The 56,001-nt window shown below is 72.5% G+C and carries 52 protein-coding genes and 5 pseudogenes (1 of these 57 only partly in view); 26 read left to right on the top strand and 31 right to left on the bottom strand.

The window, feature by feature from the left end; genetic code table 11:
- From EDD32_RS11530 to EDD32_RS11475, 12 genes are all read right to left on the bottom strand, one after another.
- On the bottom strand, positions 1-1,285 hold the 5' portion of the coding sequence (locus EDD32_RS11530) for an ammonium transporter (protein ID WP_123917621.1). 32 nt of this gene lie to the left of the window's left edge; only the first 1,285 of its 1,317 coding nucleotides appear in the window; its start codon is at positions 1,283-1,285; its stop codon lies off the left edge, out of view.
- A gap of 234 nt (positions 1,286-1,519) precedes the next feature.
- A complete protein-coding gene (gene ftsY, locus EDD32_RS11525; protein ID WP_123920497.1) occupies positions 1,520-2,671 on the bottom strand; it encodes a signal recognition particle-docking protein FtsY in 1,152 nt (383 codons plus the stop codon).
- Positions 2,672-2,729: 58 nt separating this feature from the next.
- Positions 2,730-3,038 (bottom strand): hypothetical protein, encoded by a 309-nt coding sequence (locus tag EDD32_RS11520; protein WP_123917619.1) that lies wholly within the window; start codon positions 3,036-3,038, stop codon positions 2,730-2,732.
- Between the two features lie 95 nt (positions 3,039-3,133).
- Positions 3,134-6,703: a chromosome segregation protein SMC gene (gene smc, locus EDD32_RS11515; RefSeq protein ID WP_211338804.1), complete on the bottom strand. Its 3,570-nt coding sequence runs from the start codon at positions 6,701-6,703 to the stop codon at positions 3,134-3,136.
- Between the two features lie 68 nt (positions 6,704-6,771).
- Complete coding sequence (gene ndk / locus EDD32_RS11510; RefSeq protein ID WP_123917617.1) at positions 6,772-7,221, bottom strand: nucleoside-diphosphate kinase; 450 nt, start codon at positions 7,219-7,221, stop codon at positions 6,772-6,774.
- A 164-nt stretch (positions 7,222-7,385) separates the two neighbouring features.
- On the bottom strand, positions 7,386-7,880 hold the full coding sequence (locus EDD32_RS11505) for a DUF4233 domain-containing protein (RefSeq protein ID WP_123917615.1): 495 nt from the start codon (positions 7,878-7,880) through the stop codon (positions 7,386-7,388).
- Positions 7,881-8,003: 123 nt separating this feature from the next.
- A complete protein-coding gene (dhaM, locus tag EDD32_RS11500) occupies positions 8,004-8,714 on the bottom strand; it encodes a dihydroxyacetone kinase phosphoryl donor subunit DhaM (protein ID WP_246006102.1) in 711 nt (236 codons plus the stop codon).
- Entirely contained in the window at positions 8,711-9,361 is a 651-nt protein-coding gene (gene dhaL, locus EDD32_RS11495; protein ID WP_123917613.1) for a dihydroxyacetone kinase subunit DhaL, read from the bottom strand. Before dhaL ends, dhaM begins: the two co-directional genes overlap by 4 nt.
- Before the next feature lie 25 nt (positions 9,362-9,386).
- Positions 9,387-10,388 (bottom strand): dihydroxyacetone kinase subunit DhaK, encoded by a 1,002-nt coding sequence (gene dhaK, locus EDD32_RS11490; RefSeq protein ID WP_123917611.1) that lies wholly within the window; start codon positions 10,386-10,388, stop codon positions 9,387-9,389.
- Positions 10,389-10,578: 190 nt separating this feature from the next.
- Positions 10,579-12,177, bottom strand: coding sequence for a bifunctional folylpolyglutamate synthase/dihydrofolate synthase (locus tag EDD32_RS11485; RefSeq protein ID WP_123917609.1), 1,599 nt, complete (start codon positions 12,175-12,177; stop codon positions 10,579-10,581).
- Positions 12,177-15,437 carry an isoleucine--tRNA ligase gene (gene ileS / locus EDD32_RS11480; protein ID WP_123917607.1) on the bottom strand — a complete coding sequence of 1,087 codons (3,261 nt, stop codon included), beginning with the start codon at positions 15,435-15,437 and terminating at the stop codon, positions 12,177-12,179. The genes EDD32_RS11485 and ileS overlap by 1 nt, the downstream gene beginning before the upstream one ends.
- 326 nt (positions 15,438-15,763) lie before the next feature.
- Positions 15,764-16,546: an SDR family NAD(P)-dependent oxidoreductase gene (locus EDD32_RS11475; protein ID WP_123917605.1), complete on the bottom strand. Its 783-nt coding sequence runs from the start codon at positions 16,544-16,546 to the stop codon at positions 15,764-15,766.
- Between the two features lie 77 nt (positions 16,547-16,623).
- Between EDD32_RS11475 and proC the strand changes: the two genes are divergently transcribed.
- The 5 genes from proC to EDD32_RS11450 all read left to right on the top strand — a co-directional run bounded on the left by proC (position 16,624) and on the right by EDD32_RS11450 (position 22,017).
- A complete protein-coding gene (proC, locus tag EDD32_RS11470; RefSeq protein WP_123917603.1) occupies positions 16,624-17,448 on the top strand; it encodes a pyrroline-5-carboxylate reductase in 825 nt (274 codons plus the stop codon).
- 88 nt (positions 17,449-17,536) lie between these two features.
- Positions 17,537-18,796, top strand: a complete 1,260-nt coding sequence (locus EDD32_RS11465) for an endonuclease/exonuclease/phosphatase family protein (RefSeq protein WP_123917601.1) — start codon at positions 17,537-17,539, stop codon at positions 18,794-18,796.
- Between the two features lie 487 nt (positions 18,797-19,283).
- Complete coding sequence (locus EDD32_RS11460) at positions 19,284-20,093, top strand: putative F420-0 ABC transporter substrate-binding protein (RefSeq protein WP_425459483.1); 810 nt, start codon at positions 19,284-19,286, stop codon at positions 20,091-20,093.
- A gap of 41 nt (positions 20,094-20,134) precedes the next feature.
- Positions 20,135-21,151 carry a putative F420-0 ABC transporter permease subunit gene (locus EDD32_RS11455; protein WP_246006101.1) on the top strand — a complete coding sequence of 339 codons (1,017 nt, stop codon included), beginning with the start codon at positions 20,135-20,137 and terminating at the stop codon, positions 21,149-21,151.
- Entirely contained in the window at positions 21,148-22,017 is an 870-nt protein-coding gene (locus EDD32_RS11450) for an ABC transporter ATP-binding protein (protein ID WP_246006100.1), read from the top strand. The genes EDD32_RS11455 and EDD32_RS11450 overlap by 4 nt, the downstream gene beginning before the upstream one ends.
- Before the next feature lie 10 nt (positions 22,018-22,027).
- Here the strand turns inward: EDD32_RS11450 and cofE are convergent, their stop codons facing one another.
- From cofE to EDD32_RS11435, 3 genes are all read right to left on the bottom strand, one after another.
- A complete protein-coding gene (gene cofE / locus EDD32_RS11445) occupies positions 22,028-22,777 on the bottom strand; it encodes a coenzyme F420-0:L-glutamate ligase (RefSeq protein ID WP_123917595.1) in 750 nt (249 codons plus the stop codon).
- Positions 22,774-23,772 carry a TIGR03557 family F420-dependent LLM class oxidoreductase gene (locus EDD32_RS11440; protein ID WP_123917593.1) on the bottom strand — a complete coding sequence of 333 codons (999 nt, stop codon included), beginning with the start codon at positions 23,770-23,772 and terminating at the stop codon, positions 22,774-22,776. Before EDD32_RS11440 ends, cofE begins: the two co-directional genes overlap by 4 nt.
- 143 nt (positions 23,773-23,915) lie before the next feature.
- Positions 23,916-24,323, bottom strand: a complete 408-nt coding sequence (locus EDD32_RS11435; protein ID WP_123917591.1) for a cupin domain-containing protein — start codon at positions 24,321-24,323, stop codon at positions 23,916-23,918.
- 128 nt (positions 24,324-24,451) lie between these two features.
- Between EDD32_RS11435 and EDD32_RS11430 the strand changes: the two genes are divergently transcribed.
- On the top strand, positions 24,452-24,859 hold the full coding sequence (locus tag EDD32_RS11430; protein WP_123917589.1) for a VOC family protein: 408 nt from the start codon (positions 24,452-24,454) through the stop codon (positions 24,857-24,859).
- 38 nt (positions 24,860-24,897) lie between these two features.
- On the opposite strand, the gene EDD32_RS11425 is transcribed toward EDD32_RS11430, so the two are convergent.
- Together EDD32_RS11425 and EDD32_RS11420 are read right to left on the bottom strand one after the other, a co-directional pair.
- On the bottom strand, positions 24,898-25,818 hold the full coding sequence (locus EDD32_RS11425; RefSeq protein ID WP_123917587.1) for a tyrosine-type recombinase/integrase: 921 nt from the start codon (positions 25,816-25,818) through the stop codon (positions 24,898-24,900).
- 95 nt (positions 25,819-25,913) lie between these two features.
- Positions 25,914-26,516 carry a hypothetical protein gene (locus tag EDD32_RS11420; protein WP_123917585.1) on the bottom strand — a complete coding sequence of 201 codons (603 nt, stop codon included), beginning with the start codon at positions 26,514-26,516 and terminating at the stop codon, positions 25,914-25,916.
- Between the two features lie 168 nt (positions 26,517-26,684).
- On the opposite strand from EDD32_RS11420, the gene EDD32_RS11415 reads away from it, so the two are divergent.
- A complete protein-coding gene (locus tag EDD32_RS11415; RefSeq protein WP_123917583.1) occupies positions 26,685-27,305 on the top strand; it encodes an alpha/beta hydrolase in 621 nt (206 codons plus the stop codon).
- Positions 27,306-27,358: 53 nt separating this feature from the next.
- Positions 27,359-27,604, top strand: a pseudogene (locus EDD32_RS19515) (Txe/YoeB family addiction module toxin); the annotation flags it as partial.
- Positions 27,605-27,746: 142 nt separating this feature from the next.
- Here EDD32_RS19515 and EDD32_RS11405 read toward each other — a convergent pair.
- The 3 genes from EDD32_RS11405 to EDD32_RS11390 form a co-directional block, all read right to left on the bottom strand.
- A complete protein-coding gene (locus EDD32_RS11405; RefSeq protein WP_123917579.1) occupies positions 27,747-28,028 on the bottom strand; it encodes a type II toxin-antitoxin system RelE family toxin in 282 nt (93 codons plus the stop codon).
- Positions 28,025-28,291: a type II toxin-antitoxin system Phd/YefM family antitoxin gene (locus EDD32_RS11400; RefSeq protein ID WP_123917577.1), complete on the bottom strand. Its 267-nt coding sequence runs from the start codon at positions 28,289-28,291 to the stop codon at positions 28,025-28,027. The genes EDD32_RS11405 and EDD32_RS11400 overlap by 4 nt, the downstream gene beginning before the upstream one ends.
- 543 nt (positions 28,292-28,834) lie before the next feature.
- Positions 28,835-29,005, bottom strand: a complete 171-nt coding sequence (locus tag EDD32_RS11390) for a heme biosynthesis protein HemY (protein WP_123917573.1) — start codon at positions 29,003-29,005, stop codon at positions 28,835-28,837.
- A gap of 181 nt (positions 29,006-29,186) precedes the next feature.
- Here EDD32_RS11390 and EDD32_RS11385 point away from each other — a divergent pair, with 181 nt between their 5' ends.
- The 5 genes and pseudogenes from EDD32_RS11385 to EDD32_RS11370 all read left to right on the top strand — a co-directional run.
- Positions 29,187-29,444, top strand: a complete 258-nt coding sequence (locus tag EDD32_RS11385; RefSeq protein WP_123917571.1) for a type II toxin-antitoxin system Phd/YefM family antitoxin — start codon at positions 29,187-29,189, stop codon at positions 29,442-29,444.
- Positions 29,445-29,555: 111 nt separating this feature from the next.
- Positions 29,556-29,759 (top strand): annotated as a pseudogene (locus EDD32_RS11380) (IS1380 family transposase); the annotation flags it as partial.
- Positions 29,760-29,827: 68 nt separating this feature from the next.
- Positions 29,828-30,118 carry a transposase gene (locus EDD32_RS19170; RefSeq protein ID WP_123914217.1) on the top strand — a complete coding sequence of 97 codons (291 nt, stop codon included), beginning with the start codon at positions 29,828-29,830 and terminating at the stop codon, positions 30,116-30,118.
- Positions 30,115-30,999 (top strand): IS3 family transposase, encoded by an 885-nt coding sequence (locus EDD32_RS11375; protein WP_211338698.1) that lies wholly within the window; start codon positions 30,115-30,117, stop codon positions 30,997-30,999. The genes EDD32_RS19170 and EDD32_RS11375 overlap by 4 nt, the downstream gene beginning before the upstream one ends.
- 32 nt (positions 31,000-31,031) lie before the next feature.
- Positions 31,032-32,207, top strand: a pseudogene (locus EDD32_RS11370) (IS1380 family transposase); the annotation flags it as partial.
- 152 nt (positions 32,208-32,359) lie between these two features.
- Here the strand turns inward: EDD32_RS11370 and EDD32_RS11365 are convergent.
- A complete protein-coding gene (locus EDD32_RS11365; protein WP_123914369.1) occupies positions 32,360-33,574 on the bottom strand; it encodes an IS110 family RNA-guided transposase in 1,215 nt (404 codons plus the stop codon).
- A gap of 217 nt (positions 33,575-33,791) precedes the next feature.
- Here EDD32_RS11365 and EDD32_RS11360 point away from each other — a divergent pair, with 217 nt between their 5' ends.
- From EDD32_RS11360 to EDD32_RS11350, 3 genes are all read left to right on the top strand, one after another.
- Entirely contained in the window at positions 33,792-34,049 is a 258-nt protein-coding gene (locus EDD32_RS11360) for a Txe/YoeB family addiction module toxin (RefSeq protein ID WP_123917569.1), read from the top strand.
- Positions 34,050-34,242: 193 nt separating this feature from the next.
- Positions 34,243-34,473, top strand: coding sequence for a hypothetical protein (locus EDD32_RS11355; protein WP_123917567.1), 231 nt, complete (start codon positions 34,243-34,245; stop codon positions 34,471-34,473).
- A 5-nt stretch (positions 34,474-34,478) separates the two neighbouring features.
- The gene (locus EDD32_RS11350; RefSeq protein ID WP_246006097.1) at positions 34,479-34,748 is read left to right on the top strand and encodes a hypothetical protein; all 270 of its coding nucleotides are present in this window, start codon (positions 34,479-34,481) and stop codon (positions 34,746-34,748) included.
- Between the two features lie 156 nt (positions 34,749-34,904).
- On the opposite strand, the gene EDD32_RS11345 is transcribed toward EDD32_RS11350, so the two are convergent.
- Both EDD32_RS11345 and EDD32_RS11340 read right to left on the bottom strand, forming a co-directional pair.
- Positions 34,905-35,483, bottom strand: a complete 579-nt coding sequence (locus EDD32_RS11345) for a flavodoxin (RefSeq protein WP_246006096.1) — start codon at positions 35,481-35,483, stop codon at positions 34,905-34,907.
- Positions 35,484-35,620: 137 nt separating this feature from the next.
- Complete coding sequence (locus EDD32_RS11340; RefSeq protein ID WP_123917563.1) at positions 35,621-36,505, bottom strand: helix-turn-helix transcriptional regulator; 885 nt, start codon at positions 36,503-36,505, stop codon at positions 35,621-35,623.
- 161 nt (positions 36,506-36,666) lie between these two features.
- On the opposite strand from EDD32_RS11340, the gene EDD32_RS11335 reads away from it, so the two are divergent.
- From EDD32_RS11335 to EDD32_RS11315, 5 genes are all read left to right on the top strand, one after another.
- Positions 36,667-37,512, top strand: coding sequence for an aldo/keto reductase (locus EDD32_RS11335; RefSeq protein ID WP_123917561.1), 846 nt, complete (start codon positions 36,667-36,669; stop codon positions 37,510-37,512).
- Positions 37,513-37,599: 87 nt separating this feature from the next.
- Positions 37,600-38,586, top strand: a complete 987-nt coding sequence (locus EDD32_RS11330; protein ID WP_123920493.1) for an aldo/keto reductase — start codon at positions 37,600-37,602, stop codon at positions 38,584-38,586.
- Between the two features lie 991 nt (positions 38,587-39,577).
- Positions 39,578-39,961: a hypothetical protein gene (locus tag EDD32_RS11325; protein WP_123917559.1), complete on the top strand. Its 384-nt coding sequence runs from the start codon at positions 39,578-39,580 to the stop codon at positions 39,959-39,961.
- Positions 39,962-40,120: 159 nt separating this feature from the next.
- Positions 40,121-40,597 carry a DUF2975 domain-containing protein gene (locus tag EDD32_RS11320; protein ID WP_123917557.1) on the top strand — a complete coding sequence of 159 codons (477 nt, stop codon included), beginning with the start codon at positions 40,121-40,123 and terminating at the stop codon, positions 40,595-40,597.
- The gene (locus EDD32_RS11315; RefSeq protein WP_123917555.1) at positions 40,597-40,812 is read left to right on the top strand and encodes a helix-turn-helix domain-containing protein; all 216 of its coding nucleotides are present in this window, start codon (positions 40,597-40,599) and stop codon (positions 40,810-40,812) included. Before EDD32_RS11320 ends, EDD32_RS11315 begins: the two co-directional genes overlap by 1 nt.
- A gap of 8 nt (positions 40,813-40,820) precedes the next feature.
- Here EDD32_RS11315 and EDD32_RS11310 read toward each other — a convergent pair.
- From EDD32_RS11310 to EDD32_RS11300, 3 genes and pseudogenes are all read right to left on the bottom strand, one after another.
- Positions 40,821-41,139, bottom strand: a pseudogene (locus EDD32_RS11310) (transposase); the annotation flags it as partial.
- Between the two features lie 176 nt (positions 41,140-41,315).
- Positions 41,316-42,284: a J domain-containing protein gene (locus tag EDD32_RS11305; RefSeq protein WP_123917553.1), complete on the bottom strand. Its 969-nt coding sequence runs from the start codon at positions 42,282-42,284 to the stop codon at positions 41,316-41,318.
- An 8-nt stretch (positions 42,285-42,292) separates the two neighbouring features.
- Positions 42,293-43,636: a family 4 glycosyl hydrolase gene (locus EDD32_RS11300; protein WP_123917551.1), complete on the bottom strand. Its 1,344-nt coding sequence runs from the start codon at positions 43,634-43,636 to the stop codon at positions 42,293-42,295.
- 36 nt (positions 43,637-43,672) lie between these two features.
- Here EDD32_RS11300 and EDD32_RS11295 point away from each other — a divergent pair, with 36 nt between their 5' ends.
- The 4 genes from EDD32_RS11295 (at position 43,673) to EDD32_RS11280 (ending at position 50,694) form a co-directional block, all read left to right on the top strand.
- Positions 43,673-44,770 carry a PfkB family carbohydrate kinase gene (locus EDD32_RS11295; protein WP_123917549.1) on the top strand — a complete coding sequence of 366 codons (1,098 nt, stop codon included), beginning with the start codon at positions 43,673-43,675 and terminating at the stop codon, positions 44,768-44,770.
- Positions 44,771-44,819: 49 nt separating this feature from the next.
- Positions 44,820-46,112, top strand: a complete 1,293-nt coding sequence (locus tag EDD32_RS11290) for an alpha/beta fold hydrolase (protein ID WP_123917547.1) — start codon at positions 44,820-44,822, stop codon at positions 46,110-46,112.
- A 75-nt stretch (positions 46,113-46,187) separates the two neighbouring features.
- Entirely contained in the window at positions 46,188-48,854 is a 2,667-nt protein-coding gene (gene valS / locus EDD32_RS11285) for a valine--tRNA ligase (RefSeq protein WP_123917545.1), read from the top strand.
- Between the two features lie 61 nt (positions 48,855-48,915).
- Positions 48,916-50,694, top strand: a complete 1,779-nt coding sequence (locus EDD32_RS11280; RefSeq protein WP_425459500.1) for an AMP-dependent synthetase/ligase — start codon at positions 48,916-48,918, stop codon at positions 50,692-50,694.
- Between the two features lie 61 nt (positions 50,695-50,755).
- Here EDD32_RS11280 and EDD32_RS11275 read toward each other — a convergent pair whose 3' ends face one another.
- The gene (locus tag EDD32_RS11275; protein WP_123917543.1) at positions 50,756-51,133 is read right to left on the bottom strand and encodes a chorismate mutase; all 378 of its coding nucleotides are present in this window, start codon (positions 51,131-51,133) and stop codon (positions 50,756-50,758) included.
- Between the two features lie 237 nt (positions 51,134-51,370).
- Here EDD32_RS11275 and EDD32_RS19800 point away from each other — a divergent pair.
- Positions 51,371-51,595, top strand: a pseudogene (locus EDD32_RS19800) ((2Fe-2S)-binding protein); the annotation flags it as partial.
- Between the two features lie 86 nt (positions 51,596-51,681).
- On the opposite strand, the gene EDD32_RS11265 reads toward EDD32_RS19800, so the two are convergent.
- From EDD32_RS11265 to EDD32_RS11250, 4 genes are all read right to left on the bottom strand, one after another.
- Complete coding sequence (locus EDD32_RS11265) at positions 51,682-52,884, bottom strand: baeRF2 domain-containing protein (protein ID WP_123917541.1); 1,203 nt, start codon at positions 52,882-52,884, stop codon at positions 51,682-51,684.
- Positions 52,885-53,116: 232 nt separating this feature from the next.
- Complete coding sequence (gene clpX, locus EDD32_RS11260) at positions 53,117-54,391, bottom strand: ATP-dependent Clp protease ATP-binding subunit ClpX (protein WP_123917539.1); 1,275 nt, start codon at positions 54,389-54,391, stop codon at positions 53,117-53,119.
- Between the two features lie 176 nt (positions 54,392-54,567).
- Positions 54,568-55,218: an ATP-dependent Clp protease proteolytic subunit gene (locus EDD32_RS11255; RefSeq protein ID WP_123920490.1), complete on the bottom strand. Its 651-nt coding sequence runs from the start codon at positions 55,216-55,218 to the stop codon at positions 54,568-54,570.
- Positions 55,219-55,280: 62 nt separating this feature from the next.
- Positions 55,281-55,889 (bottom strand): ATP-dependent Clp protease proteolytic subunit, encoded by a 609-nt coding sequence (locus tag EDD32_RS11250; RefSeq protein ID WP_170175378.1) that lies wholly within the window; start codon positions 55,887-55,889, stop codon positions 55,281-55,283.
- Positions 55,890-56,001 lie beyond the last annotated feature (112 nt).

The raw sequence follows: 56,001 nt of genomic DNA, 5'->3' as shown, positions 1-56,001 counted from the left end.
CCGCGGGAGCGGTGGTCCCGGCGTCGGACGAGAACCGGCCGGCGCCGAGCGCCTCGTACGCCGACTCGCCGTGCTCGGCCTGGTCGATCCCGCCGACCTCCACATCCTCCGCCACGCGCCAGCCCATCGTCGCCTTGAGCGCCACGGCGATGACCGCGGTGACGACACCGGAGTACACCATCGCCACGACGGCGATGAGCACCTGGACGACGAGCTGGTTGGCGCCGCCGCCGTAGAGCAGGCCCGTCTCGGTGGCGAGGAAGCCGATCCCGACGGTGCCCCACAGGCCGCTGACGAGGTGGACGCCGACGACGTCGAGCGAGTCGTCGTAGCCGAGCTTGAACTTCAGGCCCACGGCCAGGGCCGACAGGGCGCCGGCGACCGCGCCGAGGGCGATCGAGCCGACCGGGTCGAGCGCGCCGGCGGCGGGGGTGATCGCCACGAGGCCGGCCACGACGCCGGAGGCGGCGCCGAGGGAGGTGGCGTGGCCGTCGCGGAGCTTCTCCACGAGGAGCCAGCCCAGGACCGCGGCGGCGGTCGCGGTGGTGGTGTTGACCCACGCGAGGCCGGCCACGCCGTCGGCGGTGAAGGCCGAGCCCGCGTTGAAGCCGAACCAGCCGAACCACAGCAGCGCGGCGCCGAGCATGACCAGCGGCAGGCTGTGCGGGCGCATGGGCACCTTGCCGAAGCCCTTGCGGCGGCCGACGACCAGCGCGAGGACCAGGCCGGCGATGCCGGCGTTGATGTGGACGACCGTGCCACCGGCGAAGTCGATGGGAGCGGCGATCCCGCCGAAGGGACCGTCGGCGCTGAGCAGCCCGCCGCCCCAGACCATGTGCGACATGGGGAAGTAGGACAGGGTCGCCCACAGGCCGGCGAAGACCATCCAGGTGGAGAACTTCGTGCGGTCGGCGATGGCACCGGAGATCAGTGCGGTGGTGATGATCGCGAAGGTCGACTGGAACGCCACGCCGACGACGGCGGGGACGCCGTAGTCGTCGATGACGAACTCACCGGCCTCGTCGTAGATCGTCCCCGAGAGGCCGAACTGGTCGAACGGGTTGCCCAGGATGCCGGCGACGTCGCTGCCGTAGGACATCGACCAGCCCCACAGCACGTAGATGACACCGATGAGGGCCATCGCGCCGAACGACATCATCATCATGTTGAGTACGGACTTCGACCGGGTCATGCCGCCGTAGAAGAGCGCCAGCCCGGGGGTCATGAGGAGCACGAGAGATGCTGAGATCAGCATCCACGCGGTTGCTCCGGTATCCAGCTCCATGGTTCCTCCCTCGCCAGCACGCTCGGCTGGCCAGGCACCACAGTCCATCGGCGACGTTTCGTCCGGTGCATCGCCATGTTTCGTCCGTGTGACGGAATCGCCCGCCGTGTGACGATCCTGTTGCACGGGTCCGTTCGGCTCACGATGTGAGACGAATCGGTCCGGCGAAGGACCTTCAGGGCCCGCCGGCGGCGCGTCCGAGCCGAGTCGGCGGCCGGGACGGGAGCGTGCGCGTCAGGACAGGAGCGCGTCGACGAAGTCCTCGGGGACGAACGGGGCGAGGTCGTCGGGCCCCTCGCCCAGGCCGACGAGCTTGACCGGCACGCCGAGCTCGCGCTGGACGGCGACGACGATGCCGCCCTTCGCGGTGCCGTCGAGCTTGGTCAGGACGATGCCCGTGACGTCCACGACCTCGGCGAAGACCTGCGCCTGACGCATCCCGTTCTGGCCGGTCGTGGCGTCCAGGACGAGGAGCACCTCGCGCACCGGCGCCTCGCGGGACATCACGCGCTTGATCTTCCCGAGCTCGTCCATGAGACCGGCCTTGTTCTGCAGGCGGCCGGCGGTGTCGACGACGACGACGTCCGCGGCGCTCTCCCGGCCCGTCCGGACGGCGTCGAAGGCCACCGCCGCGGGGTCCGCTCCCTCACGCTCGGAGCGGACGACGGGGACGCCGACCCGCTCGCCCCAGGTGCTGAGCTGGTCGGCCGCCGCGGCGCGGAAGGTGTCGGCCGCGCCGAGCACGACCGTGCGGTCCTCCGCGACCAGGAGCCGGGCAAGCTTGCCGACCGTCGTGGTCTTGCCCGTGCCGTTGACCCCCACCACGAGCACGGTGGCGGGGTGGGCGAGGCCGTCGTCGCCGACGGCGGGGTCGAGGTGGAGCGTGCGGTCCAGCTCCGGGCCGACGAGGGCGAGCAGCTCGCTGCGCAGCACCTCGCGCACGGCAGCGGGGTCGGTGGTGCCCAGGACCTTCGTGCGGGTGCGGAGGGTCTCCATGAGCTCGGTCGTCGGCCCCATACCGACGTCGGCGAGCAGGAGGGTCTCCTCGATCTCCTCCCAGTCGCTCTCGGTGAGGTCGCCACGGGAGAGGATCGACAGGAGCGTCTGGCCCAGCGCGCCGGACCGGGCGAGACGTTCGCGCAGGCGCTGCATGCGACCGGCGACCGACTCGGGCCGCTCGAGGGTGGGGGTGGCCGGCTCGTCCCGCTCGAGGACCGCGCTGGCCCCCTGGGCCGGTGGCTGGTCGGCCTCGAAGGGGCTGACCTCCTCGGGCGGGAGGGTGAGGGCACCGCCCCGGCGGCTCCGGGCGCCGGAGGTCAGGGCGATGACACCGACGACGACGGCGACGAGGACGAGGACGGCGAGGACGATGACGATCCAGCTGATGTCGGTCACGCGGGACAGTCTGGCCCACCGGCGGGGGTGGGTGCGAGGCGGCTCGAGCTCAGCGGTCGGCGCGGCTGCGCGCGCGGGAGCGGGCGCGCTCGATCCGGGAGGCGATGTCCCCGGGACCGATGTAGGCCGGCTGCGCGGTCGGACCCATGTCGAAGATGTCCTCGAGCCCGGCCTCGGAGACGTCGGCACGCCGGGTCCGCACCTGCTCCGCGGTGAGCTCCTCCGACCGCCAGGCGGCCACGGAGTCACGCAGCCACTGCGCCCAGCCGCCGTCCGGGCTGCGCTCGGACAGGATGACGGCCAGGACGCCGAGCGCGCCGAGGACGGCGATGATCACTGCGAGGACGGCTCCGGTCATGCCTCCAGTATCACCTGACCGCGGCTGCCCGCACGGCTCGAGGTCCCACTGGCGCGGCGAGCGCAGCGGTGACCTTGCTCACCGCGTCGCCCTGCTCACATCGCAGGCTCCGGCTCCTTCTCCAGCCGCTGGGAGATGACGGTGGTCACGCCGTCGCCGCGCATCGTCACCCCGTACAGCGCGTCGGCGATCTCCATGGTGCGCTTCTGGTGGGTGATGACGATGAGCTGGGAGTCCGAGCGCAGCTCGGTGAAGATCTCCAGCAGCCGTCCGAGGTTGACGTCGTCCAGCGCCGCCTCGACCTCGTCCATGACGTAGAACGGGCTGGGCCGCGCCTTGAAGATGGCCACGAGCAGCGCGACGGCGGTGAGCGAGCGCTCCCCGCCGGAGAGGAGGGAGAGCCGCTTGACCTTCTTGCCCGCCGGCCGGGCCTCGATCTCGATGCCGGTGGTGAGCATGTTCTCGGGGTCGGTGAGGACGAGCCGGCCCTCCCCGCCGGGGAAGAGCCGGGCGAAGACGCCCTCGAACTGCCGGGCGGTGTCCGCGTACGCCTCGGTGAACACCCGCTCGACCCTCTCGTCGACCTCCCGGACGATCTCCATGAGGTCCGCCCGGGACTTCTTGAGGTCGGCCAGCTGGTCGGTGAGGAACTTGTGCCGCTCGGCGAGGGCGGCGTGCTCCTCCAGGGCGAGCGGGTTGACCTTGCCCAGCCTGGCGAGGTCGCGCTCGGCCGCCCGCAGTCGCTTCTCCTGCTCGGCGCGCACGTAGGGCCGCTCCTCCGGCGGCTCGCCGTCCGGCCCCGGCGCGGTTCCCGGGACGGGCCGGTCGGGGCCGTACTCGTCGACGAGGACCTGCGGGTCGAGGCCGAGCTCGGCGACGGCGCGCTCCTCCAGCTGGGAGATCCGCAGGCGCTGCTCGGCGCGGGCGACCTCGTCACGGTGGGCGACGTCGGTGAGCTCGGCCAGGGTGCGGCCGATCGCGTCGAGCTCGGTGCGCACCGCGGCGAGGGCCTCCTCGCGCTCGGTCCGCTCGGCCTCGGCGCGTTCGCGTTCGGCAGCCGCCGCCACCACGGAGGCCTCGATGGCGCGGGTGGCGGCCTCGGCGCCGGCGCGGACGTCCTGAGCCACCTGGGCCTGGGCAGCCCGCCGGGCCTCCCGCTCCGCGGCGCGGCGGCGCGCCTGCCGCTCGGCCTCCGCGGCCGCCCTCAGCGAGGCGGCCCGGCCGGCGATCGCCCGCACGCGCTCCTCGCACGTGCGCACGGCCAGGCGCGCGTCGGTCTCGGCCGTGCGGGCGGCCCGGGCGACGTCGGTGGCGGCGTCGCGCGCCTGGGCGGCGCCGGCGAGGTCCTCCTCGGCCTGCGCGGGCTCACGGCGGGCGATCTCGAGCCGCTCGGCGAGGGCGGCGAGCTCGGCGGTGTGCTCGACGATCTCGGCCTCGGCGCGCGCGATCGCCGGCCGGGCGCGCTCCGCCTCGGCCTCGGCGCCGCGCACGGTCGCGCCGAGGCGCCCGAGCCGCTCGGCGACGGCCGAGAGCCGCGCGTCCGAGGCGTGGAGGTCGGCCAGGGTGGTGCGGGCCCGCTCGCGGGCGGCGGCCACCCGCTCGCGCGCCGGCCCCAGGGCGAAGCGGGCCTGCTCGGCCCGCGCGGCGGCGGCCTCCACCTCGGCGGCGGCCTCCTCGTGCGCCGCGTGCAGCTCCAGCACGCTCGACCCGGGGGTCCCGCCGCGGGCGGCGTCGCCGGAGAGCAGGTCGCCCTCCCGGGTGACCGCGGTCAGCCCCGGGTCGGCGGTGACGACGCGGCGCGCCTCGGTGAGGTCCTCGACCACGACCACGCCGGTGAGGAGCCGGGTGATCGTCGCGGCGACGGCCGGGTCCGCGACGCTGACGAGCTCGGCGGCGGAGCGACCGGCGGGCACCGGCCGGGACGCCGGGGGCACGGGCGCGGTGCCGCTCCCGCGGGCGACGAGGACGCGGACCTGCCCGTCCCCGCCGTCGCGGGCCTGACGCACCGCGTCGACGGCGACGTCGACGCTCTCCACGACGGCGGCGTCGGTGGCCTCCCCCAGGGCGGCGGCGATCGCGTTCTCGTACCCGGCCTCGATGGTGAGGTGGGCCGGCACGGCGCCGAGCACGCCCGGGAGGTCCGAGCCGAGGAGCGCCCCGGTGCCGTCCTTGCGGGTGAGGGAGAGCTCGAGGGTCTCGCGCCGCGCGGACCAGGTGGTCCGGTCGGCGTCGGCCGCACGCTCGGCCTCGACGAGCCGGGTCACCGCCTCCTCGGCCTCCTCGAGCTCGAGGGTCGCGGCCTCGTGCGCCTCGTCCAGGCCCTCCTCCCCCTCCTCGGCGCCGGCGACCTGCCGCTCGAGGGCGGCGAACTCCTCGCCGGCGGCCCGGGCGCGTTCCCGCGCCGCGGCGAGGGACTCGCGCAGCCGTCCGAGCTCGGCCTCGGCGGACTCCAGGCGCGAGCGCCGCGTGCCCACCTGCCCGGTCAGCCGGGCCAGGCCCTCCCGCCGGTCGGCGACCCCCCGGTGCACCGCGGCGAGGGCGCGCTCGGCGTCCCGCTCGGACTCCTCCGCGGCCGTGCGGTCCGCGACGGCGGCCGCCAGGGCCTCCTTGAGCCGGGCGAGCTCCGCCTCGAGGGCGACCTCCTCCTCACGGGCCGCGCCGGCCCGCGCGTCGAGCTCCTCGGGGTCACGCCCCCCGGCGGGCTCGGCCGCCGTCGGGGCGCCGAGGAGCCGGCAGCGTTCCGCGGCGACGTCGGACAGGGCCCGGAACCGCTCCCGCAGGCCCGACAGCCGGTACCACACGTCGGTGGCGCTGCCCAGACGCGGGGCCGCGGCGGCGGCCTCCTGCTCCAGGGCCGTGAGCCGGGCTCGGGCCTCGTCCTGGGCCTGCTCGGTCTCGGCGCGCCGCCGCTCCAGAGCGCTGAGGTCGGCGCTCTCCTGCTCGAGGGTGGCGGTGAGCTGGACGAGGTCGTCGGCGAGGATGCGGGCCCGGGCGTCACGCAGGTCGGTCTGGACGACCTGTGCCCGGCGGGCGACGTCGGCCTGCCGGGCCAGGGGCCCGAGCTGACGGCGGATCTCGGCGGAGAGGTCCCCCACCCTGGCGAGGTTGGCCTGCATCGCGTCGAGCTTGCGCAGCGCCTTCTCCTTGCGGCGGCGGTGCTTGAGGACCCCGGCGGCCTCCTCGATGAAGCCGCGGCGGTCCTCCGGGGTGGCCTGGAGGACCGAGTCCAGGCGGCCCTGACCGACGATGACGTGCATCTCCCGGCCCATGCCGGTGTCGGACAGCAGCTCCTGGATGTCGAGGAGCCGGCACGGGGCGCCGTTGATGGCGTACTCCGAGCCGCCGGAGCGGAACAGCGTCCGGGAGATCGTCACCTCGGTGTACTCGATGGGCAGCAGCCCGTCGGTGTTGTCGATGGTGAGCGAGACCTCGGCACGCCCGAGCGGGGCGCGCGAGGAGGTCCCGGCGAAGATGACGTCCGCCATGGAGCCGCCGCGCAGGGCCTTGGCGCCCTGCTCGCCCATCACCCAGGAGAGGGCGTCGACGACGTTGGACTTGCCCGAGCCGTTGGGGCCGACGACGCAGGTGATGCCGGGCTCGAGGTGCAGCGTCGTCGCGGACGCGAAGGACTTGAACCCTCGCAGCGTCAGCGTCTTCAGGTGCACGGGGGCAGCCTATTGCCCCGCGACGGCGGGGCCGGGCAGGCCGTCCACAGGGGCTGGACCCGGTCGGGTCAGAGCGCGGGGAACCACAGGCCGATCTCGCGCGCGGCGGACTCGGGCGAGTCGGACCCGTGGACGAGGTTCTGCACGACGCTGGTGCCCCAGTCACGACCCAGGTCGCCGCGGATCGTGCCGGGGGCGGCGCCGGTCGGCTCGGTCGTCCCGGCGAGGGAGCGGAAGCCCTCGATGACCCGCCCACCCTCGACGACGGCGGCCACGACGGGGCCCGAGCGCATGAACTCGACCAGCGGCGCGAAGAACGGCTTGCCCTGGTGCTCCGCGTAGTGCTCGGCGAGGAGGGCGTCGTCGGCGGTGCGCATCTCCAGGGCGACGATCCGGTACCCCTTGGCCTCGACGCGGCGCAGCACCTCGCCCGTGAGGCCCCGGGCGACGCCGTCGGGCTTGACGAGGACGAGGGTGCGCTCGGCGGGCGTGGCGGCGGCTGAGGAGGTGGTGGTCACGGGTGAGCACCCTACCGGCCCACCGGCAGGGCCTGCCTGTGCTGGACCGGGGACACCCCTCGGAGAGTCTCCCCGGAGAGGCTACGGACGGTCCGGCGTCAACCCGTCAGGCGGACCTGCTGACCGCGACCTGCGACGGCAGTCCTCCGCGCGCCGAAGACGTGTCAGTGGGCCTGACCGGTGGCACCCGCGGCATCGGCGGCATCCGCGTCACCCGCGGCGTCGGCCGCGTCGGGGGCATCCGCGCCACCCGCGTCATCGGCGCCCCCGGCACGCAGCGCGACCTCGGCGGCGTAGCGCTCCTGACGCTCGAGGTCGATCCGGCCGCCGAGCTGGAGGGAGACCACCCAGATCAGCGCGAAGACCACCCCGACGACGAACATCATCGGCACGACGAGGCCGCCGGCGACGAGCACCAGCTGGACGAGCGAGCCGGCCACGAGCCCCACCCTCGGCCGGCGCAGCGCCGCGGTGGCCAGGACTGCGGCCAGCATGACCGCGCCGCCGGCGGCCCACACGACGGGCCGGTCGGCCAGGCGCAGACCGTGCGCGACGAGCGTGGCGAAGAGCACGACGAACGCCTCGCTGACCAGGACGGTCCGGGCGAACAGCAGGCGCGCGGAGCCGGGCGGGCGGGGCGCGGCGTCGGTGGTGCTCACCGGGCCCAGGATACCGGCGCGGTCACCCGCACCGGCGCCGGGCACCCGCCCCGTCCCGGCGCCCGCGCCCCGACCCGGCGCCCGGCGGCCCGGTCCGGCGGCCCCCGACTCCCGAGCGGTCGCCTACTCCTCGCCGAAGCCGTCCTCGACGACCTTGGTGATCTCCGCCAGGGCGTCGTCGGCGTCGGGGCCGTCGGCCCGTACCCGCAGCTCCTCGCCCTGGCCCAGGCCCAGGCCCATGAGGGCCAGCACCGAGGTGGCGTCGACGTCGTTGACGCTGACCTCGGCGTCGTAGCGCGACGCCAGGCGCGCGAGGAGCGCGGCGGGCCGCGCGTGCAGACCCACGGAGTTGCGCAGGGTCAGCACGACCGTGCGGCCCCCGTCGGCGGGCTCGGGGGGCGGGGCCTCGCCGGCGTGGGCGAAGCTGGCCGCCGCGGCGGCCGCCGTGCGCGCCACGGCGGCCGCGTCGGCGCCACCCTGGGCCGCGACGGCCCCGGCGACGGTCCCCTCGACGAGGGGACCGTCGGCCAGGGTCACCCGCTCACGGTCGTCGTCGTCGAGCATCTCCAGCACCGACTCGGCGGTCATCGTCGCCGAGCCGAGGTCGGTGAGGACGACGACCTCACCGGCGCCGAGGAGCTCCAGGACGGCCTCCTCCACCTTGGTGAAGCTCGTGCCGATGCCGCCCTCGTCCGTCCCGCCGGCGGCGCGCAGGACGACGTCGGGCGCCATCTGGGCGGCGACCTCCACGACCCCGTCGGCCAGCCGGGCGGAGTGCGAGACGACGACGATGCCGGTGCGCACCGCCCGCCCGTGCGCGCCGTCGGGGCTCACGCGCCGGCCCCGGCGGCCTCCGCGGCCTCCGCCGCGGCCACCAGCAGGAGCGCGGAGGACTGGGCCCCGGGGTCGCGGTGACCGGCGGAGCGCTCACCGAGGTAGCTCGCCCGGCCCTTGGTGGCGATCATCGGGATGGTCGCTTCCGAGCCCTCGACGGCGGCGTCGGCCGCGGCCCGGATCGCCTGCACGGCGCCCGCACCCGCCTCGGCGGCCTCGCGGGCCGCCACGGCGGCCGGGGTCCAGGCGTCGACCATCGTCTTCTCGCCGGTGTCGGCCTTGCCCCGGGCCCGGATCCCCTCGAGGGCGGCCTCGAGCATCGTCGCGACCCCGGCGGCGTCGAGGTCGCCGTCGGCGCCCTTGGCCGCCCGGAGGAAGGCGGTGCCGTACAGCGGCCCCGCCGCCCCGCCGACGGTGGACATCAGGGTCGTGGCCACCGTCTTGAGCACCTCCCCCGGGGAGGCCGGCTCGGCCCCGGCGAGCTTGGCGGCCACGGCGGTGAAGCCGCGGTCCATGTTCTCGCCGTGGTCGCCGTCGCCGATGGCCCGGTCGAGCTCGATCAGCTCGATCCGGTTCTCCGAGACGACCTTGGTCGCGCGGGCGATCCAGTCCAGCGCCCAGGCGGTCCCCAGGGTGGCAGCGCTCATACGTCCTCTTCCTTCCGTCGCGCCCTCAGACCCCGCGCCGCAGCGCCGGGGTGTTGACGGGGGCGTCCCACAGCTGCGTCAGCTCCTCATCCAACCGCAGCACGGTGATCGAGGCACCCTGCATCTCGAGCGAGGTGATGTAGTTCCCGACGAGCGAACGCGTGACCTCCAGCCCCTTGCCGGCGAGGACGTCGTGGGCGTGGTTGTAGACGAGGTAGAGCTCGGACAGCGGGGTGCCGCCCATCCCGTTGACGAAGAGGAGCACCTTCTCCCCCGACCCGATCTTGAGGTCCTCCAGGACCGGCTCGAGGAGGCGCTCGGTGATCTCGTCGGCACCGGCCATGGCGATCTTGTGCCGGCCGGGCTCGCCGTGGATGCCGATGCCGATCTCGATCTCGTCGTCGGCGAGGTCGAAGGACGGCTTGCCCGCGTGGGGCACCGTGCAGGCCGTCAGGGCCACCCCCATCGACCGCACGTTCTTGATGACCTTCTCGGCGACGGCGACGACGGCGTCGAGGTCGTCCCCGCGCTCGGCGGCGGCTCCGGCGATCTTCTCCACGAGGACCGTGCCGGCGACGCCGCGTCGGCCGGCGGTGTAGAGCGAGTCCTCGACGGCGACGTCGTCGTTGACGACGACGGCCTTGACCGTGATGTCCTCGGCCTCGGCGAGCTCGGCGGCGGTCTCGAAGTTGAGGACGTCGCCGGTGTAGTTCTTGACGATGTGCAGGACGCCCGCCCCGCCGTCGGCGGCCTTGGTGGCCTCGAGGATGGGCTCGGGCGTCGGGGAGGTGAACATGGCGCCGGGGACGGCGGCGTCGAGCATCCCCGCGCCCACGTAGCCGGCGTGCAGGGGCTCGTGCCCGCTGCCGCCGCCGGAGACCAGCCCCACCTTGCCCTTGACCGCACCGCCGGCCCGCGAGACGAAGAGGGGGTCCTCGTGGACGACGACGTGCTCCGGATGGGCCAGGCCGAACCCGCGCAGGGACTCGGGGACGACGCGCTGGGGGTCGTTGATGAGCTTCTTCACCGACGTGCTCCTTCGGTAGCCGGACAGGGCCCGACCCGGGCCCCGTCGCCCATCCTGGCCCCACCGACGGGCCCGCGACCAGCACAGAGGGACGATTCTCCCGGCCGGGCGCCACCGCAGCACGAATGTGCACGGCCCGGTGGACGTGGTGGCGCACCGGGCCGGCACCCCTCGACCCGGCGCGGCGCGTTCAGCCGCGCCCGAGCAGCGTCCGCGCCTCGGCCGCCAGGATGACGGAGCCGACGACGAGCACACCGGTGGTCGTCACGACCTCCTCGGCGTCGGCCTCCGCGAGGGTGACGGCGGCGTCGAGGGCGTCGTCGAGGCGCGCCGCGACGTGGACACGCTCCTCCCCGAAGACGTCCCGGGCGATCTCTGCGAGCTCGTCGACGTCCATGGCCCGCTCGGTGCCGGCCCGCGTGACGACGACCTCGGCCAGGAACGGCTCGAGGCCGGCGAGGATGCCCTCGGCGTCCTTGTCCGCCATGACGCCCACGACGCCCACGAGGTGGGAGAGCTCGAAGGCCTCCTCCACCGCCTCGCGCAGCGCCTCGATGCCGGCGGGGTTGTGGGCGGCGTCGACGAGGACCGACGGGCTGCGGCGCACCACCTCCAGGCGCCCGGGGGAGTCGACGCCCGCGAAGCCCTGCTCCACGACGCCGGCGTCGAGGGCGCCGCCGCCGAAGAACGCCTCCACGGCCGCGAGCGCGAGGACGGCGTTGCGGGCCTGGTGCCGGCCGTGCAGGGGGACGAAGACGTCCTCGTAGACCCCGGCGGGCGTGCGCAGGGTGACCAGCTGCCCACCGACCCCGACCTGGCGGTCGAGCACGGCGACCTCGGTGCCCTCGCGCAGCACGGTGGCGCCGTGCTGCGCGGCGGCGGAGAGGATGACGCCCTCGACGTCCTCGTGCTGCTCCGCGACGACGACGGTGGCCCGCTCCTTGATGATGCCGACCTTCTCCGCGGCGATGTCGACGAGGTCGTGCCCGAGCCAGCGCTCGTGGTCGCGCTCGACGGCGGTGATGACGGCGATCTCGCCGTCGGCGACGTTGGTGGCGTCCCAGCGCCCGCCCATGCCGACCTCGACGACCGCGACGTCGACCGGGGCGTCGGCGAAGGCGGCGTAGGCCATGACGGTGAAGACCTCGAAGAAGCTCAGGCGCGGCCCGCCGGCGGCCTGCGAGCGCTCGTCCACCATCGCGACGTACGGGGCGACGTCCTCCCACGTGGCCACGAAGGCGTTCGGCGAGATCGGCTCGCCGTCGAGGGCGATGCGCTCGCGCACGGTGTGCAGGTGCGGGGAGGTGAACCGGCCGGTGCGCAGACCCTTCTCGCGCAGGAGCCGCTCGATCATCCGTGCGGTCGAGGTCTTGCCGTTGGTGCCCGTGAGGTGGATGACCGGGTAGGAGCGCTGGGGGTCCCCGAGCAGCTCGAGGACGTCGCGCACGCGGTCCAGGCTGGGCTGGACGTCGTGCTCGGGGGCCCGGGCGAGGATGTCGAGGTAGATCCGCCGGACCTCCTCCTCCGCCTGCGCGTCGGCGACCGCGGCCGCGCCGCCGTCGGGCTCGGCGAGGACCTCCTGCGCGACGTCGGGGTCGGGGCCGGCGATGAGCGCCGAGGAGAGCAGGGCCCGCAGACCGGCTTCCTCGTCGGCGCCGGCCTCGCCGGCCTCGCCCGCCGGGACGTCGCCGGAACCCGCAGGGACGTCGGGCGCGTCGGCCTCGGCCATGTACGCGTCGATGAGCCCGCGGGACTCGCGGTCGGCCTCCTCGGGGGTGCGCTCGCTCATCACGCCTCCTTCCGCACGGCGACCTGCGCCGCCGTGACGTCGTCGCCGGTGACGGTGAGGTCCACCGCCAGCGTCTCGGCCGCGATGAGCTCGCGGTGGGCCTCGACCCAGGCCAGCCGGTCGGCCGGGACGGTCAGGGTCAGGGAGATCCGGTCGGCGACGTAGAGCCCCGCCGCCTTGCGCTCGTCCTGGACCTGACGGACCAGGTCGCGGGCGTAGCCCTCCGCGGCGAGCTCGTCGTCGACCTCGAGCTCGAGGGCGACGAAACCCCCGCCGGGCAGGACGTCGGCGGCCACCCGGCCGCCGGCCTGCTCGCCCACGTCGATGCGGGTGGTGAGCTCGTACTCGCCGGGGACGAGGGTCAGCGGCGCGCCGTCGAGGTCGAGGGTGACCACGCCGTCGGCCTCGGCCCAGCGGCCCTCCCGGGCGGCGGCGAAGATCTGCTGGGTGTGCCGGCGCTTGGCCGGGTCCAGCTCGCGCGGGAGCACCTTGAGGTCGCGGGCCACGGTGAGGTGGGACCGCTCCGGGGTGAGCAGGACGACGTCCTTGACGTTGACCTCCGAGGCCACCAGTGCGGCGAACGGCTCCAGGGCCGCGGGGTCGTCCACGACGACGGTGAGCCGGCGCAGCGGCTGGCGCACCCGGATCCGGGCCCCCTTGCGCAGGGCGTGGGTGAGCGAGACGACGTCGCGCACGGCGTCCATCGCGGCGACGAGGGCGTCGTCGGCGACGGCGTCGGGCAGCTCGGGCCAGTCGGTGAGGTGCACGCTGCGCCCGCCGGTCAGGCCGCGCCAGATCTCCTCGCTGACGAGCGGGGCCAGCGGCGCCATGACGCGGGTGAGGACCTCCAGCGCCGTCCACAGGGTGTCGAACGCGCCGGCCTCCTCGTCCCAGAACCGCTGCCGGGAGGTGCGCACGTACCAGTTGGTCAGCAGGTCGAGGTGCTCGCGCACGGCCTGCGTGGCGCCGGGGACGTCGTACGCCTCGAGCTGGGTGCGCACGCCGACGGCGAGGTCGCGGGTGCGGGCGAGGAGGTAGCGGTCCATGACGTCGAGACGGGCGACCGCGGCCGGGTCGTCGAGCACGACCGGCCGGGCGAGGTAGCCCTTCCCGCCGTCGAGCGTGCCGGCGTACAGGGCGAAGAAGTACCAGGTGTTCCACAGCGGGAGGAGGACCTGGCGGACGGTCTCGCGGATGCCCTCCTCGGTGACGACGAGGTTGCCGCCGCGCAGGATGGGCGAGCTCATGAGGAACCAGCGCATGGCGTCGGAGCCGTCGCGGTCGAGGACCTCGGTGACGTCGGGGTAGTTGCGCAGGGACTTGCTCATCTTGCGCCCGTCCGAGCCCAGGACGACGCCGTGGGAGACGCAGCTGAGGAATGCCGGCCGGTCGAACAGCGCGGTGGCCAGGACGTGCAGGGTGTAGAACCACCCGCGGGTCTGGCCGATGTACTCCACGATGAAGTCGCCGGGGTAGTGGTTCTCGAACCAGTCGCGGTTCTCGAAGGGGTAGTGCACCTGCGCGTAGGGCATCGAGCCCGAGTCGAACCACACGTCCAGGACGTCGGGGATGCGCCGCATGGTCGACCGCCCCGTCGGGTCGTCCGGGTTAGGCCGGGTGAGCTCGTCGATGAAGGGCCGGTGCAGGTTCGGCCGGCCCTCCCGGTCCAGGGGCAGGCGCCCGAAGTCGGCCTCGAGCTCGGCGAGCGAGCCGTAGACGTCGGTGCGGGGGTGCTCCGGGTCGTCGGAGACCCACACCGGGATGGGGGTGCCCCAGTACCGGTTGCGCGAGATCGACCAGTCCCGGGCGCCGGCGAGCCAGTGCCCGAACTGGCCGTCCTTGATGTGGTCCGGGACCCAGGTGATCTCCTGGTTCAGCACGACCATCCTCGTCCGGAACTCGGTCACCCGGACGAACCAGCTCGAGACCGCCTTGTAGATGAGCGGCTTCCGGCACCGCCAGCAGTGCGGGTAGGAGTGGTCGTAGGTCTCCTGGCGCACGAGCACGGCGCGCTCGGCGGGTGCGGTCCGGGCCAGGGGGCCGGTGCCGTGCTTGAGGTCGGCGATGATCGCCCTGTTGGCCTCGAAGACCTGGCTGCCGGCGTAGTCCGGGACCTCGGCGGTGAACCGGCCGCCGTCGTCGACGGGGACGACCGTGCCGATCCCGGCGGCGGCGCACGCGGCCATGTCGTCCTCACCGAAGGCCGGGGCCTGGTGGACCAGGCCGGTGCCGTCCTCGGTGGTGACGTACTCGGCGGCCAGGACGGTCCAGGCGTTCGGGCCGGGCGCCTCGTCGTCGGGCCGGCCCACGTAGTAGTCGAAGATCGGGTGGTAGCGCCGCCCGACGAGCTCGGCCCCGACCGCGGTCGCGACGACCTCGGGGGCCTCCCCCAGCTCGCGGGCGTAGGCGGCCAGGCGCGAGCGGGCCAGGAGGACCCGCTCGCCGGCCAGGGGACCCTCGGCCGGGACCACGGTGACGTACTCGATGGCCGGGCCGACAGCGACGGCGAGGTTCGACGGCAGGGTCCACGGCGTGGTGGTCCAGATGAGGGCGAGCTCGCCGGAGTCCAGGCGCAGGCCGACCGTGACGGCCGGGTCCTGGCGGTTGGCGTAGACGTCGTCGTCCATGCGCAGCTCGTGGTTCGACAGCGGGGTCTGGTCGTTCCAGCAGTACGGCAGCACCCGGTAGCCCTCGTAGGCCAGGCCCTTGTCGTAGAGCTGCTTGAAGGCCCAGATCACGGACTCCATGTACGTGGGGTCGAGCGTCTTGTAGTCGTTGTCGAAGTCGACCCAGCGGGCCTGGCGGGTGACGTACTCGCGCCACTCGCCGGTGTAGCGCAGCACCGAGTCCTGGCAGGCCTTGTTGAAGGCCTCGATGCCCATCTCCTCGATCTCGGACTTGTCCTTGATCCCCAGGATCCGCTCGGCCTCGAGCTCGGCGGGCAGCCCGTGGGTGTCCCAGCCGAACCGGCGCTCGACGCGGCGGCCGAGCTGGGTCTGGAAGCGCCCGACGACGTCCTTGACGTACCCGGTGAGCAGGTGGCCGTAGTGGGGCAGACCGTTGGCGAAGGGCGGGCCGTCGTAGAAGACGAACTCGTTGGCGCCGTGGTCACCGGCGGGACGCGCCTCGACCGAGGCCCGGAAGGTGTCGTCGGCGGCCCAGTGGTCCAGGACCTCGCGCTCGAGGGCGGGGAAGCTGGGCGAGGCCTGCACCTCGCTGCCGGGGCGGTGCAGGGGGTAGCGCGGGGGCTGGTCGGCCAATGGTGCTCCTCGGTCGGTGGCGGCACAGGGTGCGAGGACGACGGCGCGTCCGGGGGCGCGCTGCCGCGGTACCACCTCGCTTGCCGCGACGCGCCCGGGGGCGCGGTCGTGACCGCTCGAGCAGGCTGTGACGGGCCCACCCGTCCGGTTCTAGTAGGACCGACGGCTCCGGGGAGCCGGCGGTCCGTTCTTCCGGAGGCTCACCGGTGATGGCCGGGTCGACGCCTGTGCGCAGCAGTCTAGCGCCGCCGCCCCGATCGGCCCCCTCGGGACCGGCGGGTCCGTCCGTGACGTGCTGCGGCGACCCGCCGGTCCGCGACGACAGCTCAGTCCTCGCGGGCGACCAGGGTGTTCGAGGCCTGGGCGCGGGGGCGGATGACCATGGTGTCGACGTTGACGTGCGCCGGCCGGGTCAGGGACCACACGATCGCGTCGGCGACGTCGTCGGCCACGAGCGGCTCGGCCACCCCGGCGTAGACCTGGGCGGCGGCGTCGGCGTCGCCGCCGAGGCGCTTGAGGGAGAACTCCTCGGTGCGGACCATGCCCGGGGCGATCTCGATGACGCGCACCGGCCGCCCGACGAGCTCCAGGCGCAGCGTGGTCGCGATGGCCCGCTCGGCGTGCTTGGCGGCCACGTACCCCCCGCCGCCGGGGTAGGTGTCGTGCGCGGCGGTGGAGGTGACGAGGAGGAGGTCGCCGCCGCCGTCGGCCTCGACGTGGTCGAGGAGCTCCTGGGTGATCCGCAGGGTGGCCAGGACGTTGAGGTCGTACATGCGGCGCCAGTCCTCGACGCCGGCCTCGGCGACCGGGTCGCTGCCGTGGGCGCCGCCGGCGTTGTTGACCAGCGCGCGCAGGGGACCGGTGGCGCGCACGTGGTCGGCCAGGGCGGCCACGTCGGCGGCGTCGGTGAGGTCGGCCGTCCAGATCTCGCAGCCCGTCTCCTCGGCGAGGGCCTCCAGGCGGGCGGTGCGCCGCGCCGTCGCCAGGACCTCCCAGCCCTCCTGGGCGAGCCGGCGGACCGTGGCCGCGCCGATCCCGGAGGAGGCGCCGGTGACCAGGGCCCGCTGACGCTCGGGGCGGGCGGGCGGCACGGGCTCTGTCGCGGTCATGAGTGGCATCATGCCGCTTCGGCGGGGCAGGCCGTAGTGTCGTCGGCGGAACGAGGCGCGACGACGGCGGGAGAGCCATGAGGGTCGGATTCATCGGTGCGGGCAGCATGGCCTCGGCGATCGTGCGGGGCGTCGTCGCCGCGGGTGCGGTGGCCGTGGAGGACCTGGCGGTCACCAGCGCGCACGGCCACTCCGCCCAGGCCCTCGCCCGCGAGACCGGCGTGGACGTCCTCGGCTCGAACGAGGAGCTCGTCGAGGCGGTCGGCCCCGGCGGCGTCGTCGTCCTGGCCGTCAAGCCGCACATGATCCCCGCGGTGCTCGCCCCGCTGCGGGACCTCCTCGACGAGTACGGCTCCCTCGTGGTGTCCCTCGCCGCCGGGACGAGCCTGGACACCCTCGCGGGGCACCTCACGCCCGGCCAGGCGGTGGTGCGGGTCATGCCCAACGTCAACGCGCAGATCGGCGCCGGGATGGCGGCGGTGTGCGGCAACGCCGAGACCACCGACGAGCAGGTCGACGCCGTGGTGGGGCTGTTCGAGTCCGTGGGCTCGGCCCTGGTGCTGCCCGAGCGGGACTTCCCCGCCTACACCGCCCTCGCGGGTTCGGCGCCGGCGTTCGTCTTCGCCTTCATCGACGCCCTCGCCCGGGGCGGGGTGCGCAACGGGCTGCCGAAGGCGCAGTCGGTGCGCATCGCCGCCCAGACCGTCCTGGGCAGCGCCCGCCTCGTGCTCGAGCGTGCCGGCGACGGCGTCACCCCGGCCGACCTCGTCGACACCGTGTGCTCCCCCGGCGGGACGACCGTGGCCGGTCTGGTGGCCATGGAGGAGGCCGGGTTCTCCCCCGCCGTGGTCCGCGGGGTCCAGGCGACCGTCGACCGGGACCGCGACCTGAGCGGCGGCTGAGCCGTCTGGTCCCGCCGCCGGGGCGCGGCCGAGACTGCTCGTCCCCAGGGGGTTACGCCTCACCTGCGGCGTTGTTACCGTGGAGGGTATGCGGAGGACACCCCGGGCGGCTCTTGCGGCCGCGGTGCTGGTGACCGCCGCCGCCCTGGCGCCGGCGGCTGCGGCCGACCCCGGTCCGGACGCGCCCACGAAGGTCCGCCCGGAGGTCCCCTCCAGCGTGCGGGTGGCGACCTACAACGCCTCTCTCAACCGGGCCGGTGCAGGTGACCTCGTCGAGGACCTCACCGAGGGCGACGACGTGCAGGCCGCCGCCATCGCCCAGGTCCTGCAGATCACCCGCCCCGACATCGTGCTGCTCAACGAGTTCGACCACGACGACGACGGGCTCGCCGTCGACCTCTTCCGCGAGAACTACCTCGAGGTCTCCCAGCGCGGCGAGGAGCCGTTGCGCTACCCCTACGCGTACACCGCGCCGGTCAACACCGGGGTGCCCTCGGGGCTCGACCTGGACAACGACGGCACGGTCGGCGGGCCCGGCGACGCGCTCGGCTTCGGCTTCTTCCCCGGTCAGTTCGGCATGGTCGTGCTGTCCCGGTACCCGATCGACACCGACGAGGTCCGGACGTTCCAGAACTTCCGCTGGGCGGACATGCCCGGCGCGCTCCTGCCCGACGACCCCGCCGTCGCCGGTGCGGGCGACTGGTACGACGACGCCGAGCTGGCCGCGCTGCCGCTGTCGAGCAAGTCCCACTGGGACGTGCCGGTGCAGGTGTGGGGCCGGACCGTCCACGTCCTGGCCGCCCACCCCACACCCCCCACCTTCGACGGCGTGGAGGACCGCAACGGCCGGCGCAACCACGACGAGACCCGGCTCTGGGCCGACTACGTCGCCGGCGGGCGTGACGCGGGGTACATCTACGACGACGACGGCGGCCGAGGTGGTCTGGCGGCGAACGACCGATTCGTCATCGTCGGCGACTACAACGCCGACCCCCTCGACGGCGACTCGGTCCCCGGTGCCATCGACCAGCTCCTCGAGAACCCCCGTGTGCGGGACCCCGAGCCCACCTCCACCGGCGCCGTGGAGGCGGCACTGACCCAGGGTGGGGCGAACCTCCTCCACCGCGGCGACAACGCGCTGGACACCGCGGACTTCAGCGACGACCCCGCGCCGGGGAACCTCGGGGTGGACTACGCGCTCCCGTCGAAGCACCTCCCCGTGGCGGGCTCCGGCGTCTTCTGGCCCGCAGCCGACGAGCCGGGCTCGGAGCTCACCGGGCAGTTCCCGTTCCCCACCTCCGACCACCGGCTGGTCTGGGTCGACCTGCGCCTGGTGGGACGACGGTAGCCCCGCGCCTGGTGGGACGACGGTAGCCCCGCGCCTGGTGGGACGACGGTAGCCCTGCGCCTGGTGGGACGACAGCTCGCGCACGTCCCCGTGTCCGCCCCTGTGGTCCTGGCGCGCGTAGGATCGTCCACGGGTGCCCGCGGCTGACGTGCCGCGGGGCGCGGGCCTGGACGTGGGCCCCCGGCCTTTTCCCACCGGCCGGCTCGCAGCGAGGTGACTGCGTGCCAGGCGGCCCCCGCCGAGCTCGAAGGAGCCGACCATCCGCCGCGCCCACCGCCTGCTGCCCACGATCGCCGGACCCACCGCCGCGCTGCTCGCCGCCGCGGCCCTGACCGCGTGCGGGGCGGGCGCCGACCCGGGCGCCGCCACCCCCACCTCCCCGGTCCCCTCCGGCCCCACCTCCGCCGACGGGGCGGAGTCGGACTTCCCGCTCACGGTGAGTACCTGCGGGGTCGAGACCACCCTGGAGGCCCCGCCGGAGCGGATCGTGACGATCAAGTCCTCGGCGACGGAGATGGTCCTCGCGCTCGGCGCCGGGGACCGCCTCGTGGGCACCGCGTTCGCCGACGGTCCGCTGCCCGCGGAGCTCGCCGAGGTCGAGCCGCCCGTCCTGGCCGAGCAGAACCCGGCGAGCGAGAGCGTCCTCGAGCTCGAGCCCGACCTCGTCTACGCCGGCTGGGAGTCCAACCTCTCCGGCGACGGCGCGGGCGAACGGTCGATGTACGAGGACCTCGGGATCTCCACCTACGTCTCGCCGTCGGCGTGCAAGTCCCCCGGCGAGCAGCCCGAGAAGCTCACCTTCGACCTCGTCATGGACGAGATCACCCAGATGGGCGCGGTCCTCGGCCGTACCGACGCCGCCGCCGAGCTGGTCGCGGCCCAGCGCGCCGAGCTGGCCGCCGTCGAGCCGGCGGGCGACGGACGCAGCGCCCTGTGGTACTCCTCGGGGACCGAGACGCCCTACGTCGGTGCGGGGATCGGGGCGCCCCAGATGATCATGGAGGCCGCCGGGCTGGAGAACGTCGCCGCCGACGTCGCGGACACGTGGACGTCTCTGGCCTGGGAGGCCGTCGCCGAGGAGGACCCCGACGTCATCGTCCTGGTGGACGCCGCCTGGAACACCGCCGAGCACAAGATCGCCACCCTCGAGGCCAACCCCGTCACCGCGACCCTCACGGCCGTGCGTGAGGGGCGCTACGTCACCGTCCCGTTCCCGGCCAGCGAGGCGGGGGTGCGCAGCGTCCCCGCCGCCGCCGACCTCGCGGACCAGCTCGCCGAGCTCGGGAGGACCGACTGAGCACGACCGCGCCACCGCGGCGCCGGGCCCACGCCGGCCGGGTGCGGCTCCCACTCGCCCTCGTCGCCCTCAGCGGCGCCCTCCTGGCGGCCGCCACCTGGGCGGTCACCCTGGGGCAGGCCGACATCGGGGCCGGCCAGGTGTGGGCCTCCGCGGTGCACCACACGTGCTCGGCGGTGGGCGCCCCGTGCGGGGCGGACCCGCTCACCACCATCCAGGACGCCATCGTCTGGCAGGGCCGGGCCCCGCGCGTGGTCACCGCGGCGGCGGTGGGCGCCGGCCTGGCGCTGGCCGGGGCCGTCATGCAGGCCCTCATGCGCAACCCCCTGGCCGACCCGTACCTGCTGGGCGTCTCCTCGGGCGCGTCGGTCGGTGCCGTCCTCGTCCTGGTCCTCGGGGTGGCGGTGGCGCTGCCGGTGGCCGCGTTCGCCGGGGCCCTCGCGGCGCTCGTGCTCACTCTCGCCCTCGCCACCGGCCGGACCGGTTCGCTGTCCCCGGTGCGGACCGTGCTCGCCGGGGTGGCGGTGGCCCAGGCTGGCTCCGCCGTCGTCAGCCTCGTCATCTTCTGGTCCGCCACCGGTGACTCCTACCGCGAGATCCTCTCCTGGCTCCTGGGCTCCCTCGCCGCGGCCACGTGGGGCGACGCCGCGCTCACCGCGGGCGCGACCATCGTGGTCGGCGCCGTGCTCCTCGGCAGCGCACGCACGCTCGACGCCTTCACGTTCGGGGACGTCTCCGCCGCCTCGCTCGGTGTCGACGTCCGCCGCGCCCGCTGGCTCCTGCTCACGGCGACCGCCCTGCTCACCGGCGCGCTGGTCAGCGTGGCCGGGTCCATCGGCTTCGTCGGCCTGGTCCTGCCGCACGCGGTGCGGTTCCTCACCGGCCCCCGCCACCACCGGCTCCTGCCGGTGTCCGCGCTCGCCGGGGCGGTCTTCCTCCTCCTCGCCGACACCGCGGCCCGCAGCCTGTTCGAGCCGCGGGAGCTGCCCGTCGGCATCCTCACCGCCGCGGTCGGGGCACCCGTGTTCGCGCTCCTCCTGCGCCGGAGCGCGACGTGAGCGCCCGGGATCTCGCCCCCGTCACGACCACGGACAGTTCGGCGCCCCGAGCCGCTCTCGACCCACCCGACCTCACACCGGCGACAGCGGCCCCGGGCCCCGCGCTGGAGGTCCTCGACCTCGCCGCGGTGCTCGGCGGGCACGTCGTCCTCGACGGCGTCAGCGCCACCGCGCCGACGGCCGCCGTCACCGCCGTCGTCGGCCCCAACGGGTCAGGCAAGTCCACACTGCTGCGCACCGTCGTCGGGGCCCTGCCGCCCGGTCGGGGCGCGGTGCGGCTGGCGGGCGAGGACCTCCTGGCGATGGGCCGACGGCGGCGAGCCCGGGAGCTCGCCCTCGTCGAGCAGGACAGCGCCGCCGACGTCTCGCTCGACGTCCTGGACGTCGTCCTCCTCGGTCGCACCCCCCACAGCTCACGGTGGGGCGGGGACTCCGACGCCGACGTCGCCCTCGCGTCCGACGCGCTCGCGCGGGTGGGCGCGGCGGACCTCGCCCACCGCGACGTCGCCACGCTCTCCGGCGGCGAGCGCCAGCGCGTCCACCTGGCCCGGGCGCTGGCCCAGCAGCCCGGGCTGCTGCTGCTGGACGAGCCGACGAACCACCTCGACGTCGCCGCCCAGCTCGCCGTGCTCGGTCTGGCCCGCAGCCTCGCCGCGACCGGGATGACCGTGCTCACCGCCCTGCACGACCTCGACCACGCACTGCGGTTCTGCGACCAGGTGGTCGTCCTGCAGGAGGGCCGGGTCGTCGCTGCCGGGCCGCCCGGGGCGGTGCTCACCGCGGAGCTGGTCTCGGCGGTCTACGGCGTCCGCGCACGCCGGGCCACGGTGGACGGGCGTGACCTGCTCCTCCTCGACCCGGCGTAGGCGGGAAGTCTCAGAGGTCGGAGCCGCGCCGGAACATGTCCTCCTCCGGGGGGCGGACCAGCGCGCGGGCGCCGTCGCCGTCCTCGGTCGTGACGAGGTGGCCGAGGCCCCGCACCACCGCCACCGGCCGGCCGGTGGCCTTGCCGCGCACCAGGTCGGCGGCCGCGGCGATCTCGTCGGCCGCCGCGACGACGGTGACCTTGAGCTCCCGGCCGTAGGCGTCGCGGCGCCCGCGCAGGTCGTCCAGGACCCGCACGCCGGCGGCCCCGATGCTCATGTCGGTCAGGCCCCGGCGCCAGGGCCGCCCGGCGGTGTCGGTGACGAGCACCCCCGGCCGCACGCCGAACCGGGCGTGCAGGCCGCGGCGCAGCCGCCGGGCCGAGTCGTCCGGGTCCTCGGGCAGGAGGAGGGCGGTGCCGGCCGGGACGTCGGAGGAGTCCACGCCCGCGGCGGCCATGACCAGGCCCTGACGGTTCTCCACGATGCGCAGCACGCCGCCGTCGGGCCGGGACCGCTCGGCCACCACCCGGACGGTCTCACCCGCGATGACCTGCTCCCGCTCGGCGTCGTCGCGGGCCGCGACGAGGCGGCCCTCGGCCTTGGCGACCACCTTGGACGCGACGACGACGACGTCTCCCTCGGCCAGCCCGCGCGACCCGTCCGGCCACGTCAGCGCCGCCAGGACGGGGGCGAGCCGGGCGGCGAGGTCGTCCCCGCGCGTGATGGTCGGGACGCCGTCGGGAGCCTGCGCGAGGATCATCGGGCGAGCTGGGGCAGGACGTCGCGGCCGAACACCTCGAGCCACTCGGCCTGGTTGCGGCCGACGTTGTGCAGGTAGATCCGGTCGAACCCGAGGTCGACGTACCTCTGGATCTCGGCCCGGTGGACGTCGGGGTCGGCCGAGATCACCATCCGCCCGGCGAAGTCCTCCGCGCGGACGAGCTTGGCCATGGCGGCGAAGTCGAACGGCGAGCGGATGTCCGCCTTGGGGAACTTCATCCCGCCGTTGGGCCACTCGGTCATGGCGTTGGCGAGCGCCTCCTCGTCGGTCGGCGCCCACGACAGGTGCAGCTGGAGCACCTTGGGCATGGCGTCGGGGTCCTTGCCCGCCTCCTTCGCCCCGGCCGCGAACTTCTCGAACAGCCCGCCGATCTTCTCCAGCGGGGCACCGACGGTGATGAGTCCGTCGGCGAACTTGCCCGCCCGCCGGGCCGTCACCGGACCGCCCGTCGCGACGAGGATCGGCGGGGCCTCCTCCGGCATCGTCCACAGGCGGGTGGACTCGAGCTTGTAGAACTGCCCCGCGTGCTTGGTGTCCTTGCCCGCCAGGGAGGCGGTGAAGAGCTTGCGGATGATCTGGATCGCCTCGAACATCCGGTTGATCCGCTCGGGCGGCTCGGGCCAGTACTGCCCGGTGATGTGCTCGTTGAGGGCCTCGCCCGAGCCCAGGCCCAGCCAGTGCCGGCCCGGGTACATCGCTGCCAGCGTCGCCGAGGCCTGGGCGACCATCGCCGGGTGCCACCGGAAGGTCGGGGCCGTCACCCCGGGACCGAGGTCGCCCCTCGTGCGCTCGCCGACGGCGGTGAGCACGTTCCACACGAAGGCGGACTGGCCCTGGGTGGGCGTCCACGGCTGGAAGTGGTCGGCGGCCATGACGCCGGAGAAGCCGTGCTCCTCCGCCAGCGCCGAGTAGTCCACCGACTCCCGCGGACCGAACTGCTCCAGGGCCGCGGCGTAACCGATCGTCAGGCTCATGCCCGCCATCCTCGCAGGTGGCCGGGACGCTCGTCGCGGTGGCCCACGACCACCGGCGGGCCCAGGACGGGGCGGCGGTGGCGCCGACGACGGCGGCCCCGGTCCCCGCTCGGGGTCCGGGGCCGCCACGCGAGCGTCGGGCGTCAGGCGGCGCCGCCGGGGGGCGGCTCGTCCTCGCCGCGCGCCTCGGCCTCCTCGGCCTCCTCCTTGGTGGCGTGGACCGTGTCGGCCGAGTGGTGGGCCGGTCCGTAGATCGTGTACAGCACGAGCGGGTTCGGCCCGACGTTGAGGAAGTTGTGCCTCGCGCCGGCGGGCACGGCGACGATGTCCCCGGGGGCCACGAACTGCTCGTCGCCGTCGACGACGGCCTTGCCCGCGCCGGAGACGAAGCTGAGGATCTGGTCGTTCTTCGGGTGGGTCTCCTCGCCGATCTCGCCGCCGGGCGGGATCGTCATGACGACGAGCTGGCTGTGCTCGCCGGTCCAGAGCACGCGACGGAACTCCGCGCCCTGCTCGGGCTCGGCCTCGCGCGACCACAGGTGAACGGTCATCGTCTTCCTCTCTCCACTCACCGGCACGGTCCGCCGGCGTCTGGCTCCACCTTCTCGCACGGGCACCGAAACCGCAGCAGAAGGAGCCCCGGTCGCGGCAGCACCACCGGCGGTGCCACCGTGGTGGGATGGACCAGCGCCTCAGCTTCGTCACCTTGGCCGTGCGGGACCTCGACGCCTCGCGCCGCTTCTACGTCAGCGGACTCGGCTGGACCCCCGAGCTCGACGTCCCCGACGAGGTGCTCATGTTCCGGGTGGCGGAGAAGGTGGTCCTGTCGCTGTGGGACGTGGCGGCCTTCACCGCCGAGGTCGGCGCCGCACCGGCAGGCGGCGTCCCGCCGGTCACGCTCGCCCACAACTGCCCCACGGAGGGGGAGGTCGACGCCGTCCTGGCCACCGCCCGGGCCGCCGGAGCCACCACCAGCGGTCCGCAGCGCCGAAGCTGGGGCGGGTACTCGGGCTACTTCGCCGACCCGGACGGCTTCCGCTGGGAAGTCGCGTACAACCCCGGCCCGATCGGCCGGTCGGTGCTCTGATCGGGGCACCTCGACATCCCCCCCGGTCTCCTGAGGACCTATGTGCCGGAGGCCATGTAGGCGGCGAGGATGTAGTTGGGGTGACGGTCGAGATTCTTGCGGGCCCTGTCGTAACGCATGGTCGTTCTCGGGTCGGCGTGACGGGCAGCGATCTGGACGTCGCGTAGGTCGACCCCGGCGTCGAGCATCGTGGTGACGAAGGTGTGCCGGAGCATGTGCGGGTGCATCCGCGGTAGCCGGACACCGGCATCCTCTGCGAGGTGCTTCAGGCGGCGGGTAGCGGCGTGCCGGTCCATCCGGATGCCGCGCACGTTGCGCAGGATCGGTCCCGCCGTGCGCCCGACGACAGCGCGTTCGATGGCACGCTGCACCGCCGGCGGGAGCGGCGTCAGGACGACCTTCCCGCCCTTGCCTCGCACTTTCAGCACGCGGTGGCCGTGCTCCTCGCCCAGGTCGGCGATGTTCGCGCCACAGGCTTCGAAGATCCGCAGACCGAGTAGCCCGAGCATGGTCACCAGCGCGAAGTCGTTGGGGTTGGCCGAGGTACGGGCGGCGGTGAGCTGGGCCTCGAACTGCAGGTGCGACAACCCCAGGGTCGGTGACTCGGGAGGAACGTTGGGGCGGCGGACGTAGTCGGCCGGCGATGCCGCGATCACCTGGTCGATGACGCAGGTGCGGTAGAACCCCGCCACCACCGACACCCGACGACTGATCGTGGAGGGCTGGAAGCGGCGGACTTCCTGCATCCACCGCACGTACAGCTCGATCTGTGCGCGGTGCGCCTCCAGGGGTTCGACGCCGCGTTCGGCGCACCACACCAGGTAAGCGCGAAGATCGGACTCGGTGTGGACGCGGGTCTGGCCGCGGTAGCGGGCCAGGTAGGCAGCGACGGCCCGCAGAAGGGGGTCGGTCGCCGCATCAAGCAGCACGGGGAACAGGACTGGTTCAACGTGGGTCATGCATGATGCTGCTCCCTCCCCGCGAGCCCCCGCCAGCGGCACGTACGGACGCGCTGTGGGCTGACGACGGTGTCACGTGACAGGCCCGGACGGCGCTAGCGCCGGTCGTCGGGCATGAGCCCCACGAGCGCCCACGCCGCACCCACGACCAGCTGGTCGACGAACCCGGCTGCCTCTGCCCCGGACATCATGAGGACCGGCCACGCGAGCATGCTGACACCCGCCAGTCCGAGCGGGAGGGCGGCAGTCATCCGTCGTGGGCGGACCGTGTCCAGGCCTGCCAGCACCGCCGTGGCGGTTGCGCCTAGCCCAGCCAGGACCGTCCCGAGCAGGTACACCGCCCACCCTGCCATCGCGAGCTCCGGCGGCCCCGCGCGAAGCCCGCCTCCGACGACGAACTCCAGGACGGTGCCGAGCCAGGCGGCGATGAATCCCGCGGCCACGATCGCCCATCCCACCCTCAGCTGCCGCGTTGACCGGGTGCGGGCGGCCCACAGGGAACCTGCCCCGAGCAGCGTCAGCGGCACCAGCATCAGCTGGTTCCAGCCGACGTACCCCAACCCCAGCCACGTCGTGTCCCATGTCGTCATGACGCCCCAGCGGGCCGGGATCCATGCGACTCCAGCGGCCACCAGGAACAGCCGCTGCACGCGGTCGGACAGGGCACTGCTGCTCACGACGACGTCGGACTTGGCCACGCAGCGAGATTACCGACGTGCCCGGACCCACCGTGAGAGGCACACGCTCATCCCGGTCTCGGCGGCTGGGTCGACCTCCCCGCGCGGGGGCATGTGAGCGGCCCTCGGTAGGTTGTCGGATCGGGGATGATCTTGGTCCGTCATCGTTGCGACGGAAAGGAGATGGCCATGTTCGACATGGGGCCGGCCCACGCCTTCGTCGCGGGCGCCGACTCTGCTGCGCCCCCGCTCGTCCTCCTGCACGGTTCGGACGGCAACGAGACAGACCTTCTGCCACTGGCTGACGAGCTCATTCCCGGGGCGACCAAGGTCGGTCTGCGCGGCGCGGTGGTGATGAACCGGGGCTATGGCTTCTTCCGCAGGTTCCCCGATCGACGGATCGACGAATCCGACCTCCTGAACCGCCTCCCAGGGCTCGCGGCGCACATCCACGAGACGTGCGCCGCCCACAACCTCGCGCAACAGCCCGTGGCCGTCGGGTTCTCCAACGGAGCGATCATGGCTGCGGCCCTGGCGATCACACACCCGGAGCTTCTCAGAGCGGCTGTCCTGCTGCGCCCCCAGACACCGTTCAGCGACGACACTTGGGGCGGGCTGAACGGTCTCCCGGTTCTGATCCTCGACGGAGTGCATGACGAGCGCAGGTCCCCGGGCGATGGCCGACACCTTGCGCAGCGCCTGCGCCAGGCTGGCGCACAGGTGACCCACCACGAGCTCCCCGTCGGGCATGCGATCACCGCAGACGATCGCCGCCTTGCCCGCCTATGGCTCGAGGCAATCACGGCGTAGGCAGTCGGTCACATCCGCTACCAACCGCTCGATCCCGTCCAACGCCCGGCCCCTGGGACGAGAACGCGTGGGACGACTACCTCTGGTGGCAGGCCCAGGACCGGAAGGTGCTCAGACGGATCAACACGCTCCTGACCGACATTCAGCGCAACGGCAACGACGGCATTGGAAAGCCGGAAGCACTCAAGCACGACTTCGCCGGCTACTGGTCGCGACGCATCACCGACGAGCACCGTCTGGTCTACAAGATCCACGCCAACGAGATCCGCGTCGCGGCCTGTCGCTACCACTATGGATGACCTGCTCAGCAGCGGGCCCACGGAACCCCAGCCCTGGTAGCCGGAACTCCCCAGAAGCGCGTCCAACGCACTGACGAACGTCACTGAAATCGCGGGACCGCACTGCCGGTGCCTCGGACCGCGCGGAGGGCGGCAGATCCGATCACTGAGGCCGGTACGCGTCGGCGCGGTGCTCGATGCGTAGGACGACGACCTCGCGCTGGTCGTCGTTGATCCGGTAGAGCACCCGGTAAGTCCCCCTTCGCGCGGCGTAGATGCCCGCCAGATCGCCGCGCAGCGGTTTGCCGACCCGACGAGGGTTGACCACCAGGGCGCCAGTGAGGAACTCGACGACGGCCGCCGCCACGCCTTCGGTCAACCGGAATTGGATCGCACGGATCGCCGGCGGAGTCAGGACCAGCTCATAGGGTTCCGACCCGCTCACGGGCGCAACGCACGAACAGCATCAACGCCGCGCACCACTTCACCGGCGGCATACGCGCGGTCCGCCTCGCGGATGTCCGCGAGGGCTTCCGGGTCGCTGAGCACCGCGAGGGTCTCCTCGAGCTCGGCGAGATCCTCTGGGCTGACGATGACAGCAGCGGCACGACCGTTACGCGTCACGGTCACCCGCTCGTGCTCGCGCTCGACGCGGTCCACAACGTCACTGAAGTGGTCCCGGACCTCACGAAGCGGCTCCATACTCATGACCACAATTGTGGCGCTCGAGAAGCCGTACGGCAACCCGCTGGCCTGTCGCTTTTCGGAAGGCAACAGGGTCCGCCCACCGCAGACCAAAGCTCGGTGACGGGGCCGCTTGCCACGGGGACCGCGCCCATCCACGATTTCGAAGGGCGGCATGACCGGAAAGCCGAGCACCTTGCTGACTGCCCGGTCCGTCTCGATACTGTGTGGCATGCAGCAGCCGTCCGCAGGGCTACCGGCGGCCCTCGGCCGACCCGCCGCCCGAGCGCTCGAGGCCGCCGGCTATTACGTAATCGCCGACCTCGAGGGCGCGAGCGAACGAGAGCTACTGGCTCTCCACGGGGTCGGCCCGAAGGCGATCAGAATCCTGCGAGAGAACGGGGTGGAGTTGGCGCCATAACTCCGAGGCGCATGTCCGCCGTGACATGTCGCGGGGTGCTGGCGGGTCACTCGTGGCGGCGTGACCGTGCGCCGATCGACCAGCGCCGACGGTGTAGCGGTGCGGCCCGGCTGTCGAGGTGGTGCGTGCCGCGCTCACCTGACCCGTCAGCCTGCGCCGTACTTCAGGAGCCACTCGGTATCGGCATCTCGGCCCATGGTCGGGTCAGGTGCGTCGGATGTGGCCTGCGTCGTGACTGTGTCTTCGAGGCGTACCGGGTCTGGCATCTCGCGGAAGTCTTTGGCTCCGTGCTGCTCTTCGTACGGCGCCTCGCCCATGTCGGCTCCTCACTAGGTGCGCTCGCCCATCTCTCTTCCGGAGCGTAGACGCTGGGCGCACCCCGAGCGTGCTCGGCCACTACCGGAAGTCGGCACGACCGCGCGGACGCGGCATGACCGGATGCTGTGTCTTGTCCCGCGGGGCTGCCTGTCGTACAGCTTTCTGTACAGGAGGCCTGCTGTGAAGACGATGAGTTACACCGAGTCGCGCGCCCGCTACGCCGAGGTGCTCGACGGCGTCATCAACGACCGCGAAGAGGTGGTCATCACTCGTGCGGGTCACGAGTCCGTCGTCATCGTCTCACTCGAGGACTACGAGTCCCTGCGCGAGACGGCCTACCTGATGCGTTCCCCGGCCAACGCCCGGCGCCTCCTCGACGCCATGGAGCGTCTCGAGGCCGGCCGCGGTCAACCGCACGAGCTGATCGAGACCGACTGAGCCCTGATCCACCGGTGTGGTGAGCGTGGCGTAGAACGAGAATGCCCTTCTGGGCAGGGAGGATCTGGATTACGACGTCTAGATCCGACCACCCGGAAGGGCATCTCGTAAGTGAAACCCTCTCACACGATTCGACCGGTCTTCGATGAGTCCAATCTGGTGTCGGCGGCGGGTCTGGTCCCGGCCCTGCGGCTGGCGGAGTCCGCGGGTTTGTACGGCCTGGTCGAGGGGTTGACGGTGCCCTCACCCAACGCGGGGGTGAAGACGGCGAGTGTGGTCGGCGGGATGCTCGCCGGTGCGGACTCCATCGATGACTGGACCGTTCCCGGTTAAGTGGACAGTGGGGTCCGTAACGCGAGTTCCCTGAACGAAGGGAGTCGACCGTGGGATCAACCCGTCGCAGCTTTACCCCGGAGTACAAGGCCAACGCTGTTAGTTTGGTCCTGAATGATGGCCGAGCGATCGCCGAGGTGGCGCGGAGCATCGGCGTCCATGAGATGACATTGGGGAAATGGGTGAAGAAGGCCCGGGACGAGGGGAAAGAGCCCGAGCGTCCGTTGAACGAGGACGAGCGGGCCGAGCTCGAGCGCCTGCGCGAGGAGAACAAGCGGCTGCGCATGGAGGCGGAGTTCGCAAAAAAAGTGGCGACCTGGTTCGCGAAAGACCAGCGGTGAAGTTTGCTGCGATCGCGGACTGGGCTGACTCGAATGCGTTCCCGGTGTCGTTCATGTGCGACCAGCTCGGGGTGTCGACCTCGGGGTACTACAAGTGGCGCGGCAAGGCCCCCTCGGCCCGTGAGGTCGCCGACGCCGAGCTGATCGAGTTGATCAAGCACCACTACGACCACCTCAACGGCCGGCCGGGGGTGCGGCGCCTGCGCGCCCACCTGGCGGCCGCCGGCCACAAGGTCTCCCACAAGCGGGTCTGGCGGCTGATGCGCGCCGCGGGCCTGAAGGGCCGCCATCCCAAGGCCTGGAAGCGCACCACGGTGCCCGGCGAGAACCCCGTGGGCGCCCCGGACCTGATCGGCCGGGATTTCACCGCCGCCGAGCCGAACACCCGCTGGTGCGGGGACATCACCTACGTGCGCACCTGGGACGGGTGGGCCTACCTGGCCACCGTCATCGACTTGCACTCGCGCATGGTCATCGGCTGGGCCCTCGCGGACCACATGCGCACCGAGCTGGTCACCGATGCCCTGGAGATGGCCATCGCTCACCGCCGCCCACCCAAGGGGGTGATCTTTCACAGCGACCGCGGCACGCAATACACGTCCAAGGATTTCGACAAATTCTGCCGGCGTCACCATGTCCGCCGCTCGCTGGGCCGGACCGGTATCTGCTATGACAATGCCGTCGCGGAATCATTCTTCGCGACCTACAAGAAGGAACTTATCCACACCCGCCCCTGGCCGGCCATCACTGACCTGAAGAAGGCCACGTTCACCTGGATCGAGGAGTACTACAACCGCGCCCGACGCCACTCCACCCTCGGGTATTTGACACCAGCAGAGTATGAACTAGGATTACGACACATCAACGAACTCGCGGCGTAATTCCCCGAGTCCACTTTTTCGGGAACACTCCAGACCTGGACCTGTTGCGCCATGGCGGGATGGGCCGGGTCTTCGACGGGGTCCGGGCACCCTCGACGTTGGGCACGTTCCTGCGATCGTTCACCCACGGTCACGTCCAGCAGCTCGACAAGGTCAGCGGTGCGCTGCTGGCAGGGCTCGCTCGACAGGTTCCCGCCCTGGTGAACAGCGGCGCGAGGGCGCAGGGCATCGCGTTCGTCGATGTCGACGACACGATCCGGGAGGTCCACGGCTACGCCAAGCAGGCCGCGGCGTACGGCTACTCCGGGGTCCGGGGCCTGAACGTCCAGCTCGCCACTCTCTCCACGGAGGTGGCGGCGCCGGTGATCGTCCGGGCCCGGCTACGGCGCGGCAACGTCGCCTCGCACACCGGCGCCGGCCAGCTCCTCGCCCAGGCCCTGGGGACCGCCCGCGCCGCGGGCGTGAGCGGACCGGTGCTGTGCCGGGCGGACTCGGCGTACTACGGCCACGCCTTCGTCGCCACCGCCCTGCGCCACGGGGTGTGGTTCTCGGTGACCGTGCGGATGAACCCCCAGGCCAAGGCGGCCATCGCGGGCATCGGCGAGGACGCCTGGACCCCGATCAGGTACCCGCACGCGGTCTGGGACGAGGCCGAGCAGCGGTGGGTCTCCGACGCCGAGGTCGCCGAGGTCCCCTTCGTCGCGTTCACCTCCCGCCGCAAGGCCGAGCAGGTGACCTGCCGACTGATCGTGCGCCGCGTCCGACGGCTCCAGCCCCTGGCCGGTGACGGCAGCGAGCAGGGCGAGCTCTTCGCGACCTACCGCCACCACGCGTTCATCACCAACTCCGACCTGGACACCATCGAGGCCGACCAGCGTCACCGGGGGCACGCGATCGTCGAGCAGGTCATCGCCGAGCTCAAGGACGGGCCCCTGGCGCACCTGCCGTCCGGGAAGTACGCGGCGAACGCGGCCTGGGTGGCGATGGCGACGATCGCGTTCAACATCGCCCGCGCCGCCGCCGTCGCCGCCGACATGGCCACCGCCCGGTGGGCCACCCTGCGCCGGAAGATCATCAACGTCCCCGCCCGGATCGCCACCACCGGCCGCCGGCTGATCCTGCACCTGCCCGCCCGCTGGGCCTGGGCCGAGCACTGGACCACCCTCCACACCGCCGCGACCGGGCCACCACCAGCCACCACGACCTGACCACCCAGCCCCCACGGGCACGACCCAAGGAACCCAAGAGTGGAAGAGCCGGCACAGACCGGCGGCCCCACCACGCCCACAAACCCGCCATCCCCAGCACGCCGCCCGAACAACGACCACCCGGCAGAATCGGTGGATTCTCAATGACTTTGTCAAGCCGTTTGGGCCATCGGTTCTCGCGAGGGTGGGGCGAGTTCGAAGGGTCGGTTGTCGCGGAGCAGGGCCCATAGGACGTCGACGCGTCGGCGCGCCAAGGCGATGAGCGCTTGGACGTGCCCGTGGCCTTGTCCGCGCTTCTTGAGGTAGTAGTCGCGGTTGGGGCCCTCGCGCATCATGGCGGCTGAGGCGGAGAGGTAGAACACTCTGCGCAGCTTGCGCGAGTAGCGCATCGGCCGGTGCAGGTTCCCGGTGCGCCGGCCAGAGTCCCGCGGGACCGGGACAAGCCCGGCGGCCGAGGCGAGCCGTCCGGCGTTCGCATAGGCGGCAAGGTCCCCTGCGGCGGCTACCAGCTCGGCACCGAGGATCGGTCCCATGCCGGGCAGGGACTCGATGATCTCGGCCTGGGGGTGCGCGCGGAAGGTGGTGGTGATCCGGGCGTCGAGGTCGGAGATCCGCGCGCCGAGCGCCAGGAGCTGAGCGGCGAGGTCGGCCACGATGCTGGCCGCCACATCCTGCCCGGGCACGACGGTCTGCTGGGCCTTGGCCGCACCGAGCGCAGCTGCAGCGATCTGGTCGGCGCTGCGCACCTTCCGCTTGACCAGCCATGCCCGCAACCGCGACTCACCCGTCCGGCGGATCGCCTGCGGCGTCTGGTAGCCCGTCAGCAGGACCAACGCACCCCGGCTATGGGCGTAGTCGAAGGACCGCTCCAGCGCAGGGAAGTAGCCGCTGAGCACGTCGCGGAGCCGGTTGACCACGCGGACCCGGTCACCGACCAGGTCGGTGCGGTGGGTCACCAGTAGCCGCAGCTCGGTCACCAGCGCGGTGGCGACCTCGACGTCCTGTAGATCGCCGCGGTGTCGCAGGGTCTCGGCGATGACGTAGGCATCGCGGGCGTCGGTCTTGGCCTCACCGCGGTAGGCGCTGGCCATCTGGTTCACCGTGCGGCCGGGGACGTATCTCACCCGCTGACCGTGGGCTGCCAGCAGTGCCAGCAGCAGTCCCGACATGGTCCCGGTGACGTCTACTCCCCAGACGACCTCGTCGGCGTGGCCAAGGACGCCGGCGATCGCGTCGAGGATGGCGGCCTCGTCGTTGACCACCTTCGTCGACCAGACTGTGGTGCCGGCCTCGTCGATCAGGCAGATCCAGTGATGACCCTTACCGACGTCGACACCAGCCCACCCGGGCGCGATCCGTTGCTTCATCAACTCCTCCTTCGAGCACACGAGCGATTGCCATGGCCCGAAGGAACACCCCGCCGACAGATCCGTAAACAGCGACCAGGACGCGCATCTCAATCAGCAGTCAAGGCGCCCCAGGAGGAACCGGGCGGCCAATCCATCGGAGCCATCAACGGGCGATCAAGGCTCAGCCACACCCAGCCCTCCCGGGCCACCCAAGAACTTACGGATCAGGGCTGAGGTGCTCCTCGTCAGGGACGAGAACGCGTGGGAGGACTACCTCTGGTGGCAGGCCCAGGACCGGAAGGTGCTCAGACGGATCAACACGCTCCTGACCGACATTCAGCGCAACGGCAACGACGGCATTGGAAAGCCGGAAGCACTCAAGCACGACTTCGCCGGCTACTGGTCGCGACGCATCACCGACGAGCACCGTCTGGTCTACAAGATCCACGCCAACGAGATCCGCGTCGCGGCCTGTCGCTACCACTACGGATGACCTCCTCAGCGGCCGGCCCACGGAACCCCAGCCCTGGTAGCCGGAACTCCCCAGAAGCGCGTCCAACGCACTGACGAACGTCACTGAAATCGCGGGACCGCACTGCCGGTGCCTCGAACCGCGCGGACGGCGGCATGAGCGCGCACCGGCAACAGCCATTGACCCCACCCAGAGAGCAAGTTACCTTGGCGTTGTGCGGGATGAACCGATCATCGCCCGGTCCGCACTCAAGCACGGACTGGGAGAGGCCGACATCCTCCACGCCTACCGAAATCCTGTCCGGGTCTGGGACCTGGGTGACGGGTTCACCATGATCGTCGGCCCGAACCGGGCGGCGATCTTCTTGGAGGTCGGCTACGTCGACGGCGAGCAGACCGACGTCATCGTCCACGCGATGGTGGCCAGAGAGAAGTTCCTGAGGTGATGCACATGCCGCGCACAGTTGAAGAGATCTTGGCCCACGCCGACGAGCTGGCCGCACGGTTCGAGGCTTACGAACCGAACCCTGCTGATGAGCTGGACGCGGGCGCGGTTTCGATGCTGCGCGCCGCGGTCGCCGAGCGGTCGGAGGCCGAGCGTCACCTGCTCGAGGCGGTCCGTGCTGCCCGCGAGTCCGGTATGCCCTGGTCCGCGATCGGCTCTCTAGTTGGAACTACCGGTGAAGCTGCCCGGCAGCGCTACGGCAGCAAGGTCGCCTGACGCGCGCAGCGCGGCATGACCGGACGTTCGGCCGCCTGCTCTGGGTCGGCTGGGCAGACTGCGTTCATGCCTTCTAGATGTAGATGTTCGTCCGGTGGTACCGAGGGTGCGCTTGTCCACGAGGTGCTCCTGACGGGTTGACCTTTGCGGTGATGTTCAGGCCGGGGCGGGGCGACGGACCCAGTGAGGCGAGTCGGGTCGATCACGCCACTGGCGTGACCTCGCGCAGCCATCGGTCGAGGTCGGGGCCGTCGTCGGCGACTTCCTCGCCTCGCACGGCGAGCCACCGATCGTGGCGTCGGCCGCCAGCTCCGTGTACACCTCGGCGGCTCGTCCCAGCCCGCTCATTGCGTGGGTGGTGACGGGCAGCACGCGCTTGTCGTCCAGGGGGACGGACTCGACGAACGTGGACATGATCATCGGGGGCCGGACGTTCCAGATGGGGCTGGCGAGGATGTCGTATCCGCTGACGTCGGTCAGGGGCGAGGCGATGGCCGGCCGGGCGTCCTGGTCCTGCTCGCGGACGTTGCGCGCGACGGTGTCGTCGTAGTCGGTCGAGTACGGCTCGACCGCCTCGATCCGGTAGATGTCGCACTCGATGCGGTCGGCGATCATCGTGGCCAGGACCTCGGTGTTACCGACCTCGAGGTCCTTACGTTCGCCGTACCAGTAGTTCTCCCCGGGGCGGGAGAAGTACACCAGCAGCGTCCCGGTGCCTGAGGGTGTCGGGGTCATAGGGGTGGGTTTCTGGCTCTGGGTCGGGCCCTGTGCTGGGTCGGGGCTGGCGCATCCGGCCACGGCGAGCAGGGTCGCCCCGCCGCTGCCGGCCAGGACCGCGTGCAGGAACGTGCGTCTGCTGGGCGACGGGGCGGTCATGCGCCCGGCGCGGTCAGCGCGTCGGTACGGGACGCAGCTAGCGACGCCAGGAGGGCTAAACCGTCGGCGCCGGGTGTGTCGGGTGCGGCGCTGTAGGCGATGAACACCAGGCCGGGCGGGTGGACGAGTTCCATGACGTCGTACTCCAGGGCGAGGACGCCGACCTCGGGGTGGTGCAGGCGCTTGATCCCCGTGCGGTGCAGGCGGACGTCGTGGGTGGCCCACAGGGTGCGGAACGTCTCCGAGCGGGTCGACAGCTCACCGACCAGGTCGGACAGCGGCTTGTCGTAGGGGTTGTGCCCCGCGGCGCCGTGCAGCGCCGCGACGCAGTCGTGCGTGACCTGCTTCCAGTCGGGGTAGTAGTCGCGCGCCGAGGCGTCGAGGAAGGCATACCGGGCGCTGTTGGGTGCGGTGCCGGTGTGCTCGGCGAAGCGATAGACAGGGCTGAGCAGCTCACGCGCAAGGGCGTTATCGGCCACGATGTCCATGCGGGAGTCGCGGACGTAGGCCGGCACGGTGGTCATCGCGTCCAGGACCCGCTGCAGCGAAGCCTGGACGTGGTTGCGGGGCGCCGGGGTGCGGCGCCGGCGGGCGGGCTGGCTGGCGGCCTGGGCGAGGTTACGCAGGTGCAGGTGCTCGGCCTCGTCCAGCCGCAGCGCCGCCGCGATCGCGTCCAGGACCGCGTCGGAGGCGCCGGAGAGGTTCCCCCGCTCCAGGCGGGCGTAGTACTCCGAGGAGACACCCGCCAGGACGGCGACCTCGTCGCGTCGCAGCCCCGCTACCCGGCGTCGTCCGGTGCCGGCGGGGAGCCCGACGTCGGTCGGCCTCAGCCGCGCACGACGCGAGCTGAGGAAGTCGCGCACCTCATCACGTTGGTCCATACCCACGACGGTACGAGCGCCCGTGCCCGCTAGCCACGCACTGCCAGTGCACCCATAGCGAGGACGTTCCTCCTCTAGCTCACAGGTGGTGTGGTGAAGGCATGCGACTGCGCCGACCAGCGCTGAGCAACCCTCACGACCACACGAAGGACACGAACCCCATGCAGACAGTCACCCTGAACAACGGCGTCGAGATGCCGATCCTCGGCTTCGGCGTCTTCCAGGTCCCCGCCGAGGAGACCGAGCGCGTCGTGACCGACGCCCTGGCCGCCGGGTACCGCCACCTGGACACCGCCGCCGCCTACGGCAACGAGGAGGCCGTGGGCCGTGCCATCAAGGCCAGCGGCATCGCCCGCGAGGAGCTGTTCGTCACCACCAAGCTGTGGATCCACTCCGGTGGCGAGGAGGGCACCAAGCGTGCCTTCGACACCTCCCTGCAGCTGCTCGGGCTGGACCGCCTGGACCTGTACCTGATCCACCAGCCCTTCGGTGACGTCTACAGCTCCTGGCGGGCGATGCAGGACCTGCACCGCCAGGGCGCCATCCGGGCCATCGGAGTCTCGAACTTCCACCCCGACCGGCTCGTGGACCTCATCGACCACAACGAGATCACTCCGGCCGTGAACCAGATCGAGACCCACCCCTACCACCAGCGCGTGGCCGACCAGCAGGTCATGACCGACCGCGGCGTCCAGATCGAGTCCTGGGGCCCGCTCGCCGAGGGCAAGAACGGCATCTTCAACGACCCGGTCCTGACCGCCATCGGCCGGGCCCACGGCAAGTCGGTCGCCCAGGTCGCCCTGCGTTGGCTGATCCAGCGCGGTGTGGTCGTGATCCCCAAGTCGTCCCGACCGGAGCGCATGGCCGAGAACTTCGACGTCTTCGACTTCGAGCTCACCGACGAGGACACGGCACGCATCGCCACGCTGGACACCGGCGTCAGCGTCGCCTTCGACCACCGCGACCCCGTGATGGTCAGCGCCTTGAACAGCCGCCGGAGCAGCTGAACCCTGCGCGCCCAGCGCCGGGCGGCGCGTCTACCAGCGCACCGCCCGGCACGCCCCACCAACCTCGTCCCACCAGGAGGAACGATGATGATCACTCGCACCCTCGGCCGCACCGGCCTGGAGGTCTCCGCCCTCGGCCTCGGATGCATGGGCCTGAGCCACGGCTACGGCGCCGCGGTCGACCAGCAGGACGGCATCGCGCTCATCCGTGCCGCCGTCGACCAGGGCGTCACCTTCTTCGACACCGCCCAGGTGTACGGCCCCTTCACCAACGAAGAGCTCGTCGGCAAGGCCCTGGCACCCGTACGTGACGAGGTGGTCATCGCCACCAAGTTCGGCTTCTCCTTCGACGGCACGACATCCACCGGGCTCGACAGCCGCCCCGAGCACATCCGCGCCACCGTCGAGGAGTCCCTGCGCCGCCTGCGCACCGAGTCCATCGACCTGCTCTACCAGCACCGCGTCGACCCCGACGTCCCCATCGAGGACGTCGCCGGCACCGTGAAAGACCTGATCGCCGACGGCAAGGTCAAGCACTTCGGCCTCTCCGAGGCCGGCGTCTCCACCATCCGCCGCGCACACGCCGTCCAGACGGTTACCGCGCTGCAGAGCGAGTACTCCCTCTTCTGGCGCGAGCCGGAGGCCGAGATCCTGCCGACCCTGATCGAGCTGGGCATCGGCCTCGTGCCGTTCAGCCCGCTCGGCAAGGGCTTCCTCACCGGCGAGATCACCACCGCCACGACGTTCGACGACGGCGACCTGCGCAACACCCTGCCCCGCTTCACCGAGGACGCCCGCGCCACCAACCAGGCACTCGTCGACGTCGTCAAGGACATCGCCGCCCGCCGCGACGCCACCGCAGGTCAGGTCGCCCTGGCCTGGCTCCTCGCCCAACACCCGTCGATCGTGCCCATCCCAGGCACCACCAAGCAGCACCGCCTGACCGAGAACAACGGCGCCACCCAACTGAGACTGACCGCCGAGGACCTCACCGAACTCACCGACGCCTCGGACCGGGCAGACATCCAGGGCGCCCGCTACCCCGAGCACATGCAGCGGTGGATCGACCGCTAAGGCTTTCGCGCGAACACCCAGCCATCGGCACCACTGCGCCGACGGCGGCATGGGGGACGATTCCGCCTAGCCTGTCCCTCGTCCTCGCCCAAGGTCCGGTGGCTCCGGATGACCGGACCCAGCAGCACGGAGAGGGTGGCAGCACGTTCGAGCCGGGCCGAGTCCGGGGGACGCGTCGGTTCGATGGCGCGTCCCCCAAGCCGCATGTATCGGCGCGACCGCGCGCATGGCGGCATGTGCGGATGCCATGTTCGGCCGTGCAAGTGGCCCGGGCGACTACGGCTGCGGGGGCCGCCGAGCCCTCCGTAAAGATGAAGCACCTCGACTGGATCCGTTCGAAACACTGTAGGCGCGATCACGAGCTATGCAGTGGTGCCAGACGGAGACGATCGCGGAGGTCGCGCGTGCTTACCGCACTTACTGCGAGTTAGGGCAGGGGAGTCGGCAGGAACGTCTCGCCGCGGAAGACAACCTCACGACCAACCACCGGGGGCGGCTACTTGGCCACCTCTGCGCGGCCCCCTGCGGCGACCAACGCAGGGGCTCGACCTCCGTTGGTGGCGACGCCCGCTCTCCACCTACGCCAGGATCCCGCAAGGATCAGGGACTGGTCTGAGGGATCGAATCTTGACCGATGATTCCTGCCACCCTAGGGCGGATTTGCCGCTTTTCGCGCCAAATGTGTCGTTCTAGAGCGGTGACAGCAAACTGCCATGGCATCAATTCACGGCCGATTGCTGTCTGATGAATCATTTCGAACTGGCACTGTTGTCGCAGCGGGGCTCGCCAGACCGGAACGAACAATAGGAGCGTTGTGCGCAGACATAAGTCGATAGTCATCACTGCGACGGCAGGGACGCTTGCGCTGCTGCTAGTCGTGGGCGTAAGTGGAGCATACGCGTCAGGGGCTACGGGCGACGAGGGCTTAGCGCCCAAGACTGAAGTGATTGGGGGACGTGAGTATGGGTCCGAGGATGGTCTCGTCGTCGACGTGGAACAGTTCGCGATTGTTCCGGGCGGCGACCCGGTGGGCCGATATTTCGGCACGACGGTATCACCGGGGCAAATCACTCCAATGGTGCAGTGGGGGACCAGCTACGCCATAAGCACGGAGGTGGTGCAACTACGGTACGACGGGAAGGCAAGGGCCGCTGGCAACATTTACTCGGGCCTCCGCATCATCAATGTGTGCTTCTGGTACTCGCGCGGCGGCACCAACGTGAGCTCGGAGAAGTGTTCCAGCGCGCGGCTCAGTGGAACCACATGGTCCGCAGGTCCCGAAGTCACCCACAGCGTCTGGGACAGCTTGAACCCAGGTGCGGAGCAGACAGTCTTCAACATCAGGACGACCCGTATCGATCCGGGCGTCACATAGATGCAGGCTAGGACATGACAACGCCGAGCGAGTCCGCAACGAGGCCGCCTCCGGGAAGCCCCGCGGCCGCGCACCTCAACCCGGCAGTGGCGGTCGACCACCGGGCGGCACCGGCGCTCACCTATTGACATTCGATAGGTAAGTTCTGATGATTGATAGGTGAGCATCATCGCTGCGAGGCTGTTGAGGGGGGCGTTAGGCGCACTTCTTCTCGGTGCGCTGCTGACGCAAGTACTGGTGCCGATCGCCGCCACCGAGATCGGAGCGGAGTACCCAGAGGTCGCCTACCTTGTCATTCCCTACTCCGTAGCCGCCATCCTCGCGATCGCATGCATTCAGGCAGCGTTGTGTGCGGTGTGGCGGCTGCTAGGTCTAGTCACAGGAGGCGGAATATTTACTTCCCGTGCCCTCCGCTGGGTAGACGTCATCACGTGGTGCGCCATCGCAATCACGCTCTTAACAGCGGGCATCATGGTTCATTTAGTTGGTGTCGTCCAGGTCGGGGGACCTGGAGTCGTTCTCGTTATGGCCGCAAGCGTGACCAGTGGCACCGCGCTCGTACTGCTTATGCTCGTCGTGCGTGGCCTACTGAAGGTGTCCATCGAGTATCGAACTGAACTCGACGTTGTGATCTGATGCCCATCGTCGTCGAACTGGATGCTCTGCTTGCACGCCGGAAAATCTCGGTAGGCGATTTTGCTACCGCCGTGGGTATTACACCCGCCAACATCGCCGTACTCAAGAACGGTCGCGCGAAGGCAATACGATTCTCGACGCTAGATGCGATCTGTCGCGTGCTCGAGTGTCAGCCGGGTGAAATTCTTAAATGGATACCTGACCTGCAGGATTGATTTCGGGCTCATCGCAATCCAGGGTGTGGTCGGGGTCTGAATCCGCCGGTCTCGAGGATGAACCTGGCGATGTAGTTGGTGAGGTTTCGGAAGCCGAGGGCGGAGCCGCGGAGGTGCTCGAGTCGGCCGTTGATCGCCTCTGTGGGCCCGTTGGATGTGCCGGGCCGGTTCAAAGTAGGCCAGGACGTCGGCGGCGCGCTTCTTGAGCGTGCGGCTGAGTGATGCTCTCTGTCAGTGAGGCCGGGACCCCGTGTTGATCGAGGTGATCAACTTCTCCATCGCCTGGCGTCCGCGGGTTGGGTCTGGTTCGCGGTAAGCGGCGATCAGGTGGTCACCGTCTTCGACAGCCCGATCGAGACACCGACCGAGGCACTGGCCTTCGCAAAGACCACCGCGTAACAATTGACGATGACGCTTGACCATGGAGATCGCGGGGGCAATCGGACATCGGCAGATCCGTAGACATGACCATCTGGCCCGTACACCAGATGGGACACACCCAGTCAGACGAACCGGATCACCTGGTTGAGCCGGTCACGGACGGCGAAGAACTCCTCCTCGCCGATCCGCCGCCCCGTTCCGCCGCTGAGCAGGGCACCGAGTGCGCGGCGGCGCACGGCGTACACGGTGGCGTGTCGCCACCCGGCCCGGCGCAGCAGGATGACGTCCTCCGCCAGGGCATCGTCGGGGAGGACCACCACCAGGGCAGCGACCGCCACCCGCCACGACCGCACGATCCGGGCCCGCCGCTCGAAGGCGCGCACGGGCTCCTCCCCCGGCGGCAGGCCCGGGCTGACGAGCTCGCTGCCCCGCACGGTCACGGGCGCGCCCCAGTCCTCGGACTGCACGAGGAACAGACCGGTGGGGCCCAGAGCCACGTGGTCGATCTTGGGCGGGTCGGTGACCGGGGCCCCCGGGCGCAGCGTCCACTCCCCCGCCTCGGTGACGACGTCGTGCCACAGCACCCAGGACGCGCCGAGCGCACCAAGGGTGCGGGCCGTGCTCTCCTCGGCGAGGGCGTCGGCCAGGGCGTGGCGGATCTCCACCGGGGCGCGGGCGAGGAGGTCCTCGTCGTAGGGGTCCTCGAGCGCGGTGCCGCGCCCGGCCCACTCGCGCACCAGGGTGAGGAAGCGCTGGCGGGACGCGCCGCCCGGGTGACCGTAGGAGCGGGCCCGCGACGGTGCCCGGGCGCTGCCGCGCCGGGTCCCCGACGTCCACGTCCGGGTGCCCTCCTCGTCCCGGCCGCCCGGCCGGTGCGGTGCGCCGGCGGCCTCGCGGTCGTAGGCGGCCCGCGCGGCCGGGGTGCCGATCCGCTCCCAGGCCACCTGGACGGCGTGGAAGGCCACCGGGTCGCCGCCGAGGTCGGGGTGGGTCTTACGCTGACGCCGCCGGTAGGCGCGGCGCAGCTCCGCCGCGGACGCGCGGCGGTCGACACCGAGCACGGCGTAGGGCGAGTCAGGGCCGTCGGGCATCGGGTCTCTCACCGGCCGCCGAGGGCGCGCTCGGCCAGGCGGCGGGCCACGGCGACCGAGTCGACGAGGGGGTGGGCGGCCAGAGCCCGCCACGCCGTCGTCACCGACTCGGTGCGGGCGGCCTCGATCGTGAGCCGCTCGGCCGCCTTGACGGCCTGGAGCCGGGCGGTCATCACCGGGTCGAGGCCGGTGCGCGTCGGCAGTGGCCGCACCCCGGCGGCCGAGGCGAGGACGGGCACCTCGACCACGGCGTCCGTCGGCAGGCCCGGGACGACCGGCGTGCCGCCGCCCGCGTCGTTGGCGACGTCAAGGATCATCCGGTGCTCCTCGCCGCCCAGGAGCGCGGCCATGAGGTCGACGGCGACCTCGTGGTAGCCGCCACCGAGGTCCTCCGCGCCCCGCTGGCCCGCATCGGCACTCTCCCGCTCGGTGGCCATGTAGGTGGCCTCCCGCTCGGCGAGCGCCGCCCGCCACAGCGCGTGCGCCTCACCGGGTCGGGCGGAGGCGGCGGCGTAGAAGGTCTCCTGCTGCTCGGCGAGGTACTCCCCGCGGGTGTGCGGCGCGGCGGCGAGCGCGGCGACGGCCTCGCGGGCGAAGTCGTAGTAGTAGACGTACTCGTTGGGGATGGCGCGCAGCGCCCGCAACCAGTCCGCCCCCATGAGCCGGGCCTCCTCGATGCCGGCGAGCGCGGCGTCGTCGGCGAGCAGCCCGGGGAGCAGGTCGGTGCCGTCGCAGTGGAGGCCGCGCAGCCAGCCGAGGTGGTTCAGGCCCGCGTAGTCGACGGCCACCTCGCCGGTGTCGAACCCGCGCGGGTCGAGGCCCAGCGCACGCAGGGCGTTGCGCACCAGCGCGATGGGGGTGTCGCAGATCCCGACGACGCGGTCGCCGAGCCGGTCGCGCATCGCCTCGGTGACGATCGAGGCGGGGTTGGTGAACGTGATCGTCCAGGCCGCCGGGGCGTGCTCGGCGATCTGCTCGGCGAGCGCGTCCACCACGGGCACGGTCCGCAGCGCGTAGGCCAGGCCGCCCGGCCCGACCGTCTCCTGACCGAGCAGGCCCTCGGCCATGGCGTCGCGCTCGTCCCGGGTGCGCCCGGCGGTGCCACCGACCCGGACGGCCGCGAAGACGACGTCGGCGCCCGTCAGTGCCTCCTCGGGCTCGGTGGTCGCCCGGACCCGCGGGCCGCCGGACGGCCCGGCCTGGGCGAGGACGTCGGTCATCACCGCGAGCCGGCGCGGGTCGGTGTCGAGGAGGACGACGTCGCTGACGTCGACCCGGTCCCGGGCGGCGAGCAGGGCCTGGTGGACGAGGGGCACGCGGAACCCGCCCCCGCCGACGATCGTGAGCATCACGCCCGTCACGCTACCGGTGGCAGGATCGGGACCACCATGAGCACCGACCCCCGCACCCTCGACCTGCTCGTCACCGGCCAGGTCTTCGTCGACATCGTCTTCACCGGCCTGCCCGAGACCCCGCGCCCGGGCACCGAGGTGTGGGCGAGCGGCATGGGCTCCGCGCCCGGCGGCATCGCCAACCTCGCCGTCGCCGCGGCCCGGCTGGACCTGCGCACCGGCCTGGCCGCCGCGTTCGGCGACGACGCCTACGCGGACTGGCTGTGGACGGTCCTCGGGGAGCAGGAGGGCGTCGACCTCTCCGCCGCACGCCGCTACCGGCACTGGCACTCCTCCGTCACGGTCTCGGTCGCGCTCGACGGCGACCGGTCGATGATCACCCACGGCCACCCGGACCCCGAGCCCGCCGCGGTCCTGGCCGCGGCCGCCCCGCCCGCACGCGCCGTCGTCGTCGACGTCCTCGCCGCGGGCGAGCCGTGGTGGCGCCCGCGCGCCGACGCCGGCGCCCTGGTCGTTGCCGACGGCGGCTGGGACACCACGGGTCGGTGGGACCCCGCCCGGCTCGCCGCCGCGCTGGCGGGCTGCGCGGTCTTCACCCCCAACGCCGACGAGGCGATGGCGTGGACCCGCACCAGCTCCCCCGCCGCGGCGGCCCGGGCCCTGGCCGAGCACGTCCCGCTCGCGGTGGTCACCCTCGGCGCCGACGGCGCCCTCGCGGTCGACGCCGCCACCGGCGCCGAGGTCCGGGTGGAGCCGCTGTCGGTGGTGGCGGTGGACCCCACCGGCGCCGGGGACGTCTTCACCGCAGCCCTGGTCACGGCCACGCTGCAGGGCTGGGAGCTGGAGCAGCGCCTGCGGTTCGCGGTGCTGTGCTCGGCGCTCGCCGTCCAGCACTTCGGCGGCTCCCTCGCGGCGCCGGGGTGGGGCGACCTCGCCGACTGGTGGAGCGCCACGGTGGCGTCCGCCCGCACCGGCGACAGCACCGCCCGGGCCACGGCCGAGCACTACGCGTTCCTCGGCGAGGCCCTGCAGGGCCACCCGCTCGCCCGGGTGCGGCGGGCCGAGGCCACCCTCGCCCGGTTCTCCGACGCCCAGCCGGCCGAGGGCCCGGCCCCGACCCTGCGCGACCACTGACCGCTGCGACCACCGAGCCGCACTCCGCCCCGCCACCACCGAGGACACCATGGACACCACCCGCCTCCGCCTGCCCGGCCACGACGTCCTCGAGCACACCCTCACCGTGCCCCTGGACCACGCCACCCACGGCGGGGAGCGGATCGAGGTCTTCGCCCGCGAGATCGTGCGCGACGGTGGCGCCGACCGCCCGCACCTGCTCTACCTCCAGGGCGGCCCCGGCGGCCGGGCGGACCGGCCCGCCCGGATCACCGGCTGGGTCGACCGCGCTCTGGACGACTTCCGCGTCGTCCTGCTCGACCAGCGCGGCACCGGCCGCTCGACCCCCGCCGACGCCCTGACCGTCCCCGCCCGCGGCGACGCCGCCGCCCAGGCCGACTACCTCGCCCACTTCCGGGCCGACGCGATCGTCGCCGACGCCGAGGCCCTGCGCGCCGAGCTCACCGACGGTCGGCCGTGGTCGGCCCTGGGGCAGTCCTACGGCGGGTTCGTCCTGACGACCTACCTCTCCCGGGCCCCGCACGGCCTGCTCGAGGTGCTCGTCACCGGCGGCCTGCCCGGACTGACCGCCGGCGCCGAGGACGTCTACCGCCTCACCTACGCCCGCACCGCCGCGCGCAACGCCGAGTACTTCGCCCGCTACCCGGCGGACGAGCGGGCCCTACGCGACGTCGCGCGGCACCTGGGCGGCACCGAGGAGCGCCTGCCCACCGGCGAGGTGCTCTCCGCCCGTCGGCTGCGCCAGATCGGCATCCGGCTCGGCGCCGACCTCGGCTTCCACGCCCTCCACCACGTCCTCGAGGCGCCGTTCGTCTCGGTCGGCGGCACCCGCCGCCTCGCCCGCACCTTCCTCGCCGACACCGGCGCCCTGCTCAGCCACGCCACGAACCCCCTCTACGCGGTCCTGCACGAGCCGATCTACGCGCAGGGCTCGGCCACCCGCTGGGCCGCCCACCGCCTGCGCGAGGAGTGGGACGGCTTCGCCGAGGACGCCGACCCGGCCGACACGTCCCGGCCCTACCACCTCACCGGGGAGCACGTGTACCCCTGGCAGCTGCGGGAGGACCCGGCCCTCGCCCCGCTCGCGGACGCCGCCGACCTCCTCGCCGCCAAGGCCGACTTCCCCGCCCTGTACGACCCCGAGGTGCTGGCGACCAACGAGGTGCCCGTCGCCGCGGCCGTGTACGTGGACGACATGTTCGTCCCGCTCGAGCTCTCCCGCGCCACCGCCGCCGCGGTGCGGGGGGTGCGGCCGTGGGTGACGAACGAGTACCACCACGACGGCATCCGCTCCGACGGCGAACGGATCCTCGACCGGCTGCTCACCCTCGCCCGGCGGTGAGGGCGGCCGGGCGCCGAGGCGGGCGGCCCGGGGCGTGACCAGGGGCGCCGCCGCGCCGTGGAAGAATCGGGGACCATGAGCCAGACGCCCACCACCCGCGACGCCGAGACCCTCCCGCCCCCGTCGGCACCGGACAAGGTCAGCCTCGAGGGTCTCGAGGACCGGTGGAACGCCGCGTGGGAGCACGAGCAGACCTACGCCTTCGACCGCACCGCCACGCGCGAGCAGGTGTACTCCATCGACACCCCGCCGCCGACCGTCTCGGGCTCCCTGCACGTCGGGCACGTCTTCAGCTACACCCACACCGACGTCGTCGCCCGCTTCCAGCGCATGCGGGGCAAGTCCGTGTTCTACCCCATGGGCTGGGACGACAACGGCCTGCCCACGGAGCGGCGCGTCCAGAACTACTTCGGCGTCCGCTGCGACCCCTCCCTGCCCTACGACCCCGACCTCGTCCCCCCGCACGTGGGCGGGGAGGGCAAGAGCGTGCGGGCCGCCGACCAGGTGCCGGTGAGCCGGAAGAACTTCGTCGAGCTGTGCGAGCGCCTCACCGCCGAGGACGAGCAGCAGTTCGAGGCGCTGTGGCGCCACCTGGGCCTCAGCGTCGACTGGCGCCAGCACTACCAGACGATCGGCGCCGACGCCCGGCTCGTGGCCCAGGCCGCGTTCCTGCACAACCTCGAGCGCGGCGAGGCCTACCAGGCCGCCGCCCCGGGCCTGTGGGACGTCACCTTCCAGACCGCGGTCGCCCAGGCCGAACTCGAGGCGCGCGACTACCCGGGCTTCTTCCACAAGGTGGCGTTCCACCGCCCGGACGGCACCGAGGTCCACATCGAGACGACGCGGCCCGAGCTGCTGCCCGCCTGCGTGGCGCTGATCGCCCACCCCGACGACGAGCGGTACCAGCCGCTGTTCGGCACCACCGTCACCTCCCCCGTCTTCGGCGTCGAGCTGCCCGTCCTGGCGCACCCGGCCGCGGAGATGGACAAGGGCGCCGGCATCGCCATGTGCTGCACCTTCGGCGACCTCACCGACGTGCAGTGGTGGCGCGAGCTGGACCTGCCCACCCGCCCGGTCCTCGGGCGCGACGGCCGGATCCTGCGCGAGACCCCCGAGTGGATCACCGACCCCGCCGGGCAGGAGGCCTACGCCGAGATGGCGGGGAAGACCGCGTTCTCCGCCCGCACCGCCGTCGTCGACGCCCTGCGCGACTCCGGCGACCTCGACGGCGAGCCGGCCCCCACCCAGCGCAAGACCAACTTCTACGAGAAGGGCGACAAGCCCCTCGAGATCGTCACCTCGCGCCAGTGGTACATCCGCAACGGCGGGCGCCCCCACACCGACACCGACGGCACGGACCTGCGCGAGAACCTCCTCGCCCGCGGGCGGGAGCTGGACTTCCACCCCGACTTCATGCGCGTGCGCTACGAGAACTGGGTCGGTGGGCTCAACAGCGACTGGCTGGTCTCGCGGCAGCGGTTCTTCGGCGTCCCGATCCCCGTCTGGTACGCCGTGGGCGCCGACGGCGAGGTCGACCACGACCGGGTCCTGACCCCCGAGGCCGCCCAGCTCCCGGTCGACCCCAGCATCGACGTCCCCCCGGGCTACACCGAGGACCAGCGCGGCTCGGTCGGCGGGTTCGTCGGCGAGGTCGACATCATGGACACCTGGGCGACGTCCTCCCTCACCCCGCAGATCGCCGGCGGGTGGCTGCGCGACGAGGACCTCTTCGCCCGCGTCTACCCCATGGACCTGCGCCCCCAGGGCCAGGACATCATCCGCACCTGGCTGTTCTCCACCGTGGTGCGCGCCCACCTGGAGTTCGGGGCGCTGCCGTGGCGGCACGCCGCGATCTCGGGGTGGATCCTCGACCCCGACCGCAAGAAGATGTCCAAGTCGAAGGGCAACGTCGTCACCCCCATGGGCCTGCTCGAGGAGCACGGCTCCGACGCCGTGCGCTACTGGGCCGCCTCGGCCCGGCTGGGTACCGATGCCGCCTTCGAGGTCGGCCAGATGAAGATCGGCCGCCGCCTGGCGATCAAGGTCCTCAACGCCAGCAAGTTCGCGCTCACCATGGCCGGGGACGACCCGCTCGTCCTCGACCCGGCGGCCGTGACTGCGCCCATCGACAAGGCGATGCTCGCCGGGCTGGCCGACGTCGTCGAGACGGCCACCACGGCTCTCGAGGCCTACGACCACACCCGGGCGCTGGAGGTCTCCGAGACCTACTTCTGGACCTTCTGCGACGACTACCTCGAGCTGGTCAAGGACCGCGCCTACAACCGTGACGGCGTCCTGCCCGCCGCCGACGCCGCCTCCGCCCGCTCGGCCCTGGCGATCGCGGTGGACACGTTCCTGCGCCTGTTCGCCCCGGTGCTGCCCTTCGCCACCGAGGAGGTGTGGCGCTGGTACCGGCCCGGCTCGGTCCACCGCGCCGCCTGGCCGGACGCCGGCCCGTTGCGCGCCGCGGCGGCCGACGGCGACCCCGCGCTCATCGCCGCCACCGGGCAGGCCCTCGCGGCCCTGCGCAAGGTCAAGTCCGAGGCGAAGGTCTCCCAGCGCACCACGTTCGCCCGGGTCCGCCTGGCCCTGCCCGCCGCCCAGGTGGACGCCGTCCAGCAGGCCCTGACGGACCTGCGGGCCGCCGGGCGGGTGCGCGGGGACCTGGAGATCCTCGGCTCCGGCGACGGCGAGGCGGTCGTGACCGAGCACGAGCTCGACGAGCCGGAGCAGCGCCGCTGACCGCGCCGGCAGCGCCACGACCGCTCGACCGATACGACCCGCAGGAGACCCGCAGCACGTGATCACGCAGACAGCCACACCCGGCTCCGGCCTGTCCACCCCGGAGATGTCGATCCCCAAGATCCTGCGCGACCGCCTGGCCGCGACGCCCGAGAGCACGATCTTCGAGCGCCAGAGCGCCCTCGGCTCGGAGTTCGTGCCCGTCACCACCCGGGTGTTCGCCGACGAGGTGCGCGCCGTCGCCAAGGGCCTGGTCGCGCTCGGTGTCGAGCCGGGCGACCGCGTGGCCATCATGAGCCGGACGAGCTACGAGTGGTCCGTGCTCGACTTCGCCGCCTGGTCGGCCGGCGCCGTCCCGGTACCGATCTACGAGACGTCCTCGGCGAGCCAGGTGGAGTGGATCGTCTCCGACGCCGGCGTGCGGCTGGTCTTCACCGAGACCCGGGCGCAGGCGGCGCTCGTGCCGGCGGGGCCCGAGGTCCGCGTCATCGACGACTTCGCGCTGAGCCAGGTGGCCGCCGCCGGCGCCGACGTCCCCGACGAGGAGGTCGTCCGGCGCACCGAGGCCACCGACGGCGCGGCCCTCGCCACGATCATCTACACCTCCGGCACCACCGGGCGCCCCAAGGGCGTCGAGCTCACCCACGGCAACCTCGTCGCGCTCGTCGTCGACGGCGCCCGTGACCCCGACCTGAGCAAGGTGGTGACGGGCGCAGACAAGCGCACGCTGGTCTTCATGCCGCTGGCGCACGTCTTCGCCCGGTTCGTCCAGGTGCTCTGCGTGTACTCCGGCGCCGTCATGGCCCACGTGCCCGACGCCAAGAACCTCGTGGCCGACCTGGGCGCCTTCCGTCCCACCTTCCTCCTCGCCGTCCCGCGCGTGTTCGAGAAGGTCTACAACTCCGCCGACGCCCGGGCCGGCTCGGGCGCCAAGCAGCGCATCTTCCGGTGGGGCGCGAAGGTCGCCATCGAGTACTCGAGGGCGCTGGACACCGACGCCGGGCCCTCGCCGGCGCTGCGGGCCCAGCACGCGGCGGCCGGACGGCTCGTCCACGGCAAGATCCGGGCCGCGATGGGCGGCGACCTCGTCTACGCCGTCTCCGGCGGCGCGCCGCTCGGCGAGCGCCTCGGCCACTTCTACCGCGGCATCGGGGTGGTCGTCCTCGAGGGCTACGGCATGACCGAGACCGGGGCCCCCACTGCGGTCAACCGGCCGGGCCAGGTCAAGATCGGGACGGTGGGTCCGGCCTACCCGGGCACCACGCTCGCCGTCGACGACGACGGGCAGGTCATGGTCAAGGGTCCGCACGTCTTCCGCGGCTACCACGGGGACACCGGCGCCACCGCGGCCGCGTTCCGGGACGGCTGGTTCCTCACCGGCGACCTGGGCGCGATCGACGACGACGGCTTCCTCACCATCACCGGTCGGCAGAAGGAGATCATCGTCACCGCCGGCGGCAAGAACGTCGCCCCGGCCGTCCTCGAGGACCGCCTCCGCGGCCACCCGCTCGTCTCCCAGGTGGTCGTCGTCGGCGACGCCCGGCCCTTCATCGGCGCGCTGGTCACCCTCGACGCGGACCTGCTGCCCGGCTGGCTGGCCAACCACGGACTGCCCGCGCTGAGCGTGGAGGAGGCGGCGACCCACCCCGACGTCCTCGCGGCGCTGGACCGGGCCGTGACCCGGGCGAATGAGGCGGTCTCCCGCGCGGAGTCCATCCGCAAGATCCGCGTCCTCACCACGGACTTCACCGAGGCCAACGGCTACCTCACGCCGTCGATGAAGGTCCGCCGGGGCGAGGTCGCCCGCGACTTCGCCGCCGAGATCGACGCGCTGTACTGACGCCCGGGCGGTCAGGGTTACGGGCGGCCAGGGTTACGGGCGGCTCAGGCGCCCGACCTGCTCAGGCGCCGGGGCCAACGCTGCCCGGCACGGCTCCGGCGACGTCACCGCCGGTGGCGATCGTGTCGGCGATGACCGTGTGGTGGCGGATGACCTCCTCGACGATGAACGCGAGGAACTTCTCGGCGAACACCGGGTCGAGGCCGGCCTCCTCCGCGAGCGCCCGCAGGCGGGCGACCTGACGCTGCTCGCGGGCCGGGTCCGACGGCGGCAGGCTCAGCCTGGCCTTGAGCACCCCGACCTGCTGGGTGCACCGGAACCGCTCGGCGAGCAGGTGCACGAGGGCGGCGTCGATGTTGTCGATCGTGCCGCGGGCGGCCCGCAGCTCGGCCGGCACCTCGTCGGGCTCGGGGCTGGCGTGGATCCCGGGTCGCGTCATGGTGGCGATCCTACGGGCGGCTTCCCGGCGGTGCCGGGCCGCCCGGTCAGCGGCGGACGGCCGGCGATTGAGGTCGGGCCGGCGACGGAGGTCGGGCCGGCGACGGAGGTCGGGCCGGCGCGGCGTAGCGGACGAGGACGACGTCGACCAGCTCGGCGGGGGCCTCGCCCGGCAGCAGCAGCGGGTCGCTGACGAGGTCCGCGCCGCACGCGGCCGCCAGGTCGGGGAAGTACCCCGGTGCGAGCGCGGGGACGATCTCTCCCGGCGGACCGCACGAGCTCGTTCCGACTCGACGCCGCCGGCGAGGCGGCCCCGGCGCCGGCGAGCCCCTCGGCCACGGTCTGCCGGTGCTCGGGCGTGACGCTGGGCAGCATCGACGACGCCGTCGCCGGCGGCTGCGCCACCGTCGCCGAGGTGGGCCGCGCGACCCGGGCCGGCACCGGCTGCGGCGGCTGCCACGAGACGATCCGCGGGCGTCTCGCCGCCCACGCCGCCGGCGGTCACCGGGCGGCCGCCGCGGCGGCCGCCCCGGTGATCGGGTGGGCGCCTCAGCGGCGCACGCGCGCCTCACGGTGGGGGTCGGCGCTCTGGCTGAAGACGTGGTCGTTGGGGGTGGCGGCGTCGTTCCAGCGCAGGAGCGCCCCGACGCCGTCGTGGAGGGACACGGCGTTCTCGTCCACGACCGTGATGCCGGCCCCCTGGGCCAGGGCCGCGCGGCCGATCGCAAGGTCGGCCCGCATCTGGTGGGGGGCGGTGGCGCCGAGGTCCTCGACGTCGGAGCGGCTCACGCCGATGGCCAGCGCGGAGTCCCCCACCCACAGCTTCTTGCCGGCGAGCGAGGACGGCGGCCCCGCCACGGCCTCGGTGACGACGAGCTCGGCCACCTGGCCGCGGCGCAGGACGTCCAGGATGCCCTCCCGGCCGGTGATCGCGGCCCCGTCCTGCCCGTGCACCTCGCGGAAGCGGTCGAGCACCTTCTCCCGCCGGCGCAGGCGGAAGGCCTCCACCGCCTCGGCCACGTGGGCGTTGAACGTCTCGGGCTTGGCCCCCTCGGAGCGTGAGCCGCCCTCGACGGTGACGACGTGCGCGCGGGTGGTGCGCCCGACCGCGTCCAGGACGAGGGCACGGGCGCGCACGTCACCGGTGAGGAGCACCAGCTCCGGCCGGCGCTCGGCGACGACCCGGTCGAGCTCGGCGGCGACCGCCTCGGCGTTGCGCTCCCACGAGTCCTCCGCCCGGGACTCGTAACGGCGCTGCGAGCGCCCGCCGGTGTTGGTCTTGCTCAGCTCGTCGTGACCACCCTCGAAGGACTCGGCGTCCCCGCCGGCCTCGGTCGCCGTCGCCGACTCGCGGAGGATGAGGTCCATGCCCGAGCGGTCCACCGAGGCGATGAGGTAGCGCACGTGCTCGTCGGCGACCCGGGCGAGGGCGAAGGCGCTCGCGCCGTGGTCCCAGACGGCCTCGTCGGTGGCGGGGGGCTCGTGGAGGGCGCAGTCGAGGAGGATCTGCCCGCGGGCGGCGACGAGAACCCGACCGTGCTGGCCGGCCGCCTTGCTGATGGTGCGCACCCGCTCACCGATCTCGTCGAGGGTGGCGACGTCGGCACCCTGTTCCTCGAGGCTGCGCCGCAGGTCCTTCCACCGCGTCAGCACGGCCTGGTCACCCGTCTCGCTCTCCCGCGTCGCGTCCATCACCACGGTCGCGAACGGGACGTCGGTGGGCAGGTCTGCGGTGAGAAGGTCGAGTCGCATCGGGCACCTCACTGTGTCGGGAACTGATGCCCCCACTCTGCCCCTTCCGGCCGCGCGGTGCCAGGGTTGGGGGCCCGCTCACCGGCCGGTCGGCGCTCGGCGTGATGCCCCGTCTGCGCGCGGGGACCCGGGGCAGCGGGCCCTCGCCCGCGGCGATGGATCACGGCCACCGGACGGGCGACGCGGCCGGCCCCGGAGGGCCGGCCGCGTCGGAGGACGGGAGGTCGTCAGGTCAGGCGGACTTCTCCCGCGGGGGCCGCCGCTTGGCCGCGGTCTCACGCGGCACGAGCGTGGGGTTGACGTTCTCGAGAACGACCTCGCGGTTGATCACCACGCGGGCGACGTCGTCGCGCGAGGGCACCTCGAACATCACCTCGCGCAGGACCTCCTCCATGATGGCCCGCAGCCCGCGCGCACCGGTGCCGCGCAGCAGCGCCTGCTCGGCGATGGCGTCGAGGGCGTCGTCGGTGAACTCCAGCTCGACGCCGTCGATCTCGAACATCCGCTGGTACTGCTTGACGAGGGCGTTGCGCGGCTCGGTGAGGATGCGCACGAGCGCGTCCTGGTCGAGCTTGCTCACCGTGGCCACGATCGGCAGGCGGCCCACGAACTCGGGAATGAGCCCGAACTTGTGCAGGTCCTCGGGCCGGGCCTCGCCGAAGAGGTCGACGTCCTGGTCGGCGGAGCGCAGCGGGGCGCCGAAGCCGATGCCGCGCCGCCCGACGCGCGAGGAGATGATCTCCTCCAGGCCCGCGAAGGCCCCGGCGACGATGAACAGCACGTTCGTCGTGTCGATCTGGAGGAACTCCTGGTGCGGGTGCTTGCGCCCGCCCTGCGGCGGCACCGAGGCCTGGGTGCCCTCGATGATCTTCAGCAGCGCCTGCTGGACGCCCTCGCCCGAGACATCGCGCGTGATCGACGGGTTCTCGCTCTTGCGGGCGATCTTGTCGATCTCGTCGATGTAGATGATGCCCTTCTCGGCCTTCTTGACGTCGAAGTCGGCGGCCTGGATGAGCTTGAGGAGGATGTTCTCCACGTCCTCGCCCACGTACCCGGCCTCGGTCAGCGCCGTGGCGTCGGCGATCGCGAACGGGACGTTGAGCATCTTCGCCAGCGTCTGGGCGAGATAGGTCTTGCCCGTGCCGGTGGGGCCGATGAGGAGGATGTTCGACTTGGCGATCTCGACGCCGTCGTCGTCGCTGCTGGCCTCACGCGCCTGGACACGCTTGTAGTGGTTGTACACCGCGACGGCGAGAGACCGCTTGGCGCGGTCCTGGCCGATGATGTACTCCTCGAGGAAGTCGTAGATCTCCCGGGGCTTGGGCAGGTCCACCAGCCCGAGCTCGCTGGCCTCGGCCAGCTCCTCGTCGATGATCTCGTTGCACAGGTCGATGCACTCGTCGCAGATGTAGACCCCGGGTCCCGCGATGAGCTTCTTGACCTGCTTCTGGCTCTTGCCACAGAACGAGCACTTGAGCAGGTCTGCGCCTTCACCCGTGCGTACCACCGGGCTCCACCCCTCTCTCGTCTCGTCCGTGCCGCCCTCGGGCGCTCACCCCACCATTCCACACCACGAGGCATGGTGCTGTCCTGCCCGTGCGGGCGGCGCGCCGGTGGTGGTCCTCACCACGACGTCGGCGCCGCCCGCCAGGGAGCGGACGGCGCCGACGGGCGGCTGTGGTCTCAGCCCGCGGTGAGCTGGGGCGCCTTGCGCGACTCCAGCACCTGGTCGACGAGCCCGTAGTCCCGCGCCTGAGCGGCGGTGAGGATCTTGTCGCGCTCGATGTCCTTGCGGATCTGGTCGACCGGGGTGCCGGTGTGGTGGGCGAGGGTCTCCTCGAGCCACTCGCGCATCCGGAAGATCTCGTTCGCCTGGATCTCGATGTCGGAGGCCTGGGCGTAGCCGCCGCCCTCCATCGCCGGCTGGTGGATCATCACGCGGGCGTTGGGCAGGGCGAGCCGCTTGCCCGGGGAGCCGGCGGCCAGCAGCACCGCCGCGGCCGAGGCCGCCTGCCCCAGGCACACCGTCTGGATCTGCGGCTTGATGTACTGCATGGTGTCGTAGATCGCCGTCAGCGCGGTGAAGGAGCCGCCCGGGGAGTTGATGTACATGGTGATGAGGCCGTCGGGGTCCTGGCTCTCCAGGACGAGCAGCTGCGCCATGACGTCGTCCGCGGAGGCGTCGTCGACCTGCACGCCGAGGAAGATGATGCGGTCCTCGAAGAGCTTGGTGTACGGGTCCTGCCGCTTGTAGCCGTAGGCGGTGCGCTCCTCGAACTGCGGGAGGACGTAGCGCGCGCCCGGGGAGGCCGGGGCGGCGGACGCCGGCATCATGCCGGCCTGGGCGAGGAAGGGGCTGGTCACGGTTGCTCCTGGGGTTCTCGGGTCGGGGGGCGTCACTTGGCGTCCGTGCCGCCGCCGCCGGGCACGGAGTGGGAGTGCTCGACGACGTGGTCGATGAAGCCGTACTCCAGGGCCTCGGTCGCCGTGAACCAGCGGTCGCGGTCGGCGTCGGCGTTGACCTGCTCGACGGGCTTGCCCGTCTGCTCGGCCGTGAGCTCGGCGAGGACCCGCTTCATGTGCAGGATCAGCTCGGCGTTGATGCGGATGTCCGTCGCGGTGCCCCCGATGCCGCCGGAGGGCTGGTGCATCATCACCCGCGCGTGCGGGGTGGCGAAGCGCTTGCCCTTCGCGCCCGACGAGAGCAGGAACTGCCCCATCGAGGCCGCCATGCCCATCGCCACCGTCGCGACGTCGGGCTGGACGAACTGCATGGTGTCGTAGATCGCCATGCCCGCGGTGATCGAGCCGCCCGGGGAGTTGATGTAGAGGAAGATGTCCTTCTGGGGGTCCTCCGCCGCCAGGAGCATCATCTGGGCGCAGATGGCGTTCGCGTTCTCGTCGCGCACCTCCGAGCCCAGCCAGATGATGCGCTCCTTGAGGAGCCGGTTGTAGATGTTGTCGTTCAGGCCCATGCCGGCGCCCTCGGTCCTCGCCTGCGGCATCTGCTCGCTCACGTGCATGCTCCTTCGTCTCGGGCACCATGGCACCCGGGTGTCGCCATCAGGGTCTGTCCCAGGACCCTAACGCCGACGCCGCTCCGCACCCCGCCCGGGG

It is taken from the genome of Georgenia muralis, from assembly GCF_003814705.1.
GTDB classification, from domain to species: Bacteria; Actinomycetota; Actinomycetes; order Actinomycetales; family Actinomycetaceae; genus Georgenia; species Georgenia muralis.
This window is presented reverse-complemented; position numbering and strand designations above follow the sequence as displayed.

Excerpts from the sequence above, each read along its gene's own strand:
- EDD32_RS11430 (WP_123917589.1), top strand. The coding sequence starts at position 24,452 with ATGGACCAGCGCCTCAGCTTCGTCACCTTGGCCGTGCGGGACCTCGAC.
- EDD32_RS11425 (WP_123917587.1), bottom strand. The coding sequence starts at position 25,818 with ATGACCCACGTTGAACCAGTCCTGTTCCCCGTGCTGCTTGATGCGGCG.
- EDD32_RS11275 (WP_123917543.1), bottom strand. The coding sequence starts at position 51,133 with ATGACGCGACCCGGGATCCACGCCAGCCCCGAGCCCGACGAGGTGCCG.
- EDD32_RS11290 (WP_123917547.1), top strand. The coding sequence starts at position 44,820 with ATGGACACCACCCGCCTCCGCCTGCCCGGCCACGACGTCCTCGAGCAC.
- EDD32_RS11350 (WP_246006097.1), top strand. The coding sequence starts at position 34,479 with ATGCCGCGCACAGTTGAAGAGATCTTGGCCCACGCCGACGAGCTGGCC.
- EDD32_RS11400 (WP_123917577.1), bottom strand. The coding sequence starts at position 28,291 with ATGAGTATGGAGCCGCTTCGTGAGGTCCGGGACCACTTCAGTGACGTT.
- EDD32_RS11435 (WP_123917591.1), bottom strand. The coding sequence starts at position 24,323 with ATGACCGTTCACCTGTGGTCGCGCGAGGCCGAGCCCGAGCAGGGCGCG.
- EDD32_RS11315 (WP_123917555.1), top strand. The coding sequence starts at position 40,597 with ATGCCCATCGTCGTCGAACTGGATGCTCTGCTTGCACGCCGGAAAATC.
- EDD32_RS11330 (WP_123920493.1), top strand. The coding sequence starts at position 37,600 with ATGATCACTCGCACCCTCGGCCGCACCGGCCTGGAGGTCTCCGCCCTC.
- valS (WP_123917545.1), top strand. The coding sequence starts at position 46,188 with ATGAGCCAGACGCCCACCACCCGCGACGCCGAGACCCTCCCGCCCCCG.
- EDD32_RS11390 (WP_123917573.1), bottom strand. The coding sequence starts at position 29,005 with ATGGGCGAGGCGCCGTACGAAGAGCAGCACGGAGCCAAAGACTTCCGC.
- EDD32_RS11265 (WP_123917541.1), bottom strand. The coding sequence starts at position 52,884 with ATGCGACTCGACCTTCTCACCGCAGACCTGCCCACCGACGTCCCGTTC.
- cofE (WP_123917595.1), bottom strand. The coding sequence starts at position 22,777 with ATGATCCTCGCGCAGGCTCCCGACGGCGTCCCGACCATCACGCGCGGG.
- EDD32_RS11415 (WP_123917583.1), top strand. The coding sequence starts at position 26,685 with ATGTTCGACATGGGGCCGGCCCACGCCTTCGTCGCGGGCGCCGACTCT.
- EDD32_RS11465 (WP_123917601.1), top strand. The coding sequence starts at position 17,537 with ATGCGGAGGACACCCCGGGCGGCTCTTGCGGCCGCGGTGCTGGTGACC.
- EDD32_RS11340 (WP_123917563.1), bottom strand. The coding sequence starts at position 36,505 with ATGGACCAACGTGATGAGGTGCGCGACTTCCTCAGCTCGCGTCGTGCG.
- EDD32_RS11365 (WP_123914369.1), bottom strand. The coding sequence starts at position 33,574 with ATGAAGCAACGGATCGCGCCCGGGTGGGCTGGTGTCGACGTCGGTAAG.
- EDD32_RS11345 (WP_246006096.1), bottom strand. The coding sequence starts at position 35,483 with ATGACCCCGACACCCTCAGGCACCGGGACGCTGCTGGTGTACTTCTCC.
- dhaL (WP_123917613.1), bottom strand. The coding sequence starts at position 9,361 with ATGAGCGCTGCCACCCTGGGGACCGCCTGGGCGCTGGACTGGATCGCC.
- EDD32_RS11485 (WP_123917609.1), bottom strand. The coding sequence starts at position 12,177 with ATGAGCGAGCGCACCCCCGAGGAGGCCGACCGCGAGTCCCGCGGGCTC.
- EDD32_RS11255 (WP_123920490.1), bottom strand. The coding sequence starts at position 55,218 with ATGATGCCGGCGTCCGCCGCCCCGGCCTCCCCGGGCGCGCGCTACGTC.
- EDD32_RS11295 (WP_123917549.1), top strand. The coding sequence starts at position 43,673 with ATGAGCACCGACCCCCGCACCCTCGACCTGCTCGTCACCGGCCAGGTC.
- EDD32_RS11305 (WP_123917553.1), bottom strand. The coding sequence starts at position 42,284 with ATGCCCGACGGCCCTGACTCGCCCTACGCCGTGCTCGGTGTCGACCGC.
- EDD32_RS11475 (WP_123917605.1), bottom strand. The coding sequence starts at position 16,546 with ATGACCGCGACAGAGCCCGTGCCGCCCGCCCGCCCCGAGCGTCAGCGG.
- EDD32_RS11250 (WP_170175378.1), bottom strand. The coding sequence starts at position 55,889 with ATGCCGCAGGCGAGGACCGAGGGCGCCGGCATGGGCCTGAACGACAAC.
- EDD32_RS11440 (WP_123917593.1), bottom strand. The coding sequence starts at position 23,772 with ATGAGCCTGACGATCGGTTACGCCGCGGCCCTGGAGCAGTTCGGTCCG.
- EDD32_RS11520 (WP_123917619.1), bottom strand. The coding sequence starts at position 3,038 with ATGACCGGAGCCGTCCTCGCAGTGATCATCGCCGTCCTCGGCGCGCTC.
- EDD32_RS11335 (WP_123917561.1), top strand. The coding sequence starts at position 36,667 with ATGCAGACAGTCACCCTGAACAACGGCGTCGAGATGCCGATCCTCGGC.
- proC (WP_123917603.1), top strand. The coding sequence starts at position 16,624 with ATGAGGGTCGGATTCATCGGTGCGGGCAGCATGGCCTCGGCGATCGTG.